Origin of the sequence: Pseudonocardia kujensis (assembly GCF_021283305.1) — a bacterium.
In the GTDB taxonomy this organism is placed as follows: Bacteria; Actinomycetota; Actinomycetes; order Mycobacteriales; family Pseudonocardiaceae; genus Pseudonocardia; species Pseudonocardia kujensis.
Genome location: NZ_JAJSOK010000005.1, coordinates 1 through 57,004, shown reverse-complemented (window position 1 = coordinate 57,004; position 57,004 = coordinate 1). Strand labels below are relative to the sequence as shown.

Annotated in this window: 56 protein-coding genes and 2 pseudogenes (1 of these 58 cut by a window edge); 25 read left to right on the top strand and 33 right to left on the bottom strand. The window is 70.7% G+C overall.

The window, feature by feature from the left end:
* Positions 1–731 carry the 5' portion of an alpha/beta hydrolase gene (locus tag LWC35_RS05560; RefSeq protein ID WP_232868801.1) on the bottom strand. Its footprint begins 181 nt before the window's first position, so only the first 731 of its 912 coding nucleotides appear in the window; the start codon lies at positions 729–731; the stop codon falls past the left edge of the window.
* Between LWC35_RS05560 and LWC35_RS05555 the strand changes: the two genes are divergently transcribed.
* Positions 717–1,247 carry a MarR family winged helix-turn-helix transcriptional regulator gene (locus LWC35_RS05555; RefSeq protein ID WP_232868800.1) on the top strand — a complete coding sequence of 177 codons (531 nt, stop codon included), beginning with the start codon at positions 717–719 and terminating at the stop codon, positions 1,245–1,247. The two genes, LWC35_RS05560 and LWC35_RS05555, sit on opposite strands and share 15 nt — an antisense overlap.
* Positions 1,248–1,353: 106 nt before the next feature.
* Here LWC35_RS05555 and LWC35_RS05550 read toward each other — a convergent pair.
* The 5 genes and pseudogenes from LWC35_RS05550 to LWC35_RS05530 form a co-directional block, all read right to left on the bottom strand.
* Positions 1,354–1,538 (bottom strand): annotated as a pseudogene (locus LWC35_RS05550) (transposase); the annotation flags it as partial.
* A gap of 175 nt (positions 1,539–1,713) precedes the next feature.
* A complete protein-coding gene (locus tag LWC35_RS05545) occupies positions 1,714–2,079 on the bottom strand; it encodes a Rieske (2Fe-2S) protein (protein WP_232868799.1) in 366 nt (121 codons plus the stop codon).
* Complete coding sequence (locus tag LWC35_RS05540) at positions 2,076–3,143, bottom strand: amidohydrolase family protein (RefSeq protein WP_232868798.1); 1,068 nt, start codon at positions 3,141–3,143, stop codon at positions 2,076–2,078. The genes LWC35_RS05545 and LWC35_RS05540 overlap by 4 nt, the downstream gene beginning before the upstream one ends.
* Positions 3,125–4,210 (bottom strand): amidohydrolase family protein, encoded by a 1,086-nt coding sequence (locus LWC35_RS05535; protein WP_232868797.1) that lies wholly within the window; start codon positions 4,208–4,210, stop codon positions 3,125–3,127. Before LWC35_RS05535 ends, LWC35_RS05540 begins: the two co-directional genes overlap by 19 nt.
* A gap of 91 nt (positions 4,211–4,301) precedes the next feature.
* A complete protein-coding gene (locus tag LWC35_RS05530; RefSeq protein ID WP_232868796.1) occupies positions 4,302–5,111 on the bottom strand; it encodes an N-acyl homoserine lactonase family protein in 810 nt (269 codons plus the stop codon).
* A gap of 235 nt (positions 5,112–5,346) precedes the next feature.
* On the opposite strand from LWC35_RS05530, the gene LWC35_RS40145 reads away from it, so the two are divergent.
* Together LWC35_RS40145 and LWC35_RS05520 are read left to right on the top strand one after the other, a co-directional pair.
* A complete protein-coding gene (locus LWC35_RS40145; RefSeq protein ID WP_232868795.1) occupies positions 5,347–7,095 on the top strand; it encodes a sigma-54-dependent Fis family transcriptional regulator in 1,749 nt (582 codons plus the stop codon).
* A 79-nt stretch (positions 7,096–7,174) separates the two neighbouring features.
* Positions 7,175–8,512: a bifunctional 3,4-dihydroxy-2-butanone-4-phosphate synthase/GTP cyclohydrolase II gene (locus tag LWC35_RS05520; protein ID WP_269803643.1), complete on the top strand. Its 1,338-nt coding sequence runs from the start codon at positions 7,175–7,177 to the stop codon at positions 8,510–8,512.
* Between the two features lie 74 nt (positions 8,513–8,586).
* On the opposite strand, the gene LWC35_RS05515 is transcribed toward LWC35_RS05520, so the two are convergent.
* The 16 genes from LWC35_RS05515 to LWC35_RS05440 all read right to left on the bottom strand — a co-directional run bounded on the left by LWC35_RS05515 (position 8,587) and on the right by LWC35_RS05440 (position 22,354).
* A complete protein-coding gene (locus LWC35_RS05515; protein WP_232868794.1) occupies positions 8,587–9,726 on the bottom strand; it encodes a mandelate racemase/muconate lactonizing enzyme family protein in 1,140 nt (379 codons plus the stop codon).
* 25 nt (positions 9,727–9,751) lie between these two features.
* On the bottom strand, positions 9,752–10,096 hold the full coding sequence (locus LWC35_RS05510) for an NIPSNAP family protein (RefSeq protein WP_232868793.1): 345 nt from the start codon (positions 10,094–10,096) through the stop codon (positions 9,752–9,754).
* Positions 10,093–10,809 carry an EthD domain-containing protein gene (locus tag LWC35_RS40140; RefSeq protein ID WP_232868792.1) on the bottom strand — a complete coding sequence of 239 codons (717 nt, stop codon included), beginning with the start codon at positions 10,807–10,809 and terminating at the stop codon, positions 10,093–10,095. Before LWC35_RS40140 ends, LWC35_RS05510 begins: the two co-directional genes overlap by 4 nt.
* Positions 10,791–11,393, bottom strand: a complete 603-nt coding sequence (locus tag LWC35_RS05500) for a thiamine pyrophosphate-dependent enzyme (RefSeq protein ID WP_232868791.1) — start codon at positions 11,391–11,393, stop codon at positions 10,791–10,793. Before LWC35_RS05500 ends, LWC35_RS40140 begins: the two co-directional genes overlap by 19 nt.
* Positions 11,380–11,904, bottom strand: coding sequence for a thiamine pyrophosphate-binding protein (locus LWC35_RS05495; RefSeq protein WP_232868790.1), 525 nt, complete (start codon positions 11,902–11,904; stop codon positions 11,380–11,382). Before LWC35_RS05495 ends, LWC35_RS05500 begins: the two co-directional genes overlap by 14 nt.
* A 28-nt stretch (positions 11,905–11,932) precedes the next feature.
* Positions 11,933–12,148, bottom strand: a complete 216-nt coding sequence (locus LWC35_RS05490; RefSeq protein ID WP_232868789.1) for a dodecin — start codon at positions 12,146–12,148, stop codon at positions 11,933–11,935.
* Between the two features lie 114 nt (positions 12,149–12,262).
* The gene (locus LWC35_RS05485; protein WP_232868788.1) at positions 12,263–13,507 is read right to left on the bottom strand and encodes an LLM class flavin-dependent oxidoreductase; all 1,245 of its coding nucleotides are present in this window, start codon (positions 13,505–13,507) and stop codon (positions 12,263–12,265) included.
* A 449-nt stretch (positions 13,508–13,956) separates the two neighbouring features.
* Positions 13,957–14,562, bottom strand: a complete 606-nt coding sequence (locus LWC35_RS40135) for a TetR/AcrR family transcriptional regulator (RefSeq protein WP_232868787.1) — start codon at positions 14,560–14,562, stop codon at positions 13,957–13,959.
* Between the two features lie 9 nt (positions 14,563–14,571).
* On the bottom strand, positions 14,572–15,387 hold the full coding sequence (locus LWC35_RS05475; protein WP_232868786.1) for a beta-keto acid cleavage family enzyme: 816 nt from the start codon (positions 15,385–15,387) through the stop codon (positions 14,572–14,574).
* Entirely contained in the window at positions 15,384–17,138 is a 1,755-nt protein-coding gene (locus LWC35_RS05470) for a CocE/NonD family hydrolase (RefSeq protein ID WP_232868785.1), read from the bottom strand. The genes LWC35_RS05475 and LWC35_RS05470 overlap by 4 nt, the downstream gene beginning before the upstream one ends.
* 32 nt (positions 17,139–17,170) lie before the next feature.
* Positions 17,171–17,944, bottom strand: a complete 774-nt coding sequence (locus LWC35_RS05465) for a cyclase family protein (protein ID WP_232868784.1) — start codon at positions 17,942–17,944, stop codon at positions 17,171–17,173.
* Positions 17,941–18,084, bottom strand: coding sequence for a hypothetical protein (locus LWC35_RS05460; protein WP_232868783.1), 144 nt, complete (start codon positions 18,082–18,084; stop codon positions 17,941–17,943). The genes LWC35_RS05465 and LWC35_RS05460 overlap by 4 nt, the downstream gene beginning before the upstream one ends.
* Positions 18,085–19,005: 921 nt before the next feature.
* The gene (locus LWC35_RS05455) at positions 19,006–19,893 is read right to left on the bottom strand and encodes a DUF6282 family protein (protein ID WP_232868782.1); all 888 of its coding nucleotides are present in this window, start codon (positions 19,891–19,893) and stop codon (positions 19,006–19,008) included.
* Between the two features lie 57 nt (positions 19,894–19,950).
* On the bottom strand, positions 19,951–20,694 hold the full coding sequence (locus tag LWC35_RS05450; RefSeq protein WP_232868781.1) for an NAD(P)H-dependent oxidoreductase: 744 nt from the start codon (positions 20,692–20,694) through the stop codon (positions 19,951–19,953).
* The gene (locus LWC35_RS05445; RefSeq protein WP_232868780.1) at positions 20,694–21,446 is read right to left on the bottom strand and encodes an HpcH/HpaI aldolase family protein; all 753 of its coding nucleotides are present in this window, start codon (positions 21,444–21,446) and stop codon (positions 20,694–20,696) included. The genes LWC35_RS05450 and LWC35_RS05445 overlap by 1 nt, the downstream gene beginning before the upstream one ends.
* Complete coding sequence (locus tag LWC35_RS05440; protein WP_232868779.1) at positions 21,443–22,354, bottom strand: cupin domain-containing protein; 912 nt, start codon at positions 22,352–22,354, stop codon at positions 21,443–21,445. The genes LWC35_RS05445 and LWC35_RS05440 overlap by 4 nt, the downstream gene beginning before the upstream one ends.
* Before the next feature lie 304 nt (positions 22,355–22,658).
* On the opposite strand from LWC35_RS05440, the gene LWC35_RS05435 reads away from it, so the two are divergent.
* Positions 22,659–23,402: an IclR family transcriptional regulator gene (locus tag LWC35_RS05435; RefSeq protein ID WP_232868778.1), complete on the top strand. Its 744-nt coding sequence runs from the start codon at positions 22,659–22,661 to the stop codon at positions 23,400–23,402.
* A 131-nt stretch (positions 23,403–23,533) separates the two neighbouring features.
* Complete coding sequence (locus LWC35_RS05430) at positions 23,534–24,901, top strand: MFS transporter (protein WP_232868777.1); 1,368 nt, start codon at positions 23,534–23,536, stop codon at positions 24,899–24,901.
* Between the two features lie 339 nt (positions 24,902–25,240).
* Here the strand turns inward: LWC35_RS05430 and LWC35_RS38990 are convergent, their stop codons facing one another.
* The 9 genes from LWC35_RS38990 to LWC35_RS05385 form a co-directional block, all read right to left on the bottom strand.
* Complete coding sequence (locus tag LWC35_RS38990) at positions 25,241–25,546, bottom strand: ATP-binding protein (protein WP_269803642.1); 306 nt, start codon at positions 25,544–25,546, stop codon at positions 25,241–25,243.
* Positions 25,547–25,770: 224 nt separating this feature from the next.
* Positions 25,771–26,847, bottom strand: a complete 1,077-nt coding sequence (locus tag LWC35_RS05420) for an S-methyl thiohydantoin desulfurase family protein (protein ID WP_232868776.1) — start codon at positions 26,845–26,847, stop codon at positions 25,771–25,773.
* A complete protein-coding gene (locus LWC35_RS05415; RefSeq protein WP_232868775.1) occupies positions 26,834–28,402 on the bottom strand; it encodes a hydantoinase/oxoprolinase N-terminal domain-containing protein in 1,569 nt (522 codons plus the stop codon). The genes LWC35_RS05420 and LWC35_RS05415 overlap by 14 nt, the downstream gene beginning before the upstream one ends.
* Entirely contained in the window at positions 28,402–29,433 is a 1,032-nt protein-coding gene (locus tag LWC35_RS05410) for an LLM class flavin-dependent oxidoreductase (protein WP_232868774.1), read from the bottom strand. Before LWC35_RS05410 ends, LWC35_RS05415 begins: the two co-directional genes overlap by 1 nt.
* Complete coding sequence (locus tag LWC35_RS05405) at positions 29,430–31,733, bottom strand: xanthine dehydrogenase family protein molybdopterin-binding subunit (RefSeq protein WP_232868773.1); 2,304 nt, start codon at positions 31,731–31,733, stop codon at positions 29,430–29,432. Before LWC35_RS05405 ends, LWC35_RS05410 begins: the two co-directional genes overlap by 4 nt.
* A complete protein-coding gene (locus LWC35_RS05400) occupies positions 31,730–32,203 on the bottom strand; it encodes a (2Fe-2S)-binding protein (RefSeq protein ID WP_232868772.1) in 474 nt (157 codons plus the stop codon). The genes LWC35_RS05405 and LWC35_RS05400 overlap by 4 nt, the downstream gene beginning before the upstream one ends.
* Before the next feature lie 7 nt (positions 32,204–32,210).
* Entirely contained in the window at positions 32,211–33,125 is a 915-nt protein-coding gene (locus LWC35_RS05395) for an FAD binding domain-containing protein (protein ID WP_232868771.1), read from the bottom strand.
* Positions 33,126–33,171: 46 nt separating this feature from the next.
* Positions 33,172–34,716, bottom strand: coding sequence for a hydantoinase/oxoprolinase N-terminal domain-containing protein (locus LWC35_RS05390; RefSeq protein ID WP_232868770.1), 1,545 nt, complete (start codon positions 34,714–34,716; stop codon positions 33,172–33,174).
* Positions 34,706–35,788, bottom strand: coding sequence for an S-methyl thiohydantoin desulfurase family protein (locus LWC35_RS05385; RefSeq protein WP_308194473.1), 1,083 nt, complete (start codon positions 35,786–35,788; stop codon positions 34,706–34,708). The genes LWC35_RS05390 and LWC35_RS05385 overlap by 11 nt, the downstream gene beginning before the upstream one ends.
* A 185-nt stretch (positions 35,789–35,973) precedes the next feature.
* Here LWC35_RS05385 and LWC35_RS05380 point away from each other — a divergent pair, with 185 nt between their 5' ends.
* Positions 35,974–37,494, top strand: coding sequence for a PucR family transcriptional regulator (locus LWC35_RS05380; protein WP_232868768.1), 1,521 nt, complete (start codon positions 35,974–35,976; stop codon positions 37,492–37,494).
* Positions 37,495–37,619: 125 nt separating this feature from the next.
* Positions 37,620–37,842, top strand: a pseudogene (locus tag LWC35_RS05375) (hypothetical protein); the annotation flags it as partial.
* Here LWC35_RS05375 and LWC35_RS05370 read toward each other — a convergent pair.
* The gene (locus tag LWC35_RS05370; RefSeq protein WP_269803640.1) at positions 37,740–38,825 is read right to left on the bottom strand and encodes a phosphotriesterase family protein; all 1,086 of its coding nucleotides are present in this window, start codon (positions 38,823–38,825) and stop codon (positions 37,740–37,742) included. The pseudogene LWC35_RS05375 and the gene LWC35_RS05370 overlap by 103 nt on opposite strands.
* Before the next feature lie 711 nt (positions 38,826–39,536).
* Between LWC35_RS05370 and LWC35_RS05365 the strand changes: the two genes are divergently transcribed.
* Positions 39,537–39,791 (top strand): hypothetical protein, encoded by a 255-nt coding sequence (locus LWC35_RS05365; protein WP_232868766.1) that lies wholly within the window; start codon positions 39,537–39,539, stop codon positions 39,789–39,791.
* A 58-nt stretch (positions 39,792–39,849) separates the two neighbouring features.
* Here the strand turns inward: LWC35_RS05365 and LWC35_RS05360 are convergent, their stop codons facing one another.
* On the bottom strand, positions 39,850–40,191 hold the full coding sequence (locus tag LWC35_RS05360) for a hypothetical protein (RefSeq protein WP_232868765.1): 342 nt from the start codon (positions 40,189–40,191) through the stop codon (positions 39,850–39,852).
* A gap of 111 nt (positions 40,192–40,302) precedes the next feature.
* Here LWC35_RS05360 and LWC35_RS05355 point away from each other — a divergent pair, with 111 nt between their 5' ends.
* From LWC35_RS05355 to LWC35_RS40130, 17 genes are all read left to right on the top strand, one after another.
* A complete protein-coding gene (locus tag LWC35_RS05355) occupies positions 40,303–41,742 on the top strand; it encodes a nicotinate phosphoribosyltransferase (protein WP_232868764.1) in 1,440 nt (479 codons plus the stop codon).
* A gap of 300 nt (positions 41,743–42,042) precedes the next feature.
* The gene (locus tag LWC35_RS05350; protein WP_232868763.1) at positions 42,043–42,861 is read left to right on the top strand and encodes an aldo/keto reductase; all 819 of its coding nucleotides are present in this window, start codon (positions 42,043–42,045) and stop codon (positions 42,859–42,861) included.
* 131 nt (positions 42,862–42,992) lie between these two features.
* Positions 42,993–43,673 (top strand): HAD family hydrolase, encoded by a 681-nt coding sequence (locus LWC35_RS05345; protein ID WP_232868762.1) that lies wholly within the window; start codon positions 42,993–42,995, stop codon positions 43,671–43,673.
* A 333-nt stretch (positions 43,674–44,006) separates the two neighbouring features.
* Positions 44,007–44,756, top strand: coding sequence for a substrate-binding domain-containing protein (locus LWC35_RS40815; RefSeq protein WP_372462995.1), 750 nt, complete (start codon positions 44,007–44,009; stop codon positions 44,754–44,756).
* A 777-nt stretch (positions 44,757–45,533) separates the two neighbouring features.
* The gene (locus LWC35_RS05340; protein WP_232868761.1) at positions 45,534–45,872 is read left to right on the top strand and encodes an NIPSNAP family protein; all 339 of its coding nucleotides are present in this window, start codon (positions 45,534–45,536) and stop codon (positions 45,870–45,872) included.
* The gene (locus tag LWC35_RS05335; protein ID WP_232868760.1) at positions 45,869–46,870 is read left to right on the top strand and encodes an acrylyl-CoA reductase family protein; all 1,002 of its coding nucleotides are present in this window, start codon (positions 45,869–45,871) and stop codon (positions 46,868–46,870) included. Before LWC35_RS05340 ends, LWC35_RS05335 begins: the two co-directional genes overlap by 4 nt.
* A gap of 210 nt (positions 46,871–47,080) precedes the next feature.
* On the top strand, positions 47,081–47,428 hold the full coding sequence (locus LWC35_RS05330) for a cupin domain-containing protein (RefSeq protein ID WP_232868759.1): 348 nt from the start codon (positions 47,081–47,083) through the stop codon (positions 47,426–47,428).
* A gap of 82 nt (positions 47,429–47,510) precedes the next feature.
* Positions 47,511–47,939: a nucleoside hydrolase gene (locus LWC35_RS05325; protein WP_232868758.1), complete on the top strand. Its 429-nt coding sequence runs from the start codon at positions 47,511–47,513 to the stop codon at positions 47,937–47,939.
* 136 nt (positions 47,940–48,075) lie between these two features.
* Positions 48,076–48,198 (top strand): hypothetical protein, encoded by a 123-nt coding sequence (locus LWC35_RS38985; RefSeq protein ID WP_269803639.1) that lies wholly within the window; start codon positions 48,076–48,078, stop codon positions 48,196–48,198.
* Positions 48,199–48,487: 289 nt separating this feature from the next.
* Positions 48,488–48,973: a hypothetical protein gene (locus LWC35_RS05320; protein ID WP_232868757.1), complete on the top strand. Its 486-nt coding sequence runs from the start codon at positions 48,488–48,490 to the stop codon at positions 48,971–48,973.
* A gap of 668 nt (positions 48,974–49,641) precedes the next feature.
* Positions 49,642–49,959 carry a hypothetical protein gene (locus LWC35_RS05315; protein ID WP_232868756.1) on the top strand — a complete coding sequence of 106 codons (318 nt, stop codon included), beginning with the start codon at positions 49,642–49,644 and terminating at the stop codon, positions 49,957–49,959.
* A gap of 697 nt (positions 49,960–50,656) precedes the next feature.
* A complete protein-coding gene (locus tag LWC35_RS05310) occupies positions 50,657–52,111 on the top strand; it encodes a nicotinate phosphoribosyltransferase (protein ID WP_232868755.1) in 1,455 nt (484 codons plus the stop codon).
* A gap of 82 nt (positions 52,112–52,193) precedes the next feature.
* Complete coding sequence (locus tag LWC35_RS05305) at positions 52,194–53,261, top strand: phosphotriesterase family protein (protein WP_232868754.1); 1,068 nt, start codon at positions 52,194–52,196, stop codon at positions 53,259–53,261.
* Positions 53,262–53,300: 39 nt separating this feature from the next.
* Complete coding sequence (locus tag LWC35_RS05300) at positions 53,301–53,642, top strand: cupin domain-containing protein (protein ID WP_232868753.1); 342 nt, start codon at positions 53,301–53,303, stop codon at positions 53,640–53,642.
* 60 nt (positions 53,643–53,702) lie between these two features.
* Complete coding sequence (locus tag LWC35_RS05295; RefSeq protein ID WP_232868752.1) at positions 53,703–55,190, top strand: aldehyde dehydrogenase; 1,488 nt, start codon at positions 53,703–53,705, stop codon at positions 55,188–55,190.
* Between the two features lie 134 nt (positions 55,191–55,324).
* Positions 55,325–56,782, top strand: coding sequence for an aldehyde dehydrogenase family protein (locus LWC35_RS05290; protein WP_232868751.1), 1,458 nt, complete (start codon positions 55,325–55,327; stop codon positions 56,780–56,782).
* Positions 56,779–57,004: glutamine amidotransferase (locus LWC35_RS40130; RefSeq protein ID WP_308194468.1), on the top strand; the 226-nt coding region annotated here is incomplete at its 3' end. The genes LWC35_RS05290 and LWC35_RS40130, both read left to right, overlap by 4 nt.

Sequence of the window (57,004 nt, the reverse complement as noted above, 5' to 3'; positions counted from 1 at the left end):
AGGACGACCTGCAGTGGCTGGGTCAGGAGCTCCTCGACCAGGTGGAAGGCGTCGTAACCGAGGATGAGGGAGTCGCTGCGCGAGAGCCGGCGGTTGGTCGAGTACTCGCTCTTCCCGCGTTCGGTGCGGTAGTAGCGAATCGCCTTCATGGTATCGACGTCGGTCACGCCGAGGTCGTCGGCCTCCGCGGGGGTGTCGGGGAGCCACCTCTCGCGGCCGAGCTCTCCGGTGCGGTTCTCCGCGAGGCGTGCGGCGGCCAGGGCGTCGAGGGCAGCGGCGGGCCCGTCGGGTTGGAAGCTGCGGAACGAGGTGCCGATGTTGCTGGGCACGACGACCCCGACGGCTTTGATGCGGTGGTCGGTGCGGGCGGTGTGCACCGCGTAGCCGCCGCCGGCGCAGATGCCGAGGACGCCGATGCGGTCGGGGTCGATGCCGGGGACCGTGGCGAGGGTATCGATGGCGTAGCTGATGTCCTCGCCGCGGCGGTAGGGGTCTTCGAGGTCTCGTGGTTCGCCGCCGCTGCGACCCTGGTGGGCGGGGTCGAACACGAGTGCGACGATCCCGTGGGCGGCGAGGCGGGAGGCGTAGTTGGCTCCGATCTGTTCCTTGACGCTGCTGCCGGGGGTGGAGAGCACCACGGCGGGTCCGGGGGTGGTGGGGTCGGCGGGCACGTGGAGGTCGGCCGCGAGTTCGATCGGCCCGCGCGGGATCGTGAGGTGCTGGAGCGACATGGCGTCCCCGTCCGGGATCTGTTCGACTTCGGGCGAGTCGAGATCAGTGCTAGTACGATCTCGAACATATACGAGATCGTACTGCTTTGGGGAGGGGTCGTGTCGGTCGACGCCGCGCAGCTGTGGACCCTGAACCATCGGCTTTTGACGGTTGTGCTGGACGGGTGTGTCGGGGACCTGGCAGAGCTGGGGCTGGAGGCGAAGGAGTTCTTCGTTCTGGCGGAGGTGGCCGCGTCGCCGTACCCGGCGGAGCTGGCGGCGAAGTTGATCATCCCGAAGGCGAGCGTGACGGGCTACGTGCGCAGCCTGGTCGCCAAGGGGTTCATGCGCCGGGAGATCGATGACGCCGACCTGCGGCGTCACCGCCTGGTCCTGACCGCCGAGGGTGAGGCGGCTCGGGACCGCGCGCTCGCCGCGCTCGCTCGGGAGTTCGACCGCCGGCTGAGCAGGATCCCGGCGCGGGACCGGATGGAGCTGCAGCGGATCCTGCTCGCGCTGCTCGAGCCGTCGGAGTGATGGCCGGGGTCCGAGCTGAGGATGACGCCCCGTGGCGTGGTGTAGCTCGCCTGCGGCGGTCAGCTTGTCGCCGATGGTGCCGGGACGAGTTCGCCGGGCGCTACTGCAGGTAGGCCTCCATCACCACCGCGAACAGGGCCTGGTCGAGCCTCCGGCGCCTCTCCAGCAGGCTCGGGAAGAACGAGCCGGTCCGCTGCTTGTCCGATCCGCAGCTCCAGATCTCCGACCGCGCTGGTCAGGACGCGCGCGGCGCCCGTTGCGCTGGGCGGTGCAGGCGTCGCTGCGCTCGTGCGCGATCGGGTTCGATTCCCGTCGTCCGCTCAGTATTGACCTGAGTAATGGCACGCCCAAGATCACCTGAGGATCAAACGTGGCGCTACGTCGCCCAGCCGCGCAACGACGCCGTGGGGGAAGCGCGAGCACTGCGCCGAACGGGGGAGGGCCTCTGGTCGGCGGTCCGTGGGCGTCACAGGTGGAGGACGACGTGGTCGTTCTCGCAGGTCACCGAGTAGCTGCGCACCCGGAGCCTCTCCGGGTCCACCCACGACCGACCGGTGCGCAGGTCGAACTCCCACTGGTGCCAGGGGCAGCGGAGAATTTCGCCGCGCCGCTCGTAGTGGTATTCGCCAGGTCTCGGTGAGGTCAGCGCCCCGGACAGGGCGCCCTCGCACAATGGCGCGCCTTCGTGCGGGCACGTGTTGCGGAGCGCGACGTAGCGGTCGCCCAGATTGAACACGCCGACGGAGCGTCCGTCGATGTGGACGATCTTGCGCCCGCCCGGCGGGATCTCGTCGGCGGCCGCCACGACGACGTGCCTGTTCGAGCCGGTCATGCGGCCAGCCGGTAGGTCGCGCAGGCGTTGTCGTGCATGATCTGCCTGTGCAGGGTGGCCGGCACGCGGGTGCGGAAGGCGCGATGCGGGTTGTCGAAGTCCCAGTGCGGATAGTCGGTCGAGAACATCAGCAGGTCGGCGCCGACCTCGCGGATCAGCGGCACCAGATCACCGGGCCGCTCGGGTTCCTCCATGGGCTGCGTGGTGATCCGGATGTGCGAGCGCAGGTAGTGCGACGGCGGGTACCGCAGATCGGGCACCTCCTCGCCGAGCCGGGCGTGCAGCGCGTCGAGCCGGTGCGCGAGGGCGGGCACCCAGGCGAAGCCCCCTTCCAGCAGCACGACGCGGAGCTCGGGGAACCGGTCGAACACGCCGTTGAAGATCAGGCTGATGACCTGGGCCTGGAAGGCGACGGCGAGCCCGGTGTGGTCCTCGATGTAGTACGACGGCCAGCCGGTCGCGGTGATGGGCCCCGGGGTGGTTGAGGCGGCGTGGATGCCGATCGGTAGCCCTGCGCGGCAGGCCGCCTCGTAGATCGGCCAGTACTCGCGTCTGCCCAGCGGCGCGGCGGTCCGCGGGTAGAGCAGTACCTGCACGAACCCGGGGCACGTCGTGGCGCGGTCGATCTCCGCGGCGGCCAGGTCGGGGAACTCGAACGGCACCGTGATGGAGGCGCGCAGCCGGTCGTCGCGCTCGAGCCATTGGTCGACCTGCCAGTTGTTCACCGCGGTGGCGAGTGCGGCCCCGTAGGCGTCGTGGCGCTGTTCCGGGGCGCGGTAGAGGCAGTTGAGCACTGCGTGTTTCACGGGATAGGCGTCGAGCAGCTGCTCCTTCATGAACTCCAGGTCCGAGCCGGGCAGGCCGCCGGTCGGGGGCCATGCGTCGCGCCTGCTGGCGAATCGTGCCGCCTTGGGGTAGGCGTAGCCCTTGGTGAAGGGCGAGAACGTCCGGGAGCCGATGAGCTCCATGTGCCGTCGCCAACGCGTCGAGAGGTAGGGCTGCAGCTCGGCGTCGGACGAGACCGCGTTGTGCACATCGCAGTCGATCAGTGCCCCCGTGCGCATCCGATCTCCTCGGGTAGTCGGTAGACCCGGGCGGCGTTGCCGTGCAGCACGAGCTCGCGCTCGGCGGGCGAGAGCTGCTCGAGCAGCGCGGTGGGCGCGTCACCGTGGTGCCAGTGCGGGTAGTCGCCGGCGTGCAGGAGCATCCGGACCGAGCCGAGCTGGGTGAGGAACCGGTCCACCCACGCCCGGTCGATGGCGGGCGGCGCGTCGAACGGGGTGGTACTGAGCAGCACGTGCTCGCGGATCACGTGGGAGGGAGGCCGTTCGACCCAGGGCACCTCGCGGCGCAGGGCCTTCCAGTTCTTGTCGAAGCGCCACATCAATGAGGGCAGCCAGGTGACCCCGCTCTCCAGGAGCACCACCTGCAGTCCCGGGTGTGCGGCGAACACGCCTTCGGCCACCATGCTGGTGATCTGGGACTGCAGCGTGAGCGCTGCGCAGGCGTAGTCCTCGATGTAGTGCGACGGCCATCCCACCGGGGACAGGGGGTTCGCGCCGCCCACCCCCGGATGTAGCGCCACTGGTACGTCTGCCGCCTCGGCTGCCGCGTAGATCGGCCAGTAGGACCGCTGTCCGAGCGGAGCCGGGGCCGACGCCGGGAGCAGGACCTGCACGAAGCCGCGTCCTGCCCGCCGCTCGATCTCCTGGGCGGCCGCGTGCGGATCGCGCGTCGAGACGACGATCGAGGCACGGAAGCGGGTGTCGGCGGCCAGCCAGGTCGCCGCCTGCCAGTCGTTGAGGGCGCGGGCCATGCTCGCCGCCCAGTCCGGGTTGTGCAGCGCCTGCACCGCGTAGAGGCAGTTCAGGATGGCGTACCGGGCACCGGCGCCGTCGAGGACGTGGGCCCGCACGACGTCCGGGTCCGACCCGGGCGGTCCTTCGCCGGCGCGGCTACCCGGCCGCGCCGACAGCGGTGCTCCCGGTGGGTAGAACGCCGGGTCGAAGCCCTCGACGCCCGTCTCCCGGCAGTAGTCGACCCAACTGTCCGGCAGGAACGGGAAGAGGGCCGAGAGCCGCGGAACGGCGTTGTGCACGTCGCAGTCGACGGCATCGGCCGTCGCGGACATCGTTCCCACCGTCCCGCACCTCCTCACCCGGGCCCGGGGGCACCACCTCCGGTCCGCGGTGCCGCCCTCTGCCGATCCGACCGACGACGGGCTACGCGTACGTGTGGCCCTCGTCGAACCGGATCGCCTTCAGCTCCTTGCGCCCGTCGAAGTGCTGGATGCCGGTCTCGTCGTGACCGGGGAACAGCCAGGAATCGTTCTCCCGGGCGACCTGCCCGAGCGACTCCAGCGAGGTGCGCCACTTGTCGATGTCCCAGTAGATCTGCGGCTCGCCGGTGGGCTCGACGTAGTTCTCGTGGTGGTAGAGGGCGTCCGACGTGAGCAGGACCGAGCCCGTGGTCTCGAGCTGCAGCTGCAGGGCCATCTGTCCCGGTGTGTGGCCGGGCAGGTGGAGCAGGCGCACGCCGTCGGCGATCTCCATCGAGCGGCCCGAGATGAGCGTGGGCTTCTTGTCGCCGAGGAAGGCCCAGTCCACGCGGGCGAAGAAGTCCTTGTCCTCGTCCAGGCCCATGACGTGGGCGTACTCGTCCTCGTGCACGACGATCTCGGCGCCGGCATCCTCGAACAGCCGTAGGCCGCCCGCGTGGTCGGTGTGCAGGTGTCCCTGGACGACGTAACGGAAGTCGTCCGGCCCGAGCCCCAGCTGCTCGAGCCGCATCTCGAGGCAGGCCTCCGGAGTGACGGCGCCGAGGTCGACGACCTGCTTCCACTCCGGGAGCCACTCGTCCGGGCACCGTGCGGACAGGCCCGTCTCCCAGAGGATCCGGCCCTGCGGAGTCTCGATGATGTAGGCGATCGCCGGGCAGTTGTAGGGCGTCCCGACGTGTTCGGACTTGTTGACCAGGAGCGACATGTCGAGGCCCATGTAGCCCAGGTTGACGCCGCGGAGCGTGACGCCCATCGCTTCCTCCCGAGGTGGTGGTGTGGTGCGCCGAGGGACGGGCACGTCCGACGATTCGACCGCTCCGAGGGGGGTCACCGGTGTCCGAACTTGGGGCACGACGAGCCGCGTCCCCGGCCGTGTCCCAGATTGCGACAGCTCCGGCCCCGGTCCTCGACCTATCGTTCGTCAGGCGGGCGACGCTCAACGCCCTGGTCCTGCAGAACAACGAGGTTCTGGTGGAAGGGATCGAGTAGTGGACGACATCCTGGCGCGTGACCGAGAGTCCTTCCTCTCGTCGGGCACGGCTCCGGTGCGCGTGCGCGCCGAGATCTCCTCGTCGTGGCAACGGTGCTCGAGCTGGTCGGTGGCCACCGACCGCCTGGCCCCGCCGTACCGCCCGGGCGTCGACCCGGAGTCGCGGCTGCTGCGTGCGGCCGGCCCGGTCCTGGACGCGATGAACGCGCGGCTCGGTGAGCTCGGCATCAGCTTCCTCGTGACCGACGCGACCGCGCGCATACTCGACCGTCGTGTGCAGAACCGGCGGCTCCTGCACATGCTCGACTCCCTCCACATCACCCCGGGTTTCGTCTTCGCCGAGGACGCGGTGGGGACCAACGGCGTGGGCACGGCCGTCGAGCTCGGCCGGACCACCCGTATCGACGGCCACGAGCACTACGTCGACGAGCTCGTCCAGTTCACCTGCGTCGGCGTGCCGATCATGGACCCGTTGACGCGCCGCGCGATGGGCATTCTGGACATCACCTGTGGTGCGGACCGCGACAACGGGCTGGTGACCGTGCTCGCCGAGCAGACGGCGAGGACGATCGAGCAGCGGCTCTTCGAGCAGCAGACCGTCCAGGAACGCGCGCTGCTGGCACACTTTCTGTCCGGCAGCAGGCGCTCCCATGCCGGGATCCTCGTCCTCAACGACCGCGTCCAGATGGCCAATCCCCAGGCGGCAAGGCTGCTCGACGGGGTGGACCAGCCGCTCCTGTGGGACCACGTCGCCCGGGTGCTCGCCGGTTCCTGCGCCGACGGAACGGTCGACGGCGAGCTCCCGCTGCCCTGTGGACGCAGTGCCCGGACCCGGACCATGCGCCTGCGGGACGGGGGAGAAGTGATCGGCGCGCTGGTCGAGATCCGGCCCGCAACCGAGCCCACGGCGTCGCCGGGGCCCGCCGCCCGCCTCACCGCGCCCGACGGGCTGGCCGGTACCGACCGGGCCTTCCTCTGGGCGTGCCGCGCGGCTCGGGCGGCGCTCGCCGCCCGGACCGTAGTGCTCTGTGGCGAACCAGGGGTCGGCAAGGCCGCGGTCGGGTCCGCACTCCTCCGCGAGCCCGGCGACGACCCACGGGTCTGCGACGCCGCGCAGGCCGAGGTCACCGGCCTCGACGCGTGGATCGACGATCTGCGCGTTCTGCTCGCCGGACCGCCCGGCGCGCTCCTGCTGCGCCACCTCGACCTGCTCGACGGGCTCGGCCGACGGCGCCTGTCCGCGATCCTCGGCGACGCGGGCTCCCGCGGATGGCGCTGCGCGGCGACCTTCACGTGCGCCTCGTCCTGGGACGATATGGTGCTGCCCGGGCTCGACGCCGATCAGCTCCGACTACCGCCGCTGCGCAACCGGTTGCGCGACATCCCGACGCTGGTCGCCGCCATCGCCGCCCCCCGCAGGTTCGCACCCGAGGCCGTGCAGCTGCTCATGCGCCTGTCCTGGCCGGGCAACATCCGCGAGTTGCGGAGGCTGGTGGAGCGGGTGCTCGAGGCGACGCCGGGCGGAGCGGTCCCCGGGCTCGCCGACCTGCCCCCGGAGGTGCGGTGCGCGGCTCCGCGCCTCACGCTCACCCGCTTCGAGCGGGCCGAGATCCACGCGATCCTCGATGCGATGGCCGAGACCGGTGGGAACAAGAAGGACGCCGCCGCGCTGCTCGGCATCTCGCGGTCCACTCTCTACCGCAAGCTGCAGGCCGCCGGCGTCGACCTGGACAACACCACCTTCTGACGCCGGGTGTGCGGGGCCGACGACCGCGTGTTCGAGGTTCGGACACCGCCGGGTGCCGCCTCCCTCCTACCCTCGGACCATGGATCGCAGCGATGGCACCGGCTCGAACGGAGCAGCAGACGCGCACCGATCGACCCACGTGGTCGACGCTGCCCTGGCGGAGCTTCGGCGCGGCCGGATGGTTCTCGTCCTCGACGACGAGGACCGCGAGAACGAGGGCGACCTGATCATGGCCGCGGAACTGGCGACGCCCGAGGCGATCGGGTTCATGATCCGCCACACGAGCGGCCTGATCTGCGTCGGCATTCTCGGTGAGCGCGCCGACGCGCTCGACCTGAGCCCGATGGTCGAGGACGCCGACGACCCCCGCGGTACCGCCTTCACCGTCTCGATCGACCTCAAGCAGGGCACGAGCACGGGGGTCTCCGGCGCCGACCGGGCTGCGACGATCCGTGCCCTGGCCGACCCGGCCACCCGCCCCGAGGCCCTCTCGCGGCCGGGCCACGTGGTCCCCCTGCGCGCCCGTCCCGGCGGCGTGCTCGACCGTCCCGGGCACACCGAGAGCGCGGTCGACCTGTGTCGGCTCGCCGGCCTGGTCCCGGCGGGCGTGTTGGCCGAGGTGACCAACGACGACGGCACGATGGCCCGCCGCCCCGAGCTCGAGCGCTTCGCCGCCGAGCACGGCCTGGTGGTGCTCACTGTGGCGGACATCGTGCGTCGTCGTCGCGGAACGACCACTCTCGTCCATCGCGAGGCCGCGGGGCGGGTGCCCACCACACACGGGGAGTTCACCGCGCTGACCTATCGCGCCGCCGACGGTGTCGAGCACGTCGCACTCGTGCACGGTGGGCTGGACGCCGCCGGTCGGCTGGCCCGGCTCGCCGACGGGACGGACGGGTCCGATGCCGCGGTCCTGGTGCGGGTCCACTCGGAATGCCTCACGGGGGACGTCTTCGGGTCGCGGCGCTGCGACTGCGGCGAGCAGCTCGACGGGGCCCTGGAGCGGATCGCGGCCGAGGGCCGCGGCGTCGTGGTCTATCTGCGTGGCCACGAGGGCCGGGGCATCGGGCTCTCGCACAAGCTGCGCGCGTACACGCTGCAGGACGGCGGCCTGGACACGGTCGACGCGAACCTCGTGCAGGGCCTGCCGATCGACAGCCGGGACTACGGCGTCGGCGCGGAGATCCTGCGCGACCTCGGCGTCGACCACGTCCGCCTCATGACCAACAACCCCGCCAAGGAGAGCGGGCTCGCGGACCACGGGGTGCAGATCGTCCGCCGCGAGCCACTGGTCACCCCACCGAACCCGGACAACATCAGCTACCTCACCACCAAGCGGGTACGGATGAACCACGACCTCGACGGGCTCTCGGCGGGCGCTCACGCTGATTCCAGCGGGGGTGCGCAGGTCTCATGAGCGATGTGGGCGGACGTGACCTTCACCTACTCGATGGGGCGCGTCATCCGCGACCATCTCGCCTCGCTCTCACCTCAGCGAACGAAGCCTGGGCCCTCGATCACGGGGTGCGCGGCGAGGAAGTCCTCGTCGACCTCCACCCCGAGCCCCGGTCCCTCCGGCGGGAGTACGGTGCCGTCCGGGCGGGTCGGGAGCGGGGTCGGCACCAGCTCGTCGCGGAACAGATTGTCGTGGCTGACGTCGGCCTCGTAGTAGCCCGCGTTCTCGGTCGCCGCGAGCAGGTGCACGGTCGCGGCCATGTTCAGCCCCGTCGAGGCGGTGTGGGGGTGGACGCGCAGTTTCCACGCCGAGGCCATCGAGGCGATCCGCTGCACCTCGGTGATCCCGCCGGACTTGGACAGGTCGGGCTGCAGGACGGTGACGGCGCCGTCCTCGACCAGCCGGTGGAACTCGAAGCGGGTGTAGTGGTTCTCGCCGGCCGCCAGCGGTACCCCGACGAACCGTGCGGCCTCGCTGTAGCTGCGGTGGTCGTGCGGCGGGAACGGCTCCTCCAGCCAGCCGACCCGGTGCTCGCGTAGGCCGGGGGCGACGCGTCGGACGTCGTCGAGGTCGTAGGCGGTGTTCGCGTCGACGAGGATGTCCAGGTCGGGGAACTCCGCGCGGACCGCGGCGATGCGGGCGAGGTCCGGTCCCGGACCCTCCCCGATGCGCAGCTTGACCGCCCGGTACCCACCTGCGACCAGTGGCCGTACCTGATCGAGCAGTGCCTCCGGCTCGTTCCAGCCCAGCGCCACACCGCCGGCGTACGCCCGGACCGGTCGGGCCGCGCCGCCGAGCAGCCGGTGCAGCGGCCAGCCGACCGCCTTGCCCCGCACGTCCCAGAGCGCTATGTCGATTCCGCTCAGCGCGATCGCGGCGGCGGCGCCGAGTCCGTGGCTGGCGAGCTGGGCGGTGTAGACGGTGCGCCAGACACCGACGACGTCGGCGGCGTCCAGCCCGAGGACCAGCTCGCGCAGCGTGCTGTTGATCAGGTGTCCGATCGTGCCCGGCGAGCGGGCGTGGTGTGCCTCGCCCCAGCCCACGAGGCCGTCGGCGGTGCGCACGCGCACGACCACCGCGTCACGCTTGACCGCGCGGCCGATCCCGAGCCGCTCACCGCCACGCGGGCTGACGGGGAACGAGGTGGGGAACGCGGTGACGTCGACGATCTTCATCGCGGGCTCCGCGCCCTGCTGCCGGTCACCCTGTGGGCCCGGACTCGACGCCCGGGAAGTCCGCGGTCGTGAGCAGGCGCCGTCGGACCCGCGCGACGAGCGGACCGGCCTCCTCGCTACGCGCGGCCACGGTCTTCCACTCCGGGTCGGCGAAGAAGGCGGCCCACTTGCTCTGCAGGTCGTCGTAGGAGTCGAAGCGCAGGACGTAGACGATCTCGTTCTTCGAGTCGTCCCCGACATCGGTGCGACTGAGGAACACCAGCTCCATCCCGTGCTTGCGGAAGATCCGGCAGGTGGCGGAGTTGAACCGCTCGACCAGCGCCGGCAGACGTCCGGGCACGGCGGTGTACTCGCGCAGCTCGTAGATCATCGTGACGCTCCCGGTGCCGACGGGGACGTCGGCGGGTCGACGGTGACGGTCTCGGTCGTGATGAGGAACGGCAGGTGCCCGGGCGCGAGGAAGTGCGGCTCGTCCTCGCGGGTCGCACGGTACTCGGGCAGGGTCGCGGACCGGCGCATCGCCGCGACGTCGGCGAACCAGGTCGTCGCCAGCCCGTCCCAGCGCGGCGCGTCGTCCTCGGTCGCGGAGGACGAGGGCAGGCAGTGGCTCTGCACGTATCTTCGGATGGGCGCGATCGTGGCGGCCAGGGGCCCGTGCACCTCCCGCCAGTAGCGGCGGAAATCGGGGCACGGCAGGTCCGCGCGACGGGTCACGAACTCGATGCTCTTGACCCCGGCAGCGGGCGGCCCGAGGTCCTTGACGACGTGCTCCTCGACGTGCAGGACGCTCAGCGAAGCCGGGTCGAGCGCGGGGTCGCCGGTCAGCGCGGTGAAGGCCCGGGAGGCGCTGGCCCACCGGGCCACCCCTTCATCGGGGAACCAGAGCTCGTGGACGACGTCATAGATCGGGGCGCCGCGGCGGTAGCCGCCGAGCAGGGTGAGCGACTGCGCCTGACGAGTCGCACCCTCCAGCCCGGCGAGCCCTCCGGCGAGCTCCTCGGCCGCCCACGTCCGGAACCGTTCGAGCGGCAGTCCCGACGCGCGGCGGCCGAGCACGACCACCTTCACCGGTCCGCTGTGCACGTGACGACCTCCTGTCCTGTGTCCTGCCGTTCGGCGGCTGTCGCGCGGAGTGCGGCGGTGAACCGCGTCCGGACCGTGCCGGGATCGACGAACGGCGAGGGGCCGGGCCGGCTGCCGGTCCGGACGACGGCCTCGACCAGCGCTGGGCGGGGCAGCTCCAGCAGCGCGTCGCGCAGGTTCCCGCCGTCCGACACGCGAGCGGCGGTGAGACCGGGAAGGGCGCCCGCCACGTCGGCGAAGCAGGGATCGACGGGCAGCGGCTGCCCGCCGGTGATCGAGTAGAGCCCGTCGGTCAGCACCACGGTGACGAGGTTCGCCGGCCGGTACGCGGCGACGGACCAGAGCCCGTTGGCGCTCATCAGCAGTTCGCCGTCCCCGAGCAGGGCGACGACGGTGCGCTCGGGCACCGCCTCCGCGACCCCGAGTGCGGTGGCGAGCGCCGACCCCATCGCGCCGCCGAGGTACAGGTGCGGGCCGTCGTCGGACGCGAGCCGCAGCGCCGACGTCGCCGTGCCGAGCGCGGCGACCACGAGAGCGTGCGGATGTGCGGCCAGCACCACCGCCGCCACGTCAGTGGGCTCCACGGCCACCGCCCAGTTCCGGTTCGAGCGCAACCGCGGCGGTACGCCCGGCTCGCTGGACCAGCGTGAGGACCCCGCCCACGGTCGAGGCCGCGTCCCCGCCGTGCGGGTCCCGGAGCGGGTAGACGGGGACGCCGAGTGCAGCGAGCAGCGCGGGAGTGGCCAGCCCGATCGGCACCTGTGCCGGGTTGGCCTCGCCGAGGGTCCCCCGCATCGAGAGGACCAGGGGCAGCCCGATGCCGTAGGCCACGACGAGCGAGCCCAGGGCGTTGAGGCTGTTGCCCAGACCGGAGCACTGCATGAGCACGACCGGGCGCCCACCCGCGAGCGCGCGGCCCGCCGCGTAGCCGACGCACTCCTCCTCCCGGGTGAGGCAGCGCATCGCCACCCCGCGTTCGGCCAGCCGCACGAGCACGCCCTGCAGCCGTGAGTCCGGCAGGTACGCCGCGACGTCCACGCCGCCGTCGGCGAGCGCGTCGCCCACCGCAGCCGCCCAGGCGAGGCTCCCGCTCACGTCGTCGTCCGCCTCCGCACGGCGCGGCCTACTGCGCCTCGTCCAGCCGGAACCCGACCTTCAGGCCGACCTGGACGTGATCGACGGCCCCCTCGGCGAGGTGCCCTCGGATCTGGGTGACCTCGAACCAGTCGAGACCGTGCACGGTCTGCGCAGCGCGGGCGATCCCGTTGTGGATGGCCTCGTCCACCGACCGGGGTGAGGACCCGACTATCTCGATGACGCGGTAGATGTGCTCGGACACAGGCGCTCCTTCGATCTGGGCGGACGTCCACGGTCACGCTGCCGGCGCTGTCCGGGGGACGTGGGGGCGTGGCGTCCCCGCCTGTCGCCGCGCCCCCCGCCCCGGTCCGGGCGTCTAGCGGAACTCGGGGATGATGTGCTCGGCGAAGAGCTCGAGCTGCCGCTTGGCCTCGTCGAGCGGCATCAGGCCCTGGTCGAAGAACCAGGAGAACCACTCGAGCTCGCCGCCGTTGCCGTGGATCGTCGCCAGGTCCTCGATGTCGCGCTTGATGTCGTCGACCGTGCCCACCAGTCCGTACTTGGTCTTGGTGAACCGTTCCATCGTCCATTCCTCCGGGGGCAGCAGTGCCGATCCCTTCGGGTACGTCTGCTCGTCGCCGGGCAGGCGCAGCGCCTCCCAGAACCCGAACCCGGAGAAGTAGATCTGGAATCCGTAGTAGTTCGTCCGCTCCATCAGGTTCCAGGCCTGTTGCCGGTCCTCACCGAAGGCGACCGCGCGGAACGCGCCGATGTTCTCACCGAGCTTGAGATCGCGACCCGCTTCCGCGGCCGAGGACTGGTACAGCTTGGCCAGGTGCGTGAACTGCCCGGGCTCCGCTACAAGGATGATCGGCATCACGCCGTGGTGCGCGGTGTGCACCATCGTCGACTCGGACACCGAGAACGGCTGGAACGCCGGGGGATAGGGCTGCTGGTAGGGCTTGGGGATCACCGAGATCCCACGGATGTGGCCGTTCTCGTCGATCTCGTCCGGGTGCCCGTACTGGCGGGTCCACTCGGCCGCCGGCCAGCGGGTGATGCCCTCCTTGGGCGGCACCTTGTAGAACTCGCCGTCGAAGGTCAGCAGGTCCTCCGTCCACGCCTTGTAGATCAGCTCGAGGTACTCCTCGTGCACCGCGCGGTTGTGCTTGTCGTCGGGGCTGCCGTCCATCGGAGTGCCCTTGACCGGGATGTGCTGACCGAAGACGTTCACCCAGCGGTCCTGGTAACCACGTGCGTACCCGCCGTACACCCGGCCCGCGGTCAGGTGGTCGAGGTAGGCGACCTGCTCGGCCACCCGGAGCGGGTCGTTGGCGGGCAGCACGAGCGACAGCGGCGCGAAGGCGATGTTCTCGGTCCGGGCGGCCAGGTCGGCGTACAGCATCATCGGCTGGACCGACGCCTCGAACCCCTCCGAGTGGAAGTGGTGCTCCGTGGTCGAGAAGACGTCGAAACCCGCCTGGTCGGCGAAGACCGCGAGTTCGCGGACCTCGGCGATCATCGCCTGGAAGGCGTCGACGTCCCGGCCGATGGGGCGCTTCGCAGCACGCTCCTCCAACGTCGCCGGGATCGTCGGCAGCATGAACAGCTGGAACTTCACCGTCGGGCTCCCTCGAGGTACAGGACCGGCGGGCACGCCGGGTCCGAGGACGATTGGCTTGCTGACGTGTCGATCGAACCTCGGGAAGGGCTCTCGTTCGTGTCCCAATTTGCCCCACGCGACCGGGCGCCATCGAACGAACGGCCCGCTGCGGCCCGCTGCTCAGCCCGGGAGCATCCACGCCGTGCCGACCACTGCCGGGCCGGTCGGCGTTCGTCCCGTCAGCGCCCACGTTCGGGGCTCCTCGCCCGGCCCGCAGCATCCTCGGTGATCTCGACCGTGATCGGCGTTCCCTCGGGAAATGCCCACCGTGTGGATCAGGGGAGTCGGTCGGTCGCCGCCCCGGTCGGCGAGCCAGCCACTCCGGGAGATCTGCATTTCGCCAAGCGCCGCCAAGTCGATCCGGCCGCGGCGGATCCAGCCGAAGCTGGATTTGGAATGGTGAAGGGTCAGCTGTGGCGCAGGGCAGCGGTGAGGAAACGGCGCAGGTGTTCACGCTTGCCCCCGGCAGCGTCGGGGCCTGCGATGTTGTCGATGCGCGCGTCGAAGGAACTTTGGGTGAGGGCTCCGACGGCGAACAGGTAGGCCCAGGCGTGGTAGCCGGGCGGGCGGTCCGGCAGGATCCGCTCGAGGGCGGCCACGAACTCGCGGGCCATCGGGTCGAACAGCCCGGAGATGATCGCGCGGTCCTGGCTGGAGGGGTCGGAGGCCTCGCGGAGCACGAGCCGGGCGAACCAGACGTCCGCCGGGTCGTCGTGCAGATCGAGGACGGGATCCACGAAGGCGGACACCAGCCGGTCCAGCGCGTCGGGTGCCTGCGGATCGGTCACCTCGCGCAGCCGGGCCAGCCGGTCGTCGTTGACGTACTGGCGGGCCTCGAAGATGGACTGGTAGAGCCCCTCCTTGGTGGTGAAGTGGTACACGACCAAGGAGAGGCCGACGCCCGCGGCCTCGGCCACCTCGCGCATCGTGGCGCCGTCGAAACCCTTGCGCGCGAACACGACCTCGGCCGCGGCGAGGACCTGCTCGCGTTTGGAGGTGGCGGTCGTGGTCACGACGCCACCCTACGGCGTGAGCCGCAGCAGGTCGCTGGTCTCCTCCACGCCGGCGATGGGCAGGTCGAGGGCGCGAGCGAGGGCGACGGTGCGTTCCACGAGGGGGAGGCTGCCGGGGCTGAGCTCGCCCTTGCGCAGGTAGAGGGTGTCCTCCAAGCCGGCGCGGGCGTTGCCGCCGAGGGCGAGCGCGATGGCGGTGAGCTCGAGGTTGCGGCGGCCGATCGCGATGACCTGCCAGACGGCGCCAGGTGGGAGCCTGCGCACCATGGTGAGCAGGTTCTCCGGGGTCGCGGCCATGCCCCCGGCGACGCCGAGGACGAGGGAGAACTGCAGGGGTTCGTCGGGCAGCAGCCCCTCGTAGCGCAGGCGCAGGCAGGCGTCGAGGTGGCCGGTGTCGTAGATCTCCAGCTCCGGCTTGACGCCCAGTTCGGCCATCCGAGCGGCGAGGTGCCGGACCTCGGCGGGCGGGTTGCGGAACTCGCCCGCCCCGAAGCTCATGCTGCACGGGTTGAGCGTGGCCATCCGCGGTCGGAGCTCGACGAGCGCGGCGCGCTCGTCGAAGGGGACGCTGAGCCCCACCCCGGTGGAGAGCTGGATGAGGATCGGGCACCGCTCGGCGATCAGGTCCATGGTGCGGCGGGCGATGTCCGGGTCGGCGGTGGGCCGGTGCTCGGTGTCGCGCAGGTGGATGTGGGCGACCGAGGCCCCCGCCTCGTACGCCCGAGCGACCGCGTCGGCGATCTCGTCGGGCTGGGTGGGCAGGTGCGGATTGTCCTGCTTGGAGGCGATCGGACCGGTGGGGGCGACGGTGACGACGACACTCACGAGGCGGCTCCGGGGATGATCGGGACGAGGAGGGTGGCGGGCAGCTCGGGCGTGCTCTGCAGGGTGGTGCGCCCGCCGAAGACCTGGACGGGGCGGTCGTCGGGGTCGGTGTGCCACCAGCATCCGGATCCGGTCATCGCCCGCTGGTAGATCATCGGGTGCGGCTCGGGCAGCCCGTTGTCGTAGTCGCGGCCGAGGATCGTCAACCCCAGACGGTACCCGGCGGGCGCGACGATGCAGGTGGGCCAGATCTCCACGTCCACCCGGTACGGCTCGCCCGGTTCCAGCGGCTGGAACTCGTCATGGGTGTGCCAGGGCTGGTAGGGCCGGCTCCGGTCCGGGTCGAGCTTGCGGTGCGAGGCCCGCAACCAGCCCTGCGACAGTGGCGCGCGCGGTTCGACGGCCGCGGTGAACAGCACCTCCTCGCCGTGCGGGTCGAACAGGCGGAGGACGACGAACAGATCGGCGTCGGTGGTGGACGAGCGCAGCGTGAGGCTCGTGGCCGACGGGCCGGTGATCTCGGTGTCCTCGGCGAACGGCTCGGCGAGCAGGGTGACCCCCTCGCCCAGGGCGTCGAACTCCGCGGCCGACGCTGTCCTGGGCGGCTCGGTGGACAGCGCCCGGCGGTCGAAATCGAGGTAGTAGGAGGTCCAGTTCGTCCGCGCCAGGGGCCATTCGTGCTCGGCGCGCCGGGTGAACCCACCGTCGACGTCGCGGACCTGCAGCTGCACCGGGGGTTGGCGGTCCCAGCCGTTGTCCACGTCGAGGAGGAAGTGGTCGAAGAACCGTTTCTGCAGGTCGCGGCCGTAGGCGGTGTAGAACTCGGTCCAGTGCTCGAGGCCGTGGACCTCCAGCCACTTCTGCGTGGAGCCCGCGTCGGTGAAGCCGGTGAAGTTCCCGCGGGAGTGCAGGCCCTGGCCGCCCCAGTTCGCGGCGGAGAGCACCGGGACCTCGATCGCGCCCAGGTCGGCGCGGCGCTGCGCGTAGAACTCGTCGTCGAGCGGATGGGCCAGGATCTCGGCGCGGATGTCGACCCGGTTCGCGGCGCGGACCTCCTCGTCGAGCGTCTCGGGGCCGGCGATGGACTGGCCGGTGTTCGGGTTGGTGCGGCCCTTCTCGCCGAGGCCGTACTGCACGTTCATGACCTGGAACGGGTACCACGTGGCCCAGAACTCGGAGACGATCCCGCCGTGGTGGGTGGCGTCCCGGTACAGGTCCGAGGCGCCCTCGAACGGGCAGATCGCGGCCAGGTGGGGCGGGCGCTGCGCCGCGACCAGCCACTGGTTCATCGCGTAGTACGACACCCCGTTGAGGCCGACCCGGCCGTTGCTCCAGGGCTGCGCGGCGGCCCATTCGATCGCCTCGTAGTAGTCGCGGGTCTCGCGTGGGGAGAAGGGGTCGATACGGCCCGGAGACCAGCCGGACCCGCGGGAGTCGACCCGGATGCACACGTAGCCGTGGGGCACCCAGCGCTCGGGGTCAACGACCTCCCAGGCCTGGTAGGCGTTCGTCGACCCGTCGACCACGTCGGGGTGCTCGGCGGCGAGTTTCTGCCACTGGGCGGGGAAGCCCTCGGCGAAGTGCAGGCCCTTCCCGTAGGGGCCGTAGGTTATCAGGACGGGGTGCGGATCGGCGTCGTCGGGGCGGAAGACGTCCGCGCGCAGGATCGTCCCGTCGTCGACCGGGATCGGGACGTTCCAGTCGATGCGCATGCCGGCTGCGAGCTCGGTGCGATGGTGCTCGTCGGTCACGGTGTTCCTCACTTCCTCGTGGGGAATCGGGGTCAGTGGTCGAGGATCGCGACGGCCCGGGTCCAGCCCGCGGACCCGGCGTGGACCTTGACGGGGAAACAGGAGATCTGGAACCCGGCGTCGGGTAGTGACTCGAGGTTGGCCAGCTTCTCGAGATGGCAGTAGCCGATCTCGCGGCCGACGCGGTGGCCCTCCCAGATCACGCTGGGGTCGTGCTCCGCGGCGTACCGGGCGGCGGTGTGCACGAAGGGTGCGTCCCAGCTCCAGGCGTCGGTCCCGGTCAACCGCACCCCCTGCTCGAGCAGGAACAACGTGGCGTCCCGCCCCATCCCGCAGCCCGACGACACGTAGTCCGGTTCGCCGTAGCGGGCACCGGCAGCGGTGTTGACCACCACGATCTCCAACGGGGCGAGCTCGTGCCCGATCCGCTTCAGCTCCGCCTGCACGTCGGCACGGGTGGCGACGTAGCCGGAGGGAAGGTGGCGGAAGTCGAGCTTGACCGCCGGTTGCAGGCACCACTCGAGCGGCACCTCGTCGATGGTGATCGCCCGCGCGCCGCCGTCCATCGTTGAGGCGTAGTGGTAGGGCGCGTCGAGATGGGTGCCGTTGTGGGTGGTGATCTGCACGCGCTCGATCGCCCATCCCTCCCCGTCCGGAAGGTCCTCCCGCGTCGCGCCCGGGAAGAACGACAGGACGTCGTCCGCGGTCTGCTCGTGGGAGTAGTAGGCGATCCGGGGCAGGTGACCCGGAGGGTCGGACGCGATGTCCGCCCGCAGGGACACCGAGATGTCCACCAGTCTCCTCATCGTCGCCCCTGCCGCCCGAGCACCGGCTGGGACAGTGGATCGCCGTCAGGTGCGCGGCCCCACATGCGCGCGATCACCAGGGGGCTCGCCACGAGGACCGTCGCCGAGGCGACCGCGACGAGGAGAGAGAGCAGTGTCATCGGGGGCTCCGCCTCTGAGGCATGAGCCGACTGTACGTACGTACAGTAGTGAGCGCAAGGGGGTACAGGTGCTGCACAGTGGGGTGGAACGGGACCTGCGCGAGCACACCGGCGAAGACGCACTCGGGGCCCGCGCCGAGCCCCGGCCGGATCGACGCGTCTGCTGCTTCTCGCGCGGCCCGGCGAGCCCTCGGGCGCCCGGAGATCGAGCGCGAAGAAATCGAGATGTCCGACGGCGAGGTCCGGGCCCTCGCGGCCGAGCGTGAGGCGGCGTGGGGACCGAGGTACGTCGCCGACGAGCTGGATCTCGTGCAGCCGACGACGCCCGGCGCCGCGAGAGGTCACCGAGGAGTACGAGCTCGACGCCGGCCAGACCGACGATCAGGAGGCGCCGCAGGGGCTGGAAGATCGTGCGCCGGTAGCCGATCCATGAGAAGGACCGACTCGACGTCGTCGATCCCGCTTCACGGCTGGAGCTGGACCCGACACTGCTTGGGCGGTTCCCGACCGGCTCCCGCCACCTTGGCCACCTCCAGACGCAGGCCGGATTCACTGTGGCGCCCGGGCTGCCCGGGCTGACCGGCGAGGCGGTCGAGCGCCTCTACAGCGAGGGCGCTCAGTGGCTCGCAGGCTCCGCCGAAGCGGGGGACCCACAGACGTGCGGCCGCGGACCTCCTCCCGGCGACGGTGCAATGCGTACGGGACAGGGAGTACGTAGTGACGCAGCCCTCGGCCCTTCACCCGGCTGCCGTTGCCGGAGCACCGACCTGGGCTCCAGGAGAGGAACGCTGGCCCCCACGCAGCCGTCGCTCGCGGGGCGGCTCGCGGCGAGCGACCGGGTGCCCGGCACAGGGGACAGAGACGCCTGCCCGGTGCCGGGCGACCGACACCCTTCCGGCATACCGCCGGTTCGCGCCCCGCTCAGTCGGTGAGCGAGAGCAGCTCGCGAGGGTTGTCGTGCACGATGCGGCGGAGGTCCTTCTCCGGCAGGCCGAGGTCGAGGAGGGCCTCGGCGACCCGGCGGAAGGCGTCCACCGGGCGGGGGAATCCGGCCTGGCCGAGGTCGGACCCGATCAGGGTGTTCTCGGGGCCGAGTGCGGAGATCCAGTTCATGAGCTGCTCGACGGGCCATCGCATCTTCGCGCCCGGGTCGTACATGTGGAGTTCGTGTTCGATCAGCGCGCCGTGCTCGATGTAGCTGGAGCACTGTCGGGGGTCGGCTCCGATGACGAAGTCGGGGTGGGAGACGACGAACTTGCGGACGCCGCGCTCGCGTGCGGCGGCGAAGCAGGCGCTGATGTCGTCGGGGTGGAGGTGGCCGCCGTTGAGGACGGCGTCGTGCTCGGCGATCAGGTCGAAGATCGGCTCGAGCTCGGGGACGACCGTGCCGTCGCGGACGACCTCGATGCGCTGGGCGGTGAGCTTCACGGTGGGAGTGGGGAAGCCGAGATTCTCGGCGTGGCAGTCGATGTGCCGGCCCGAGGACACGGTGGGCAGGTAGACGACCTTGCCCCCCAGGCCGAGGCAGAGCTGGACCTGGGCGAGATTCAGGCCGCCGACGGTGGAGTTGAGCGCGACCGCGCCGATGACCTCGGTCGGAATGTCGGCCAGCAGCGGGCGCTGGGCGAGCACGTCCATCTGGGTGTTGTGGTGATGGCACTTGGCGACCATCGCGCGCATCCGGAGTCGTTCCCAGCCGTCGCGGGCGCCGCCGGCGTGGTCGAACTCGCGGGGCATCGGGGAAGGTCCGGAGTGGCAGTGCATGTCGACGAGCCCGTCGAGGACCTGGTCGATCGCTTCTGTGGTCATCGTCTTCCTTGTCTGAGTCGTGCCGATTAGGCGGTGAGCGGTGTCGTGGAGGTCTGGTCAGCGACTGCGGTCTTCGGCAATGAGCGTGCGGGCGGCCTGTCCGGGTAGCGAGGCGTCGTTGCGATCGACCAGCATCCGCGGGATCCGGGCAGGCTCGGTGCGTCTGGCCGTCTCGACCAGGAGGTCGCCCCACTCACGGAGGTAGCTCGCTCGCTCGTGTTCCTCGATGCGCGGAGCGGCATAGGCGACGAAGGGTGGCAGCACCTCCATGCCGAGGTACTCGCCCATGCAGCGGGTGATCGGCCAGAGCACCTGCTCGATCGAGCCGTACGTGCCGTCGGGCGCAAAGCGGCGCGAGGTTCCGCCGGTGACGGCGCCGAACTGGCAGAACTTCCCGCGGAAGAATCCGGAGTCGAAGCGGTGTCCGTCGACGTAGGCGAAGCCGTAGGCGAGGACACGGTCGAACCAGCCCTTGAGGATGGCGGGCATGCCGCCCCACCAGACCGGGAAGACCGGGACCACCAGCTCGGCGCGGGCGAGACGCGCCTGCTCACGCGCGATCTCGGCAGCGAAGGCCCCGCAGCGGTGGGCGTGTTCCTGCTCCGACTGGTAGTGGAACCGGTCGGGGTCGGCGACCGTGGTGAAGTCGCGGCGGTCGCCGACGGCGTCGAAGCCTTCTCCGTAGAGGTCGGAGACCTCGACAGTGTGCCCGGCCCGAGTCAGGGCACCGACCGCGGTGTCCTTGAGGGCCGCGGTGAACGACGTCGGCTCGGGGTGGGCGTAGAGGACAAGGGCGTGCATCAGTCTCCCCGCGCCTCGGCGACCAGGTCGCGAGCCGCCCCGCCCAGCATCGAGGCGTCGTTGGAAAGCATCACGAAGTCGTGGTGGGCGGCGAGCTCGCGCGCTGCCGCCGCGGTGCCGACGGCGGTGCCGAGCGGGAGCTCCAGCTCCTTCGCGGCGCTGGCCACGTCCTCGAGCAGTCCGGCGAACTCCGGCGAGCCGGCGCCGACCCCGGTGGCAACGGCGAGGTCAGCGGGCCCGACGAAGAGCGCGGCGAGCCCCTCGACCGCGCCGATCTCGCGCACGGCGTCGATCGCCTCGCGGCTCTCCAGCTGCGGGATCACAGCGATCTCTGCGTCGGAGGCGCGGTATCCGGGCACGTCGGCGCCCCAGGCGCCGGCCCGGACGGTGGGGCCGTAGCCGCGGGTCCCGTGCGGCGGGAACCGCCCGGCGCAGACGACGGTCCGGGCGTCGGCCGCGGTGTCGACGTGGGGGACGAGCACTCCCGCGGCCCCCGAGTCGAGGACCCGCGAGATCGTCGACGGCGTCCGGTCCGGCACCCGGACCAGAGCCGGCACCCCACAGCCGCGGGCCGCGCCGAGCAGCTGGTGCACGGTGAGCACGTCGAGCGGGGAATGTTCCATGTCCACGACGAGGAAGTCGAACCCGGCGTGGACCAGCAACTCCACGCTGTCGACGGTGGGCAGTTTGACCCAGCTGCCGAACGCGGTCCGGTCCAGCGAGGCGAGCAGCTCGCGGAACGAGGTGGTCATGACTGCTCCGGCACGGGGTACTCGGCGGCGTTGATCACCCAGCCGGGCTTGGCGGAGAAGTCGTGCCGCGGCGGGCAGAAGATGTCGATGAGCTGGTTGCGGACCTGGCCGACGGACTGGCTGGTGTGCACCGACGGGGGCGGGATGATCGCAACCGACGGGCTGGCGACGTGCACGTGTTCGTCGTCGCGCCAGTCGGCCATGTCCGGGGTCCACGGGTTGCGGATGTGATGCACGTACTGGCCGTCGACGGCGAGTGAGCACTGCTCGAAGTCGTCGTGGTGATGGGGCGACAGCTTGGTGGGATCGCGCGGGCCGAAGTCCGGGTCGAACAAGTTCACCATGAAGGTGCTGCACCGGAACAGCCGGCCGAAGCGGCCCTGCTCGTAGGGGTGCGCGGCGACCGGGTACACGCGCAGCGCGGGCCCGCCGACGGGCTCCGGCCAGGGCGCGAACGGGGCGACGTTGGGGTGCGGCTCGGCGTAGTCGGCGTCGTTGCGACAGCGGGCCAACAACTCGGGGGAGGCCGCGGAGAACAGCCGGACAACCGCGGTATCCGCGGTGACCTCGACGCGGCTGTCCCCGGCCGGGACCACGACCATCGCCGCCCCCTGCACAGCGGCCTCGTCGCTGCCGGCGGTGAGCTTGGCGACGGCACTGTCGTGGGGGAAGACCACCACGTACTCGTCCGGCTGGCCGCTGCGCTGCAGGCTCTCCCCGGCCCGGGCCTGGGTGTAGGCCAGCGCGAAGTTCTGCCCGCGCACCCACCAGGTGCGACTGCCCTGCTCGCTGATCTCGTCCGGCGCCAGCGCGGTGAAGTCGAGGTACTGCGCGGGCGCATTCGCCTCCGCGGCGCGCACCGTCGTCGCGGGGAGCTGGCTGCGGGGGTCGTCTGGGCCGTAGGCCATGGCGGGCTCCTCGGTACTCGAGGCCGATCACGATGGTCGAGACGTCGGCAACCCGGAGGGCATCACCGCCGTCGTCGTTCACATCGTGCGACGCTAGTTCGCTTTGTGAACACAGGTAGCGTGACACACGTCCAGGAACCACAGCAAGGCCGCGAGGGAACACAGGCTTGTTCGGCGGAGAGCTTGCCATGGGGCGGCTCGCATACTTACCGTATGGCGAACTCACGGTTCATATGACGAACGGATGACGATGACGGAGCCGGCACCCAGGCGCGCGGATGCCTCGCAGGGAGACATCCAGGCCGTGACGCGCGCGAGCCAGATCCTCGGGCTGTTCCGCCCGGACCGTCCGACGCTGACGGTGGCGGACGCCGCCGCCGCGCTCGGCCTGAACCGCACCACGACCCACCGCTACTTCGCCTCGCTCGTCTCAGCGGGGCTGCTGGAGCGTAGCCGCGACGGTTCGGCGTTCGTGCCCGGCGGGCTGCTCGTCCAGCTCGGGGCCTTCTCGCTGGGCCGGCGCGCCGTCGTCGAGCTGGCCCCCCCGCACCTGGTGAGCCTGGCCCGCACGACCGGGCTGTCCTCGGCCCTCAGCCTGTGGGGAGCGAGCGGACCGGTCGTCGCCCGGGTCGAGGAGGACAACACCAACCCCGTCGTGGTGTCGGTGCGGGTCGGCCACCAACTCCCGGTCGACTCGGCCCAGTGCCAGGTCTTCCTGGCGTTCATGGCCGACCAGCTGCGGGCCGACCGGCTGGTCGCCTCCGTGGCCGGCGCTGGGCGGCGCGCCCTGGTCGAGGGCGTCGAGCGCGCCCGCGAAACGGGGCTGGCGTCCACCCACATCGTCGACTCGGACATCACCGCCGTCGGGGCGCCCGTCTTCGACGAGTCCGGGATCTGCGCGACCATCGCCGTGATCGGCACCGCGCGCACCCTGCCCGTCGAGACACCCGGCGCCGCGTGGCGCGACCTCGCCGGCACCGCCTACGAGCTCAGCAAGGAGCTCGGCGGCGAACACCACTTCCCGCAGGACTTCACCGACCTGCTCTGAACGCACCCTCATGGCCCTGGTCCCGGCTTCATGAAGCCGGGCGCGGCCACGCCCGACGGCCGCCGGCCGCTCGGTTCCCGCGCGCAGCGTTGCCGCTACTCGGAAACGCTCGGTCCACTCCGGAGACACCCATGACCGAGATCGCCCACAACCCGAACCTGAATCCACCGGCTGCCGGCACGGACGACTCCGCGAACCGGCGTCGTGCCCTCGTCGGCGGCATCGTCGGCTACTTCGTCGACCAGTTCGACATCTACCTGCCCGTGATCGTGCTCGCGCCCGCCATGAGCTTCTTCGTGCCGAAGAACCTCGACGCCGGCACAGCCGCGATCATCGCCGCCTTCGTCTTCACGGCCACGCTCATCGGCCGACCGATCGGTGCCGCGATCTTCGGGGTGATCGCGGACCGCACCGGCCGCCGCAAGGCGACCATCATCGCCATCGCCGGGATCGCCGTCACCACGCTGCTCATCGGGCTGCTGCCGGGATATGCCAGCGTCGGGCTCTGGGGCATCGGCCTGCTGATCCTGCTGCGCCTGGTGGACGGGGTGTTCCTGGGAGGTGAGTACACCGCGGCGATCCCCCTCGCCATGGAGTGGACCCCGAAGCGCAGGCGCGGCCTGGCCAGCGGGCTGATCACGATGACCTCCCCCGGGGCGCTGTGCCTGATCTCCGCGCTCACCCTCCTGCTGCTGCAGATCTTCCCGGCCGGCGCGACGGACTCGCCGTACTCCGTGTGGGGCTGGCGGATCCCGTTCTTCATCGGGGCCGGGCTCGCGGTCGCCTTCCTGGTCTACTTCGTCCGCCAGGTTCCGGAGTCCCAGGCATGGGAGAACGCAGAACCCGCAGCCAAGCACGTGTCCCCGCTGCGCCAGCTGTTCACCGGCACCAACCGGCGCAGCCTGCTCCAGGTCTTCGTCCTCATGACCGGAATCTGGATCGCCCTGAACATCTCCGCCTCGGTCCTTCCCGGCCTCACCTCCAAGGTCGCCGGCCTCACGCCGACCCAGCTGACCGTCGCCCTGATCATCGCCTCCGCAGCCAGCGCTGTGACCTACCCGCTGGCCGGGCTGCTGAGCCAGCGCGTCGGCCGGCGACCCTTCTACATCGGCGTCGGGCTACTCGTCGCCGTCGTCGGTGCCGGTGCCACGGCAGCGCTCGCGGCGGCCGCCGCGCCCGGCTTCGGTCTGGCCGTCCTGCTGCTGACCGTGGCCTTCGTGGTGGGGATCCTCGCCTTCGGCCCCATCGCCGCATACATGACGGAACGATTTCCCGCCGCGCTGCGATCCACCGGGTACGGCATCGGCTACAGCCTCGCCCTGGTGATCCCGGCGTTCTACGCCTACTACCTCGTGGGCCTCGGCGACCTGTTCGGCCCCACCTACGCCTCGGCAATCCTGATGGCGATCGGCGGACTCCTCATCGCAGTCGGCGCGCTCCTCGGCCCGGAGACCCGAGACGTCGACATGGGCGCCACCGCGTCTGCGAGTCAGCACTGAGATTCGGCCAGGGCCCCGGCGCCCACCTCCTCCTTCCCGCGCCGCCACTCGTGGCGATGCTCCGACCTCCGAGATCGCGCGGCGGGGGCGGAGCAGCGCGGGAAGGTGCCTGCGACCCTGAACGGCGCCGAACGCGCATGAGGGCGCAGAGCCCATGAGGAAGGGGCCGCGGCGCTGACCCGGGCCCCTTCTTCGTTCCGCGTGGGTCGCCGAACACCTCGCCCCAGCGGCTTGTCGGAGGTGGCGATCAGGCTGGCGCGTTCGTAGCGGGAGGAGACGAGCTGGAAGAACAGGCCGCCGCTTCGACCTCGAACGGGATGTGGCCGACCTCGTCGATGATCAGCAGCGGGACCCGGCCCAGTTCGACCAACTCCTGCTGCAGCCGTCCGGCGTGGTGGGCCTCGGCCTGATGAAGTCGAGGGTGCCGAGGTGAGAGATGACGTCGCGTTCGAGGGAGCGTCGGTGGTCGAAGCCGAACTCCTCCAGCGACTTCCGCGCCGGGAACCTGGCCGCCCGGATGCGCCCCTCGCCGCCGTGGGCCTCGCGGGCGGCGACCTCGCGCTTCAGACAGGCGGCCAGGAACTCCTCATGTGTCCAGTCCGCTGTGCGGGCCCGCTCGGTCGACCTCTCGACCGCCGCCCCCAACGACGGCGCTTGCAGCGCGCGGGGGAGGAACGCGATCTCCGAGGTGACGTTGCGCCCGCCGGTGCTCGCCGTCGTGCCGGTCTTGCCCGCCGTCAGGCCGGCACCTCCTCGTCCGGGCCGTCTGATGATTCGTCGAGGCCGCGCCTGCGGCTCGGACCGGTCCCGTCCACCGGCGTGAACGGCCCTCCCGATCCCGGGAGGGTCCGTTCGACCACGGAGTCGCCTCAGACGCGTTCCTCGATGGGCACGAAGTCGAAGTCGTACCCGAAGTAGCGCGGTCCGACGATCTCGAGGCCCTCCGGCGTGCGCCAGCGCGGGTCGCACGGCGCCGCCACCACCGTGACGCGGAAGCCGTAGCGCAGGTCCTCGGTGGTGATCGGCTGCCCGGTCTCCGAGTCCAGCACGATGATCAGGTCGGGGACCGAGGCGAGCACCTCCCCGTCGCGCTCGGCGACGAGGTGCTCGTTCTGCGTCTGCAGCCGCAGGGTCGTGCCGGCGTCGTCGTGCAGTCCCTCGATGCGGACCTCGGCGCGGGCGAAGCCGCCTTCGGTCCGCCGGTGCACGTCGACGACCTTGCCCCGGAACAGCTGGCGCCCGCCCAGGTACTTCGGGACGACCGCGGCGGGGTTGCCGTGCGCCTCCCGCGTCTCCCGCACGAGCCGGCCGAGTTCCTCGGCCGTGCGCAGGGTGTTCGGGATCGTGCACTCCCGCAGCCGCGCCGCGGCCAGCGGGTACAGCCCGATCAGCGCGGCGCACCCCATGTCGATCGTCTGGGAGCGCGCGAGCCGTTCGGTCCACCGGTTGTCGATCGCGTCGATGACCGAGGCGTTGCCCTTGTCGTCGGCGATCGCCATGGGAGCCGCCTTGCCCCCGAACATCGTCGGCATGCACATCTGCAGCTCGGGGAACGCGCGGCCCATCAGGTCCGCGTCGATCACGGGGAGCCGCTCCCGCGCGGCCAGGCAGAACGGGATGACCGAGTTCAGCCCGCCGATCTCGATGGGCATCGTGTGCGTCGCCCGCCGGCCCAGGTGGTGCTCGAGCTTGCGGAACGCGGTCACGACCTCGTCGCCGCTGGGGAGCTTCTCCACCATGACCGTGGGGGCGCCCATCATCGCCGAGGGGATCACGAACGCGTCGTCGGGCACCTCGTCGAGGTCCACGACCTCCACCGGCCCGTGCTCGCGGATCGCGTTGCGGGCCAGCAGCGTGCCGATGTAGGGGTCGCCACCGCCGCCGGTGCCGAGGATGCCGGCGCCGAGGGCGATGTCCTCGAGCTGCCGCTCGTCAACGAGTCGCACTGGTCTTCCTTCCGAGCTGCAGGTCTCCGACGGCCTTCACCTTGATCCGGACGGCGTTGCCGGGGACGTAGGCCAGGGCCAGCTCCTCCTGGTCGACGATCCGGACGGACTCGGGCACGGCACCGGCCGCCACGGCCCGCTCGGCCGCCAGCTCCCGGGCCTGCTCGAGGGCTGCGTCGCGGGAGAGCTGCGGGCCGACGGCGTACATCTGGTCGACCTCGCCGCCGACCTGCGCGATGGCGGCGCCGATCGCGTTCGCGACGGCGTGGTGGTCGGGGCGGACCAGCTCGGCGGTGCCGGGGAGATCCTTGCCGAGCAGGATGCTGCCGCCTCCCACGACCACCACGGGGATGGGCGTCGACGCGGTCTTCATCCGGTCGACCGCCTCGGCGATCCGGGTCCGGATGTCGTCGAGCGCGCTCGCCACCAGCGCCGGGTCCAGGTCGGCGACGCGGCTGGGGTCGCCGACCTCGGCCAGGCCGCCGGCCACGGCGATGTCGGTGGCGGTGAGGGTGTCCCCGCCGAAGACGCGCCCGAGGCTGGTCAGCAGGTAGCCGACGCTCTGCGGGCCGACGGTCGCCGAGCCGTTCCGGTGGACGTGGCTGCCGCCGCCGATGCCGAGCGGGAGGACGTCGGGCATGCGGAAGTTCGTCCGCACCTCGCCGACCTCGATCGTGGACTTGGCCTCGCGCGGGAACCCGTTGACGAGCATGCCGACGTCCGAGGTCGTGCCGCCGATGTCCACGACGGCGCAGTCCTGCAGGCCCGAGAGCAACGCCGCGCCGCGCATCGAGTTCGTCGGGCCGGAGGCGAACGTCGAGACGGGGTAGCGCTCGGCCTGCTCGACGGTCATCAGCGTGCCGTCGTTCTGGCTGATGTACATCGGTGCGTCGATCCCGGACTCGCGCAGGGCGGCCCGGAACGCCTCGGTGATGTGCACGGCCAGCTCGGCGAGGCACGCGTTCATGATCGTCGCGTTCTCGCGCTCGAGCAGGCCGAGCCGGCCGAGCTCCGAGGACAGGCTGATCGCCACGTCGGGCGCGGTCTCCCGGATGATCTCCGCGGCCCGCCGCTCGAGCTCGTCGTTGATCGGGGAGAACACCGAGGAGATCGCGACGGCTCGCAGACCCCTCGCGGCGATGTCGTCGGCCGTCCGCTTGAGCTCGTCGACGTCGAGCGGGGCGATCTCGCGCCCGTCGAACTCGTGCCCGCCGTGGCAGAGGTAGATGTTGCGGCCGACGGCGCCAGCGAGCCGCTCGGGCCAGTCGACCATCGGCGGCAGTGACCGCGTGGCCGGCAGCCCGAGCCGGACGCTCGCCACCTGGAGGAGCCGGCGGGCCTCCACCACGGCGTTGGTGAAGTGCGTCGTGCCGATCATGACGGTCTCGACGGCCTCCGGCGCGACGCCGCTGCGGGCCAGCAGGCTGCGCAGACCCTCGACGATGCCGGTGGTCACGTCGGCCGAGGTCGGGTTCTTGACCTCGGCCAGGACTCGGTCACCGTCCATCAGCACCGCGTCGGTGTTGGTCCCGCCGACGTCGATCCCGACGCGCATCAGCCCACCGTCCGATGCCGTACCTGGGGAAGCACGTCGCGGGCGGTGAGCTCGACGACCTCCTTGGCCCGGTCGGCGGCCACGGGGGCCAGGTCCACCGCGTCGGCGCCGGCGTCGATGAGTGCCTGGATCTTCGCCGCGCACTCGTCCGGGTCGCCGGCGATGACGAGGTCCTCGACCCACTGGTCGGGCATCTCGCGCATGATCAGCTCGGCCGGGTTGTCACCGCCGCGCTGGTACATGTCCCACAGCTCGTCGCCGATGCCGTAGACGTCGGTGAGCCCCGACTTGGGCACCGCGGCGAGGTAGAACGCGGCCACGGTGCGGGCCTCCTGCTTGGCCTTCGCCCCGTCCCGGTCGACGGAGTAGAGCGCGTAGGCCGCCACGCGGTGGTGCTCGCCCTCGCGGCCGGCCTTGGTCTGGCCCTCGGCGACGCGCTCGCGCAGCCAGCGCAGGTACTTCGTGCCCGCCAGCACCGACACGAGGGTGGCGTCGGCGACCTCGCCGGCGAGGTTGAGCATCCGGGGCCCGATGACGCCCATGTAGATCGGCAGCGTCGTCGCGGCCGGGTGCACCAGCTTGACCTTGTCGAAGGAGTGGACCTTGCCCTCGAAGGTCACCTCCTCGCCGTCGAGCAGCCGCCGGACGTTGGTGACGGTCTCGCGCATCGCCGTGTAGGGCGACTTGGGCATGACGCCCATCTGCTGCACCCAGTGCGGGACGCCGAGGCCGATGCCCGGCCACACACGCCCCGGGTACATGCGGTCGATCGTCGCGAGCTCCATGGCCAGGCCCGCGGGGTGACGCGCCATCGCGGACACGACACCGATGCCGACCTTGATGGAGCTGGTGGCGTTCAGTGCCGCCATGGCGCCGGAGACGCCGGCGTAGAAGAAGTAGTCCTCGGGGATCCACAGCTCGCCGAAGCCCTCCCGCTCGGCCAGGGCCGAGATCTCCGGGATCTGCTCGGGCGGCAGCTGGCTGGAGACGAGCAGGCCGACGGGGGACCGGTCGGTCGCGTTGCTGGTCATCGGGTCGATCCTTCCGTCGTGCCGTCCTCGCGCAGCGCGGCCAGGACGTCGAAGGGGGTGATGGGGAGGTTGCGGATGGGCTTGCCGATCGCGTCGGAGACCGCGCTGGCGATCACCGCGGCGACCGGGATGAGCGACGGCTCGCCCGCGCCCTTGGCGCCGTACGGGCCGTCCGGCCAGGGGTTGTCCAGCAGCGCGATGTCGATCGGGGGCGCCTCGAACGCCGTCGGCAGCCGGTAGCTCTCCAGGCTGGCGTCCAGGGTCACGCCGTCGGCCACGCGCAGGTCCTCGTAGAGGGCATAGCCGACGCCCTGCAGCACGCCGCCGTGGATCTGACCCTCGACCTGCTGCGGGTTGATCGCGCGGCCGACGTCCTGGGCGACGACGTAGCGCAGGATCGTGACCTTGCCGGTGTCGGGGTCGACCTCCACCTCGGCGGAGTGCACGTGGTAGGTGGGGGTGGCGAACCCGGTGAACAGCGCCCCGGTGAGGCAGCCCGAGTCGAACTGGACGGGCGGGGTGATGTGCCGTCCGGTGGCCGAGATCGGGCCCGCCGTGTGCAGGGCGGTGAGCGCCACCGCCGCCAGCGGCACCTGCGCGCCCGGCGAGCCCTTCACCCGCACGTGCCCGTCGGCGAGCTCCAGGTCCGCCGCCGAGGCCTCCAGCAGGTTCGCGGCCACCGCGAGCAGCTGCTCACGGACCTGGGTGCTCGCCTGCACGGCCGCGTTGCCCAGCGAGAACAGCGTCCGGCTGCCCTGGGCGCCGCCGTCGTAGGTGCCTGCGTCGGTGTCCGCGGGCAGGATGACGACCTGGTCCGGAGTGAGACCGAGCTCCTCGGCCACGATCTGGCGCAGCCCGACGGCCACGGCTCCGGTGCCGATCTCGGCGCCTGCGCAGATGACGCCCGCCGTACCGTCCTCGTTGATCTTGACGGTGGCGCCCCCCGGCCCGGGGTTGGTGAGCCAGGTGACCGCGCCGATGCCCTTGCCGCGCAGCGCCCTCGGGTTGCCGGAGGGAGCCTGCTCGGCCCAGGGGGCGATCTCCTCGACCCGCGCGAAGCCCTTGTCGAAGACCGCGTCGTCGAGGACCTGGCCGTTCGCGATCGACTCGCCGGCCTTGACCACGTTGCGCAGCCGCAGCTCGCGGCGGTCGATGCCGAGCTTCGCCGCGATGTGGTCGAGGTGCTGCTCGAGCGCGAACATCGCGTAGGGACCGTTGACGCCGCGGAACGCCGCGGTCGGTGCGGTGTTGGTGTAGACGACCCGGGTGCGGTAGCGGGCGACGGGCACCCGGTAGGTGCCGCCGAACACCAGGCCCGGCACCGCGGCGCACGCGACGATCTCGCCGCTGTACGCGCCGTTGTCGGCGATCGTGTCGGCCTCCTGGCCGAGGATCTCGCCCTCGGCGCTGACGGCCGTGCGGATCCGGATCCGCGCGTTCTCCCGGGGGCCGGCGGTCTGCAGCTCCTCGGCCCGGGTGTTGACCAACCGCACCGGGCGTCCGGTCTTGCGCGCGAGCACGCACACGAACGGCTCGAGCATCGCGTCGATCTTGCCGCCGAAGCCGCCGCCGATCGTCGTGACGACGACGCGCACCTTCGAGGCCGGGACGCCCAGCCACTCGGCCAGCCGGTCCCGGACGAGGAACGGGAACTGTGCGGGGCTGTGCACGACGTAGCGCCCACCCTCGAAGCGCCCCACCGCGGCGTGCGGCTCGATCGGGGACTGGTGCTGGCGCTGGGTGGTGAACTCGTCCTCGACGACCAGGTGCGCGGCCGCGAACGCCGCGTCCACGTCACCCCGGTCGAGCGTCGACTCCCAGGCGACGTTGCCGGAGCGCGGCCCCGGCGCGAGCATCGGGTAGGACTCCCAGTTCGGGTGGATCAGCCGCGCCCCGTCGGCCAGGGCGGCGTCCATGTCCGCCAGCGGCTCGAGCGGGTCGATCTCCAGCTCGATCGCGGCCACGGCATCCTCGGCCTGCTCCGTGGTCTCGGCGGCCACCGCGGCGATCGGCTCGCCGATGTAGCGGACCTCCTCGCGGGCGAACATCGGCTGGTCCTTGAGGATCCAGCCCGAGGTGGTGTCCGGGACGTCGGCGGCCGTGATGATCGCGTGCACGCCGGGCAGGGCGGCGGCCCGCGCGGTGTCGAGGCGCCGGATCCGACCGGCGGGCACCGGCGAACGCAGCAGCCTGGCCTGCAGTGTGCCGGTCACGCCGTGGTCCATCCCGTACACGGCGGTGCCGCGGACCTTGTCCTCGCCGTCGGCCCGGCGGGCGTTCGTTCCGACCACGCGCGTCACGACCGGCCTCCGTTCGCGCCCGCGACGGCCAGGGCCGCCTCGACGATCTTGTGGTAGCCGGTGCAGCGGCAGATGTTGCCGGCGAGCGACTCCTTGACCGCGGCCTCGTCCGGGGTGGCGTCGCGTTCGAACAGGGCGGTGAGCGCCATGAGGATGCCGGGCGTGCAGGCGCCGCACTGCACGCCGCCGTGCTCGAGCAGGGCGTCCTGCAGCGGGTTCAGCGGCCCGTCCGGCTCGGCCAGGCCCTCCACGGTGCGCACCTCGCGGCCCTCGGCCAGCGCGAGCGGCGTCAGGCAGGACGCCGCGGGCCGGCCGTCGACGAGCACGGTGCAGGCACCGCAGCGGCCCTCGCCGCAGCCCGGCTTCGCGCCGGTCAGGCCGAGCGGGCCGCGCAGCACCGACAACAGCGGGGTCATGTCCGGCGCTTCGACCTCGACGCGCCGGTCGTTCACGGTGAACGAGTGGGGCATCAGTTGCTCACTTCTGCTCGTCGTCGGGGGTGGTGAGGGCGGCTGCAGCGCGGCGGGCCAGTGCGGGGAGCACGGCGAGGCGGTACCAGGCCGGGGCGTCGAGGCCCTCGCGTGCCGTGCACTCGTCTGCGGCGGCCTGCCCCGCCCGCTCGGCGGTCCCGTCGTCCAACGGGTTGCCGACGAGGGCCGCGGCGGCCGCGGGAGACAGCCGGGCGACCTCCTCGACGCCGCCGACGGCGACCCGGGCGGCGGACACGGTGCCGTTCCGGGGGTCCCCGTCGAGGTCCAGCGAGAGCGCGACGGACGCGATCGCGTACTCGCCGCCGCCGCGCACCGTCAGCCGCTCGAACGCCGACCGCCGGCCCGCCGGGGCGGGGACGACGACGCGGACGATGAGCTCACCGGCGGGCCGCTCCCGCCGGGAGGCGAGGTAGGTGGCGAGCTCCTCGGTCCGCTCCCCGTCCACGCCGACCAGGACGACCTGGGCGTCGGCGGCCAGGAGCGCCGGCACGAGGTCGGCCTCCGGGAAACCGTCGGCGGCGATGTTGCCGCCGACGGTCGCGACACTGCGCACCGCCGGGAACGCCGAGCGGCGGGCCGCCTCGATCAGCCCGGCGAGGGCCGGGGGACCGTCGAGGGCGGCGAGCTCGTCGTGGGTGGCGGTGGCGCCGATCTCGACCGCGTCGTCCGTGACACGGACGCCCCGCAGCTCGGCGAGGCCGTCGAGGGCGACGTAGACCGGGGCGACCGGCGCGCCGTGCAGGGGCGCCCGCATGACCCAGGTGCCGCCGGCCAGCGGGGCGCCGTCGGCACCCAGCTCGGCCAGCTCGCGCACCGCGTCCGCGAGCGACGCCGGGCGGCGCACCTCGGACCGGGTGATGGCTCCCGGATCGGTCCGCCGGGGTGGACTTGCTGTCGTCATGGGGTTGTCGCCCTTCTGTCGCACGTCGTGGTGGGAGGTCGCGGTCTCAGGTGAGTCGCAGGGGCCCGGCGGCTTTGGCGCGGATCCGCATCGCGGGGTCGGTGAGGTAGGCGAGCGGGACCTCCTCGATGTCGACGATCTCGGTGCGCTCGGGGTCGGCCCCCGCGCGGACCGCCTGCAGGCGGGCGCTCTCGCAGGCCTCCTCGATGGCCGCCGCCCGGCCCCCGGCCCGGAACCGGACGATCCGCTCGACCTGGCCGCTGACCTGGCCGATCGCCGCGCCGAGCGCGTTGGCGACCTCGTGGTCGGGTGGCCGGAGGATCTCGCTGACGCCGGGGACGTCGTCCGGCACCAGGAACCCTCCGCCGCCGACCACGATCAGCGGCTGCTCGCCGCGGACCACCTTCGCCTGGTCGATCGCCTCGGCGAGCATCGCGTCCGAGCGGGCGAGGGCCTCGGCCAGCGCGCCGCGGTGCCGCGCCGCCGGCCGGGTCCGGCCGACATCGACGCGTCCGCCGGACACGGCCGCGTCGGTGAGGGTCGGCGTCGAGCCGCCGAAGGCGAGCGCCGACTCGGTCAGCCGGTAGCCGACGCTGTGCGGGCCCAGCGCGCCGTCGCCCACCACGGTGCCGCCGCCGAGGGGCAGGGTGACCAGGCCCGGCATCCGGAAGTTCGTGCGGACCCCGCCGATGCCGACCGGGTCGCCGGTCTCGACCGGGAATCCGTTGATCAGCACGCCCACTTCGGTGGAGGTGCCGCCGACGTCCGCGACGAGCGCGTCGCGCACCCCGCTGACGTGGGCGGCGCCCCGCATGCTGTTGGCCGGGCCGCAGCCGATCGTCAGCACCGGGTAGCGCAGCGCGTACTCCCTTTCCATCAGCGTGCCGTCGTTCTGCGTGAAGTAGCGGGCCGGATGCAGGTCGTGCCGCTCGAGCGCCTCGCCGAAGGACTGCGCAACGGTCTCGGCCACCCCCGCCAGCGCTGCGTTGAGCACGGTCGCGTTCTCACGCTCGACGAGGCCGATGCTGCCCACCTCGTGACTGAGCGAGACGTGCACGTCCCCGAGGACGGACCGGGCGATGGCCTCCGCGGCGAGCTCGTGCCGGTCGGACACCGCGGAGAACACGCTGGTGATCGCCACGGCGTCGGCCCGGCCCGCGACGTCGGAGAAGAACCGGGCCGCGGTCTCGGCGTCGAACGGGGCCACCTCGGTGCCGTCGAACTCGATGCCGCCGCCGACGACGGTCTCGCCCGCGGACACCGCCGCGCGCAGGTCGGGCGGGAACGTGGCGAGGGGCGGCACCGCGTGGGTCGCCGGGCCGCCGATCCGCAGCACCGCGACCCGGCGCAGCCCGCTGCGGGCCACCACCGCGTTGGCGGCGTGGGTGGTGCCGAGCATCGCGTGCGTGATGCGGCCCGGGGCGGGGCCGAGCGCGGCGAGGACGGCCTCGATGCTCGCGGCGATCCCGGTGGTGACGTCCGGGGTCGTCGGCGCCTTGGCCTTCGCCAGCAGCACGTCGTCGCGGTCCACGACGACGGCGTCCGTGTTCGTCCCGCCGACGTCGATGCCCAGCCGCAGGTCAGCTCGCACGGACGGCTCCGGTGTCGACGGGGGCCGGGGCGATGGGCGTGTAGGGGAAGCGCAGTCCGAACGCGCCCGGGCCGGCGACCGCCAGCCCCTCCGGGGTCCGCCACACCTCCGGCCCGGGGAACGCGATCACCCCGACCCGCTGGCCGTAACGCAGCCGCTCGGTCACGATCGGCTCACCGGTACGGGCGTCGATCACCGTGATGACGTCCGGGACGCAGGCGCGGACCTCGCCGTCCTCGAGCGCGGCGAGGTTCTCGTTCTGGATCTCCAGCCTGAGCAGCCGGCCCTCGCCCGTGTTGTCCTCGACGATCGCCGAGCCGCGGACGGACCCGCCGGCGGTCTCCCGTTCGACGTCGATGACCTTGCCGCGGATCAGCTCGACCGCAGCGAGCTCGTCGACCACCGTGTCGATCGGGTCGTCGCCGTTGCGGCTCAGCGCTGTGCCCAGGTCGAGGGCCCGCGACACCGACCCCGGCACGGTCGCGCGGCGTGCGGTCGCGACGTCCATCAGGTACAACGCCGCGACTGCGGCGCCGCCGAACGCCGCGGTCGACGTGCGCAGGAGCCGCTCCGTCCACTCCACGCACCCGGTCCTGATGACCAGGGTGTTCAGCCGCTCGTCCGTCATCACGCACGGGCTCGAGGGGACCCCGGCAAGGTTCATGGTCATCTGCGGCAGGGTCGGAAAGGCCCGGCCCATGCCGTCGGCGTCGACGTAGGGCAGGCCGAGCCGGGCTGCCCAGTTCAGCGGGATGAGCCCGTTCGACCCGCCGATCTCGAAGGGCATGATCGCCACGACGGGCCGGCCGGTCAGGGTCTCCGTCTCCGCCACGAGACGGGCGCCCTCGCCGCCGTTCTGGAGCTTCTCGATCGCGATGGTCGGTGCGCCGACCAGACCGCAGGGCATCACCAGTCCGTCCGCCGGGAGGTCGTCGAGACCGACCAGCGGCACCGGGCCGTGCTGCTGCAGCGCCTCTCGCGCCATGAGCACGCCGACCTGGGGATCGCCGCCCCCGCCCGCGCCCATGACAGCACAGCCGCGCGCGAGTGCCGGGAGGTCGTCGACGGCTATCGATCGCCTCTCGGCTCGCGGGTCGGGGGCTGCGCTGTGGCGGCCCCGTGCCTGGCGCTCGGTCATGGGTCGCTCCGCTCTTCGGCCGCCAGTATGTGTCGGTCGCCGCACACAGTCTTTGGCGATCCGCCGCCAGAAGTTCGTCTTCTTGTGCAGCATGCACAACCCGGTCGATACTCACCCGCGTGGGTTCCCTTCGGGCGGTGCTGGAAGCGCCGGATCTGCGCTCGCTCCTGCAGCCGATCGCAGGTCCGGACGCCGATCCGCCGGTGCGGCGGATCGCGCTCGTCGAGGACCTCGGCCGTCTCGGCGACCTCGACGAGGCCACGCTCGCGGTCCTGACTCACGCGGCGTCGCAGGACGCCGTCAGTTACCGGCTCGACGTCGCGCTGCGCACGGCGGGCTCCCGCAAACTCAGCGCGGTCGTGCTGACCGACGGACGCGAGGACATCGCCCCGACGGCCGCGGCGCTCGCCCGGCGGGTCACCGTGGCCGTCCTGCGGGCCCGGAGCGACTGCGACCTCGCGGCGCTGCTGTTGGCCCTGCACCGCGAGCTCGCCGGCGGCCCCGACGTGGCGCTCGGCCGCATCCGGGCGGCGCTACGCGCACTCGAGAGCAGCTCGGCAGGCAGTGCCTCGGCCGCGACCACCCCCGAGGAGACCACCCCCGAGGAACTGCTGGGCGCCGCGACCGGAGCGCTCGGCGCGCCCGTCGAGCTGCGCCCGCCCCGGCCGGGCGACCTCTCCGCGCCCGTGACCGTCGCCGACGAGATCGAGGCGACCGTGAGCACCCCACGCGGCGAGGGCCACGCCGCGGTCGCGGCCGACGTCGTCGTGCACCTGGCGGCGGCCGCGATCGGCCGGGCCCGGGCGGCCACCCGGCAGGCCGAGGACGCTCCCATCCGCTCCCGCGGCGAGCTGATCTCGGAGTTCCTCCTCGCCCGGCCCGACCAGGGCGACCGGCTGCTGGAGCGCATGCGGGGCGCCGGCCTCGCCATCGACGGCTGGCACACCGCGATCCTCGTCGACGTCGACAACCTCGGCGTCCTCGCCGCGGACGACGAGCTGGTGTCGCTGCGCATCACCGACCGCGTCGCGACGCTCGGGCTGGAGGCCGCCAGGGCTGCGGGCGGGGTGTGGCACCGGGCCCGGATCGGATCGGGGCTCCTGCTGACCCGCATGGAACGACACGACCGGAGCGTCCGCGGTCGCGACGTCGCGCACGCCGCAGACCAGATCCTGCGGCGCATCGTCTCCCGGATCCCGCAGATCAGCCTGGTGTGCGGCGTGGGCAGCCCGCACGTCGGTGCGACCGGCCTGCGGACGACGGTGGCCGAGGCGCGGGCCGCGCTGGCCGCCGGGCACGCAGGCCGTCGGGTCAACGTCGCCACGAGCTTCGACGAGGTGGGCTTGCACCGCACGCTGATCGAGTGGTTCGCCTCCGACACCGCGCGCGAGGCCGTCGACGAGCTGTTGCGCCCGATCGACGAGCTCGGCCCGCAGAAGAGCCGCGACTCCCTGCAGACCCTGCGGGCGTATCTGGACAACCAGGGCTCGACCACGCGGGCGGCGGCGGAGCTGCACCTGCACCGCAACGCGATCGCCTACCGGGTGCGACGGATCTTCGAGCTGCTCGGCGTCGACCCCCAGGACCCGGACACCATGCTCATGCTCCAGCTCGCGTGCCGGGCGCGCGCCCTCGGCTGATTCCGGCCGAGGGGCCATCCCGGGCCGGGCCCGCGGGCCTGGGTGGGTCTGCGCGATGGCGGCCGCGCCGCAACGCGACGGCCTGGCCGGCTGGACCGCACCGGTGAGGTTCCCCGCTCGCTCGGAGATCGACGACCATGGGCGGGATGCGGCAATGGATCGAGTCGGTGTTCGACACCGAAGGGCCAGCTCGGCCTCGAAGGCCACGGTCACCGCACCTGCCGAGGCATGGGCTCCCGCGCCGCTCAGCGGCTCTTCGCACTGGCCGCAGCGGTGCACGAAGCCGAGAAGAGACGTCGGGGGTTCGCGGTCATCAGCTCTGCCGCCACGTCGGCCGTCACGCCATGACGCTCCAGGCGAGGCAGGAAGAGCTTCGGGACGTAGCCGAATCCGTTCCCGCCATTGCAGGTCCACATGCTCTTGGTGGCCACATCATGGCTCAACAGTATTCGCGCGGAGTACCCGTCCCGAATCAGGCCGGCGACTGCAGCTGCGGTCTGGTCAGGGGCGGGAGACTGACCTTCCCCAGGGTAGTAGAACGGCATGCCGATCATGTCGAACTCGAGCCAGACGCCATGATCGGCGACGGCGCGCTGGTATTCCCCGTCATGGCCAGAAGGATCCATGTGGCACATGACGACCGCCGTCGGGGCGACCCCCTCCTTGCCCAGAACGATGTCGAGTACCTCGAAGGCTCGACGTTGCCAGCCGGGCAGATGGATCATGAGCGGAACTCCGAGCTGGCGTTGGGCACGAGATGCCGCGCGCAGCCGGAGCTTCTCCGCGTCAGTGAAGTCAGGCGAGACCCCGATCTCCCCGATGACACCGGGCACAAGTCCCGTGTCGCCGACTCCGTCGGTGAACTCGGCCAGGAGCTCCTCGGTGAGCTGGTCGATGCCGGCGGAGGCAGTTCTGCTGTCGTGAAATCCGTGGACATACCAGCCGGAGCCCATCACGACGTTGATTCCTGACCTGTCGGAGATCTCTCTGAGCGCTAGAGGGTCCCGCCCGAAGTCTCCGTTTGTGCAATCGACGACTGTCCGTCCGCCTGCCTCACTGAAGTTCCCGAGTTCCGCGGCCGTGACGACCGGGTCGTCCTGGCACCCGTTGTCGAAGCAGCAAAAGGGACGGTCGGCGAGGAGCCAGTTCATCGACGGACCCACGGGGGTGCCGTACAGCTTGCGTTCGGCGGCGCCCTCGGGCGGCGTGAACCGCTTCGTGAAGTCACTGATGAGGTGCTCGTGGGTCAAGGTCATACCGAGCTCGTCAACCGGTACGGGGCCTCGAACCGTGTTCACCTGCACAACCCGGTCGGCTGCCGCTGAAGCCATCTGGTTTCTCCTCTGTGTCGGAATCGGGCCGGCGCCGGCCCGGACTGGATGCCGCGCCACCGTCGATCCGGAGGGCTTGTGTCGTGGGTGTCGCCAACTGACGCCTGGGTCGTGCGGTCGTTGTCCACTGTCGTCCCGGGGCGGCCTTCGTCCGCCTGACCGTGCCGTCAACCTCGAGGTCTGCGCCATGTGAACTATGGAGACGGGGCTACGCCCGGTACGGCCGCAGCGCAGCGCCGAGGGTCGCGAGCCCACAGCCGCGGGTGGTGACGCCGCGCTGTGTGCTCGTCGGACGCCCACCGCCGGCGCTCGCTCGGTTCAAGCTGAGCTGTCGATCACGGCGTCTCCGATGGATGGGGAGCGATATGTGCGGCCATCTAACACGATAGAAACGTTCTAAGCCTTGCTGTGATGCAGCCGACGTCGCTATGGTCACCCGCGGCGCCAGTCGCTACGGGAGTAGATCTGGTGTCCGACGAGTAGAAACGATTCACGCCGCACGCTCGTCCGGGCGGCTTCGGCACGGAAACCACAGGAAGTGACATTGCCTCGACCACTCGCTCTAGACCGCGGTCGGCGAGCACTCGGCTGCTCGAGCCCCGGGGCGCAGCGGAGATCGGCGCGCGGACGGCGTCCGTCGTCCGGGTCATACGGCGCCATGTCGTTCGGTGGGGGCCAGCACTCGCTGCCCAGGACTGGGAGGACGACCACATGGCTACCTCCTCCGGGAGCTTGCTCCCCTCGAAAGGCGTCAAGCGCTGGGCCTTCGTGGAAAGGGCTCTGCGGCTCGGCCTCGCGTCTGCCCTTCCAGGCGGGGCGATCAACGTCTCGCCGCCGTGGTTCGTCGTCGTAGACGAGGCCGTCTCTGTGCCTCTCGAGCCGACCCTTGGTGATCCGGGACAGAGCACGACCTCTGCCGCCCGCCACGTGAAGGTCATCGACGCGGGTGCCCGGTGTCCGCGGTGATCGACGAGGAGGACGAGACCTCCAACGAGCGTGCGGTTCCGCGTGAAGGGACGGCCGATCAGGTCGACATCCGGAGCTCGTCGAGCAGCTCCTGGATCTGGTGGTCGAGATGTACCTCCACGTCGGTCACCCGCACCTCGGGTACGACTTCGGTGCGGGCGCGGAAGCGGCGCGACGTCGGTACCGGATCATGCCTGAGCGCGTCGATGGTCGGGATATGCGTGACCTGCGTCAGTCTCCGACCCGGGAACGCCTTCGCCTTCCTGACCACGCGGTGAACGGAAGCTGATTTCTTCATCGAGGCCTGCCCGCTCGGATCGAGAGGCCGCGTCCACGGCCCCGACGACGGCAGGGTGGGCCGCTGACCACCAGTTGAGCGGCTTACCGCCATCCGCTTCATGATCACCGGGTGCGGCGTGGGCGAGGCGGGTCGAAGCACAGTCCTCGGCTTGGTCCGGGTTCGCCCCTGACCAGGCCCCCTACCTGCAGGTATACTATCAGGAGAGTAGACATGGGCGAATCGTCCCTGTGGCGCAACATCATCGTGAACGTCGACAGTTACAAGAACGCGCACTACGCGATGTACCCGGACGGAACCGAGTACGTCTCCAGCTACGTCGAATCACGTGGCGGCCGCTTCCCCGCAACACTGTTCGTGGGGCTCCAGGCCTTCCTGCGCGAGTACCTCACCCGGCGGATCACCATCGACGACATCAACGAGGCCGAGGCCGTGCACCGGCCGATGGGCATCCCGTTCAACCGACAGAACTGGGTCGACCTGGTCGGCGACCACGACGGCTACCTCCCCATCGAGATCGAGGCAGTCCCGGAAGGCACCGTGCTCCCGACCGGCAACGTCCTGGTGCAGCTCGTCAACACCGACCCGCGTTATCCGTGGATCACCAGCTTCGTCGAGACCGCCCTGCTCCGGGCCATCTGGTACCCGACCACCGTCGGCACCCTGAGCTGGACGGCCAAGCAGCTGATCAAGGGGTTCCTGGAGCGCACCTCCGATCACCCCGAGGCAATCCGGATGTACCTGCACGACTACGGCAACCGCGGGGTCAGCTCGCTGGAGTCGGCAGGGCTCGGCGGAATGGCGCACCTGGTCAACTTCGACCAGACCGACACGGTTCCCGGGTACGTCGCAGCCCGGCAGTGGTACAACGCGGCGGCCCCGAACGGTAGCGCCGTGTTTCAGGAGCACTCCATCGTGGCCGCCGCGGGCAGGGATGCCGAGGCCGACAGTTTCCGCAGCCTTCTGAAGTTCCCCGGGGTCGTCGTGGCGGGTCTTCTGGTCGACACGTTCGATCACGACCGGGCCGTCAAGGAGATCATCGGCAAGGAGCTGCACGACGAGGTCAGCCAGTTCCAGGGCCTCGTCGCAGTGCGGTGCGACTCGGGCGATCCGATCAAGGTGCCGGTCGACACCGTCGAGTCGCTGATGGACAGCTTCGGGTACGAGACCAACGGAAAGGGGTTCAAGGTCCTGCCTCCGAACATCCGGGTGATCCAGGGCGACGGTCTGACCCTCGACACCTACATCGCGATCTACACCGAGCTGGAGGCGCGGGGCCTGGCCGCGGACAACGTGCTCTGCGGGATGGGTGGCGGCCTGCTGCAGCAGGTCAACCGGGACACCCTCAACTTCGGGTTCAAGACCAACGCAGTCAGCGTCAACGGCGAGTGGCGCGAGACCGTGAAAGCCCCGACGGGCAGCGCGATGAAGCGGTCGAAGGGGGGCCGGCTCGCCCTTCGGTACGCCGACGGCATGTACTCCACCGTCCCCCGCGACTCCATCCCGGCGGAGGAGAACCAGCTCGTGCCGGTCTTCCGTGACGGCAAGCTGCTGCGCCAGTGGGACTTCCCGCAGCTGATCGAGCGGAGCGAGCGTCCGACTCCGGAGAGCTACTACTCGGGCGTCGTGCAGGGAGTCGCCGGCCTGCGCTGAGGCCGGCCGCCGGCGGGACCGACCCGTGCTTCCCGGGGTCGGTCCCGCCCCCCTGCAGCCCAGGCTGCCCCGGATCTGCGACGCCGACCGCTCGATCACGGTCCCGGGCGCCAGGGCGTGCTCGGGGATGGCCGGGCCGGTGCACCTGCGAGCGACCTCGGACGCCCATGCGGAGAGACGCTCGACCTACGATCCCGTCGGTCGGGAGCGTGTGGGCGGAGGACGGAAAACCCGCGGATGACGTTCTGTGGTTGTGTTGTTCTCGGATAAGGAAGAAGCCACGATATTGGACCTTCTGATATGACTGTGAATACGGTTCAGCTGGCCGGATCAAACGTTCCACCGATCGGCCAGGGCACCTGGCGTATGGGTGCGGACGCCCCGGCCGAGATCACCGCACTGCGGGCCGGTATCGATCTCGGAATGACCGTGATCGACACGGCCGAGCTCTACGCCGACGGGGCTGCAGAAGAGGTCGTCGGTCAGGCGGTGCGTGGCCGTCGCGACGAGGTCTTTCTGGTCAGCAAGGTGCTCCCGCAGAATGCGACCACCGACGGCACGGTCGCCGCATGCCATGCGAGTCTCAGGCGCCTGGGGACCGACCGGCTGGATCTCTACCTCCTGCATTGGCGCCGTGAGGTTCCTCTCGTGGAAACGGTGGCCGGGTTCGAGAAGCTGTGCGAGGAGGGTTCGATCCGGGCCTGGGGGGTCAGCAACTTCGACCTGCACGATCTGGAGGACTTGCCGGACGGCGCCGTCCCCGCCTGCAATCAGATTCTCTATAATCTGACCCGTCGCGGTCCGGAGGCGAATCTGTTCCCCTGGTGTGAGCGTGTGGGCGCCGCGATCATGGCCTACTCGCCCGTCGAGAAGGGCGCGTTGCTCGATCATCCCGACCTCCGCCGCGTGGCGACAGAGCGTGGAGCCACCCCGGCGCAGGTCGCGCTGGCCTGGTCGGTCCGTAGCGGGGGCGTCATCGCCGTTCCGAAGGCTGTCCGGCTTGCCCATGTCAAGGAGAACGCCGCAGCGCTGGACCTCGAGCTCACCGACGAGGAACTCGAGGTCCTGGATCGCGCCTTCCCGGCGCCAGGTGTCGTCCCGCTCGAGACGTTGTCCTGATCCGGAAGGGGTTTGTTTCCTCGGTCCGACGGTTCGGTGATTCCTCTCTGTCGAGCGACGCCCGGGCCGACAACCCTTGTATGCATCCCGCGAGCATCCTCCCGTGTGACCTTCCCGTGAAAAGAGAGCTCATGCCGCAGAGCCCAGGTGCCGACATGTCGGACGCCGGCCGACGTCTGCATGTCTTCGACATGGACGGCACCCTCCTTCGAGGTGCCGCAACGATCGCACTGGCCCGACACTTCGGGAAGCCGACCGTCGGTAATGACATCGAGTCTCGGTGGCTCGCTGGCTCCATCTCGGACCGGGAATTCTGGGAGACGTTACTCGATATTTGCGCCGAGGCGACCGAAGCCGATCTCGACGCTGCGTTCGAGAGCGCCTGCTGGATGACCGGCACCGTCGACGTGTTCACCGATATCCGCGCCCGAGGTGAGATCGCGATCGTCATCACGCAGTCCCCGGCCTTCTTCGTCCGGAGGCTGCAGCGTTGGGGCGCGCATGAGACCTACGGCTCGGATGTCGAGATCGGCCGGCCGCTACCGGACGCGGCCACCCTGTCACCGGAGGCGAAGGTCAAGATCACTCAGGATGCTCTGACCCGACATAACCTGACGGCGCAGGCGTGTGTCGCCTACGGCGACTCGTCCTCGGATCTCGACCTGTTCACCTGGCTGCCGCATGCCGTCGGGGTGAACCCGAGCCCGGCCATCGCCCAGCTGGCGTCGGCAAGCTACGTCGGCACCGACCTGAGAGAGGCATACTCGATCGGCCGTCGCCTGCTGTCGTCCACCGGCGTCGGGACGATCTGACGGGGGATATCTCTCGTTCACCGGTCTCGATGGCGAGGCGCGCAATGGCGTGACCCGCTCGCGGACTTCCTGCCGGTCGCGATGCTTCCGCATGACGACCGCATCAAGATGTCCGGGCGTCGCCTTATCGGCGGGCGCACTCAGGCCCCGTCGCGCTGGTCGATGACCAGCTTTCCGATGTGGACCTGCCTGCGGTGGTCTGCGACTCCCGGAAGGGGAGTCGCGAGGTTGCCGCGCACGACCTGGAGCAGGAGCACCGGCGGGTGGCCGTGATCAGCGGTCCACCGTCGCTCTGGACGTCCAGCAGCGACTCGCGGGCTACCCGAGAGGCGTTTGCGGGGGCAGGACTCGACCCAGACTCGGTACCGGTCTTCCCCGGGCGACTACCGACTGGCCGCGGGCGAGAAGTGCGGCGACAGCGCTGAGTCCGACCCACGGCCGACGGTGCGGCTCTGCGCGAACGGCCTCATGGCGATCGGCGGCCGTGGAGTACTGCAGACGAGTCGGTCTGCGGTCCTCCAGGACGTGAGCATCCTGTGGTTCGACGATCTCCCCGTCTCCGCGCTGCTCACGCCCAGGCTGACCACCGTTCGGCAACCCGCGCACGAGATGGGGTTCCGCGCCGCGTCGGCCCTGTTCGATCTGCTCGAGAACGACGAGTCCAGCCGTGGCGGCGGGCAGCTGGCTCGGCGGGGTGCGTGCTCGGCGGTGCTGGGAACACCCCGGATGCGTCGTCGCCGCTGTCGGGAGTGCTGCTTCCCGTCGGATCCCCTGTGTGTTGAATCCGGCGCCGGTCACGTCCGCGCTCGTGGAGCTCTTCGGGCTCGGCCCCGTGCTCCCTCAACTCCTCCGAGCTCGGCGAACTGCACACGCTGCCGGGAGAAGTACGGGACTGTGCGGTTCCGGACGTGGCGGCTGCAGACCGCTGCTGGTTCCCCGAGCAGGGGCACCGTCCTGCTCGGCCGGACGGCCAACCCGGGTGGCCGAGCACCAGAGTCGGCCGTGCGGCCACCAGATCCAGCTGATGACTCCATCGCCCAGGCTGCTCGCGTCGCCCTCTGGGGCTGCTCGTCGGCTTCCTGACCGGGCCGTGACATCCGCCAGTCGTGGTGTGCCGAGAAGCGGACGGAGGCGCGCCGGCCCGGTGGAGCACGCGGATATAAACGTTCCAAGTCTTGCTGTCGGCAGACGCCCACCGTTACGCTTTGCCGGTCAATCGCGGCGGAGCACGAGACCAGTGCCTCCTGGGCCGAAACGATTCGAACCCCCGGCCACCGTATGAGGACGTGTCGTCGAACGCCCTCACGGGGGAAGGGGAAGGGGACGGTGGTCGCCCGATGTCCAGCGAGGCCGAACGTGAGGCCGGCGCAGCGATCGGAAGATCGGTACCCGCACAGCAGGTCCGGTTTCCTCGGCTGTCCGGTCCGACGAAATCGAGTCGATGCGGCGGATCACCTTCAGGGACGTGTCGCAGCCGGCACCCTCATCTCTCGCGAGCATGACGGTGCTCGGCACTGCAGCCAGCGAATCAGCTTTCACGCCCCGCCGCGAGAGACGTGGTCTGGCAGGCGACCAGCTGGGACGAGGCGCGCTATTGCAGTGACGGCCGCTACACCTCGTGGTAGCTGATGACGTCAACGTCGAGCTTCCCTCGAGGCCGGGGTAATTCTGGGCGCCGGCTGGCTACGAGCATACGGTGAAATCGACCGGCGTCGAGGCGAAAGTGCTTCTGGCCAGGTCGCCGCAGATGCCGTCAGGGTGGCGCTGTACCGGTGATGACGAATCGTACGGCGACGTCTTCATCTCTGGCGAGTCCGGTGGGAGTTCAGTCATGGCGCAAGCGATGGAGAGGGAAAGAGTGTGCTGTACGAGGTCCGAGAGTACGTCGCCACGCCCGGCCGCCTCGAGTCGCTCATCACGAGATTCGAAGAGCACGCATTTCGCTTGTTCGACAGACATCAGATGGACCTCGTTCAGATCGGCGTGACCTCGGTGGGTGATCACTCGTTCAACGAGGTCGTCTACACGCTCCGATTCGCAGATGCCGCGGACATGGAGCGCAAATGGGGCGCGTTCATCCGTGACCCGGAGTGGGTCGCCGCGTTTCGTGCGAGCGAGGCGGAGGGCCCGTTGGTGCAGTCGATGAGGCGGCGATTGGTCGACGCGAGCTCGTTCGGTGAGTGGTGTAAGAAGAAGTGAGCAGCAGTAAGGGGCGCGAGTTCCGTGCGGTACGGATCCATGGAGTCGACGGATCGAGCCGGATTTCGGTCGACACGCTGACCGACGACGACCTGCCCTGGGGTGATGTCGAGGTCGACGTCTTCTACTCGGATCTCAATTTCAAGGACGGAAAGGTGATGGAGGCCGGCTCGTCCATCCCCCAGCACCTTCCCATCGTTCCCGGTATCGACTTCGTAGGAACGGTGACCCGTTCTTCGAGTCCACTGTTCGCGGTCGGCGATGAGGTGGTGGCGAACGGCTTCGGTCTCGGGACCGATCGTGACGGGGGGCTGACGCAGCGGACACGCGTTCCGGGGGCCTTCTTGCTGGCACTGCCTTCGCGGCTCGATCAACGGCGCACCGCTGCGATCGGGACCGCGGGGTACACCGCGGGGCTGGCCGTTGAGGCAATCCTCGAGGCTGGTGTCAGGCCCTCGAACGGTCCGGTTCTGGTCACCGGCGCGGGTGGCGGCGTCGGAACGATCGCCATCGCCGTGCTGGCCCAGGCCGGCTTCGACGTCGTGGCGTCAACCGGACGAGCGGACCAGCTGCGGGACTCGCTGCTCCGGCTGGGCGCGCGCGAGATCATCGACCGGCTGCCGGCCGAAGCCGGCGACGGGTTGGCGACTCCCGCTTGGAGCGCGGTGGTCGACTCCGTCGGCAGTACGACCCTCGCCTCGGCTCTGGCCGCCACCCGCTACGGAGGCGTGGTCGCCGCGGTCGGTCTCGCACAAGGAACCGATCTTCCTTCGACGGTGCTGCCGTTCATCCTACGAGGGGTCTCGTTGGTCGGTATCGACTCCGTCTATGCCTCCGAGTGCCGACGGCGGCGAGCATGGGACCGGCTGGCGAACGTGGACCATGAGCTGCTCGACTCGATCACGTCGGTCGTGGGACTCGAGGACGCGGCGAGCGTGTCGCAGGAGGTCGTGGCAGGCCGGGTACACGGGCGTGTCGTCGTCGACGTCCACAAGTGAGCGACGAGGCAATGGCGGGCCATCCGGTCGTGCTCATCGAGGGCGAGGTGCCGGGCGGCGCGGTCGCCGGTCTGCTCGGTCGGCCCCGCAGCAGAACTGGGCGAACTCACCCGCGATGTGTCATGAGTATCCGTCGGGTGAGCCCGGCCCCCGAGGGGCATTCGGGACCGCACCAAAGAAGTGAGAATACGGCGAAAGGGAGTACACAGAATGACGCAGCATCTCGGAAACGTGTTCCGCTACCAGCTCCAGCCTGAAGGGTACGAATCACTAGAGGACGCAGGCGCAACGGTACCGACCGGCACTTACCATATCGGCACTGTCGACGGGGCGGAGATCGGCGTCTGGGAGGCGGAGCCAGGACTCATCGGGGGCCTGACCGACGAGGAGGTCTTCGTCGTCCTGGAAGGACGTGCCGAGGTCACGTTCCATGACACGAGGGAAACGATCCAGATCGGACCCGGCGATGTCGTCCGCCTCAATAAGGGCCAGCGTAATACTTGGCGGACCATCGAGCGGCTTCGGAAGGTCTCCATCTGGTCGGCCTCGGGCTCATGACGTGGTTGTCTCGCTGCGAGCGCCTGCCGCCCCAGGCCTGGTCGACCACGATGCCAGAGGCTGACATCCGAGGCCCCGTCCAGTGATCCTGGACGTGGGTACCGGCAACGACGACGCAGTCGCGCTCATGATGGCCGCCATGCACTCGGATGTCGACATGGTCGAAGAGGTCATCGTCATGGGCGGCGCAGGGAAGTCCGGAAATCGGACGCCAGCGGCGGAGTTCGACATGGACGTCGACGCCGTGGCGGCCGATGTCGCCTTCAGAACCGGCATCGAGCGCCTCACCGTCGCTCCTCTCGACGTTACGCACGAGATGCTCGTGAGTCGAGACGACCTCCGTCGCTCTCGAGAGCCTGAGACCAACGCCGGTCGAGTCGTCCCGGCTGTCACGGAGTACTACATCGACAGCGACAACGCATCCGATCCTCATGAGGGAATCCTCCTTCTGTCCCTCTCCAGGGCGCACTCTCCGTTGCCTACGCTGTTGACGAAGCCGTTCTCGCACTGACGGAGGTCACCGTCGACGTCGAAACGGTGAGCCCGCAGAACGACGGTCGGCAACCAATGATCCCCAGCCCGGGCGCAGCGGGACGGTGGGTCCGTTCGGCGGTGGTGATCACCGCGTGGTTGGTCATGCCGGGTGGGTGGCTGCGTCGGACGCGGTGGTGGAGCTGATCGCGGGCCGTTTCCGCCGGGTGGCGCCGCGTCGGCGGGTGGGCGCGCATCTGCGCGGGTCGCTGGCCGGGCTGGAGCGCAAGAACGGCTGAACCCTCGCGGAGCATGCGGGGGCGGGGTCTCGGGATGGGATGCGGCGGCTGCTGCGCTCCGCGGACCGACGTGGATGGGCTCCGCGACGATCTGCGCGGCTACGTCCTCAGAGAATCTGGGCGACCCTGCGTCCAGGGGCGATCGTCGACGAGGTCGAGTTCATGAAGAAGGGCGTGTGCTGTCAGCTCGGGGTGCTCCTCGCCTGCGCGAGCGTCCACGGTCGCGCGTTGCTCGACCGGGATCTCCACCTGCCCACCTCGTGGACCGCGGACCGCGAACGCTGCGCCCGTGGCGATGTCCCCGACGAGGTCGGTTCTGCCCGAAGCCCAGGTCGGGCCGGCGATGCTCGCCGGCGCTCACGCCGCCGGCAGCCCACGAAGGACTCGTGGGTGGATCGCCATTGCGCGTGACCCGACACTGCGGCACGACGGGTGGGAGCGGCGTCCGATCGGGCCGGGCGCGCTCGGGTTGCGGGTCTCTGACTGGACCGCTGTCGCGCTCACCACCAACGGCCTCCCGACCGGCTGGGGGCACTGGCTGCTGGTCCGTCGCCTGACCGAGGCGGCCGAGGGCAAGTCGGAACGTGAGCCGGCGTTCTACCGTTGCGCCGCGTCCACAGCCACCCCGCTGCGAGAGTTGGTCCCGGTCGCGGGCGCCCGGTGGGCGATCGAGGAGTGCTTCCAGACCGCGAAGAACGAAGCCGGACTCGGCCACTACCAAGTCCGCTCCGACCGGGCCTGGCACGCCCACGTCACTCTGGCCGTGCAGCTGTAGCTGCCTCGCGGTCACCCGCGCCACCGTTCACGGACGTGAGGCCGGAAAAGGGGACGCGCAACCGGCTATCGTCGGCTGCCCGCCTGTCGGACACCGAGATCCGCCGCCTCGTCCCCGCCCCGCAAGCCAGCATCGACCACGTCATGCGCTGGTCGACGTGGCATGCGAACGCCGGCAGCAGGATCGCGACTGCCCTTACCGGCGCCGCGGCGAACGATCACCGGACTGATCACACCGCTGTTGCAGCGGTCAGGCGCTGGTCGAGCGGCTCAACCTCCTCGAGGGCGACCCCACGGACACAGCCCTCGGTCCGCAGGTCGTCGTGTGCGGAACAACAGCACCACCTCACGCCCCAACGGGGTCGGGCCCGACATTGCGCTCGCTTGTGCGCGTCGGCAATGGTGGCCGGGCTGTGGCACACCAGACGATTGGGGCCGCGTCGAGGCACGGCTTGATCGGGGCGGCCGCCTCGTCCGGGACGCCGTCATGGAGGTTCCTCTCTCCCGCGCGGACGCAACTCCCGGTCGGAGGGGTGCCGTGCTTGACCCGTCGTGACGAGGTGACCTATGATGCCAGAATCGTTTCTATTCCGGCCTGGTCGACGGAGACCGTACTCCCCGCTCCATGGTCGACTGAGTGCAGGTTTTCAGCGGGGAGGAGAGGTGAAGGTGGGGTCGGATCGTTTCTTCGCCGGTGGCGTGGATTGCGCGGCTGAGCTCGGCCTCCCGGACGTGCTCGACCCGTCGACCGCGACGCCGATCGGGACGCCGATCGGGACGCCGATCGGGACGCCGATCGGGACGATGGGACTCGGCGACACCGTGGACGTCGATCGCGCGGCCTCCTTCACCGCCGACCTCGCTCCGCACCGGGCGCTGCCGGAGTTCGTCGGGTGGTCGCACTGCGCCGTCCTGTGGACCTCGATACCGTCCTGGGCGGCACGCGTGCAGGGCCCGGTGATACGGGTGGGAGGCGGCGCGACGTGACGCAGCCCGACCGCAGGCGCCTGCGCCCGACCATGAAGGACGTGGCCGAGCATGCCCGGATTCTCGGTGAGCACGGTGTCGTCCGTGCTCGACGACTCCGGGCCGGTTCCGCCGGAGCGGTGCAACCGGGTGCAGGAGGCCGTCCAGGTGCTCGAGCACTCGCCCGACGAGTCCCAGCGCAACCTCAAGCGGCGCAGTGCTTCCACTCTTGGGAGGGTCGTGTCGGAGCTGAGCCCGGGCGGCCGAGCCCCAGGAGTGGGAGATCGACCTTGTCGAGGCGGAGCCGTGAACAGGGCCGGGGCGGGGCGAGCTGCGCTCATCGGAGAATCGATTCCACCGCGTTTCTCGTTCGTCCGGTGACTGGTGGGTGGCTCGGCGGCCCGGGCCAGCAGGCCGTGCTGGTCGCGGGCGGCTCCGACAGCACCGCGCGGCGGCCGGTCGCCGCTCACCCGGAAGGTCGTCCGATGTCGTGGCGTGGCCGAGTCGCCGCAGGTCAGCCAGGTCTGTACGGGGTAGAAACGTTACGATCGTGTTCATTCCGGGTGCGACCCCTAGCTTCGACGGGCTCGCTGAGCCAGGCTCTCTGGGGTGTGAACGGGGCGTCCATCTGAGCGACGCTCACGGCCGGACGGCGCGAAACCGGCCCGCAACGCGCACGAAGTCCACCAGTAGAAACGACTCTCACGAAGGCGGATCGATGGGGTATCTCGACAACCTGATCATCGACACGGACAACTACAAGCACTGCCACTACCCGCTGTACCCCAAGGGCACGGAGTACGTGTCCAGCTACATCGAGTCCCGCGGCGGGCTGTTCCCGGTGACGATGTTCGTCGGTCTTCAGGTCTACCTGCGTGAGAAGCTGATGAAGCCGATCACCCTCGAGGACATCGACGAGGCCGAGTTCGTGGTCCGCGAGCAGGGGATGCACTTCAACCGCGAGAACTGGCTGGGCATCCTCAACGACCACGGCGGCTACCTGCCCGTCGAGATCGAGGCGGTCCCCGAGGGCACCGTGCTCCCGGCACGGAACGTGCTCGTGCAGGTGATCAACACCGACCCGAAGTACTTCTGGGTCACCAGCTTCTTCGAGACCGCGCTGCTGCGCGCGGTCTGGTACCCGAGCACCATCGGCACGGTCAGTTGGCTGTCCAAGATGGTCATCAAGGAGGCGCTGGACCGCACCGCCGACTCGTCGGCCGGGCTGCGGAACATGCTGCACGACTACGGCGCCCGTGGCGTCAGTTCGCAGCAGTCCGCCGCGTTGGGCGGGCTCGCGCACCTCGTGAACTTCGACCAGTCGGACACGGTGCCCGGGATCCTGGCCGCGAAGCGCTTCTACAACGCGGGTAAGGTCTCGAACTCCGGCCCGAACTCCGAGCACGCCGGGTTCTGCGCGTGGGGCCGCGAGCACGAGGTCGACGCCCTGCGCAACATGCTCGACGTCTTTGCCCCCGAGGGCTGCGCGCTGCTGCTCACCGACACCTATGACCACGAGCACTGCGTCAAGAACATCATCGGCGGCGAGCTCAAGGAGCAGATCCAGAACTTCCCGGGCCTCGTCGGGATCCGTCCCGACTCGGGCGACATCGTCCAGGTCACCGCCGACACCACCGGCTGGCTGATGGACAGCTTCGGCTACACCGTGAACTCCAAGGGCTTCAAGGTGCTGCCCCCGTTCGTCCGGGTGGTGCAGGGCGACGGGGTCAACTTCCACTCGCTGCCGCAGGTCTACATGGAGCTCGAGCGCCGCGGGTTCTCCGCCGAGAACGCCGTGTTCGGCATGGGCGGTGGCCTGCTGCAGCACTGGAACCGCGACACGATGAACTTCGGCCAGAAGGCGTCCGCGGCCTGCGTCGACGGCGAGTGGCGGGGCATCGCCAAGTCGCCGACCGGCGCCTCGTTCAAGGCGTCGAAGAAGGGCCGGCTCGCCCTCAAGCACGAGAACGGCGTGTACACCACTGTGCCCAAGGGTTCGATCCCCGAGTCGGAGAACGTGCTGCAGCCGGTCTTCCGTGACGGCAAGCTGCTCAAGAAGTGGGACTTCACCGAGCTGATCGCGAACAGCGAGAAGGAGGTCCCCGAGTCCTACTACATCGACCACGTCGGTCAGATGCGCACCGTCTCCTCGGAGATGGCCGTCTCGGCCTGACGTCGTCCACCCCGGCGCCCCTGCCCGCACCCTTCCCGGGCGGGGGCGCCGGGAGCCCACGCGAACGAAAGAGGTTGACCCGATGGATGACCCGACCGTGCTGGTCAGTACTGTGCGCGGCCCGGTTCCGGCGGACGCCCTCGGGATGACGCTCACCCACGAGCACCTGCTCAGTGACTGGTCCGGCAGGCCCCGTGCCGAGCCCGAGGACCCGGCCGAGCGCGCGCTGTTCCACGCCGAGGTGAGCCCGTCGATGCAGTGGGTGCTCCGCGAGGACCCCCGCTGCTGTCGGGACAACGCCACCCAGGACGACCCGGACGCCACGGTCGGGGAGCTGGCGAACTTCGTCGAGGCGGGCGGGCGGACCGTCGTCGACTGCACCAACGGCGACATCGGCCGGGACCCCCTGGCGCTGCGGGACATCGCGGAGCGGACCGGGCTCAACGTGATCATGGGCTCCGGCTGGTACGTGCACATCTTCCACTCCGCCCGCCGCGCCGAAGCCACGGTGGACGACCTGGTGGCGGAGATCCTCACCGAGTTCGCGGACGGTGTCGGGGACACGGGCATCCGGCCCGGGATCATCGGCGAGATCGGGGTCTCCCCGCAGTTCACCCACGCCGAGCGGACGCACCTGCGTGCGTCCGCCCGCGCCCAGCGGGAGCTCGGCGTCCCGCTGTTCGTCCACCTGCCGGGCTGGCAGCGGCGCGCCCACGAGGTCCTCGACATCGTCCTCGACGAGGAGGGGGTCCGGCCCGAGGCCGTCGTGCTGTGCCACATGGACCCCTCCGGCGAGGACCCGGACTACCAGCGGGCCGTCGCCGAGCGCGGCGTCTGGCTGGAGTTCGACATGATCGGCATGCCCTTCTTCTACGCGGGCGAGGGGCAGTGCCCGGCGCCGCACCAGACCGCGGCCGCCGTCGCCGCGCTCGTCGCCGCGGGCTACGCCGAGCGCCTGCTACTGAGCCACGACATGGCCACGAAGGCGATGTGGACCCGCAACGGTGGCAACGGCTACGGCTACGTGCCCCGCTTCTTCCTGCCCCGGCTGGAACGCCACGGCGTCCCGGGCGAGGTGACCGCGAGCCTGCTCACCGCCAATCCGCGGCGCCTGTTCACGGCGGCCCGCGGTGCGCACGCCGACCACTGACCTCTCGCAACGAGAGCCTGTACACCTATGAGGAGAACTGTGAGCCAGCTTCTGGGAAACGCCTTCTCGGCCGAGCTCGACTGGAAGCCGAAGACGTCGACATTCCGCACCGGCGCCCGCTACCTGGACGGCCTCACCGCGGGAACTGCCGTGGACGTCTGGGGAGCCGAGGTCGGGGAGTACCAGGGCGTCACGGCCGACGAGATCTTCGTGGTGCTCGAGGGTAAGGCGGAGGTCACCTTCCACCGCACCGGGGAGACGATCGTGATCGGGCCGGGGGACGTCGTCCGCCTGTTCGCCGGGGACACGAACACTTGGCGAACGATCGAGACCATCCGCAAGGTGTCGTTCTACGTCCCCCCGGTCGAGTCCGGGTCCTGACGTATCCCGCACCTGAGGGCGTCCACGACGGGCACCCACAGCGAAGGAAAGAGAGAGCGAGTGGACATCACGACCGCCGGCGCCGTCCCCCTCGACCGGCTGGACGAGTTCTACATCGGCGGCCGATGGGTCGCCCCGACCTCCTCGGACACGATCGACGTCGTCGACTCCGTCACCGAGCAGGTGTACTTCAGCGTCGCGGAGGCGCGGAACGCCGACATCGCCGCCGCGGTCGGTGCGGCACGGGCGGCGTTCGACGACGGCCCCTGGCCGCGCATGACGCACAGCCGGCGCGCCGAGTATCTCCGGGCGATCGGCTCCGCGGTCGAGGACCGCGTCGAGGACGTCGCGCAGATCTGGCCACGAGAGTCGGGAATCCTCGCCAGCGCGGCGCGCGCGGCGATGGGGGAGGTCACGGGCGCGTACTCCTACTACGCCGAACTCGCGGCGTCGTTCCCCTTCGAGGAGCCCGCCTCCCCGTCCGGCGGTGACGGATACGGGACGATCGTGCGGGAGCCGGTCGGCGTCGTGGGCGCGATCATCCCGTGGAACGTGCCGATGACGCTGATCGCCTACAAGCTCGCCCCCGCTCTGCTGGCCGGCTGCACCGTGGTCCTCAAGGCCTCGCCCGAAGCGCCGGGCGCAGCGCTGATCATGGCCGAGATCGCCGAGCAGGTCGGGCTGCCCGCGGGCGTGCTGAACGTGGTCACCGCCGATCGTGAGGTCTCCGAGACCCTCGTTCGAGACCCTCGGGTCGACAAGATCACGTTCACCGGATCGACCGCTGCGGGGAAGGCCATCGCCGGCATCATGACCGAGCGGGTCGGCCGTTTCACGCTCGAGCTCGGCGGCAAGTCCGCGGCAGTGGTCCTGGACGACGCGGACATCGCCGAGGCCGCCCGCGTCCTGGCCGGGGCGGAGTGCTTCCTGACCGGCCAGATCTGCGGCTCCCTGACCCGGATCATCGTGCCCCGCCATCGGCATGACGAGATGGTGGAGGGCCTCGCCGAAGCGTTCTCGCAGGTGACGGTCGGGGACCCCTTCGATCCGGGCGTGCAGATGGGCCCGCTGGCCACGGAACGGCAGCGGGAACGAGTCGAGGGTTACGTCGACATCGGGCTCAGCGAAGGCGCGACGCTCGCTGCCGGAGGTGGACGACCGGCCGGCCTCGACCGCGGATGGTTCGTCCAACCGACCGTCTTCGGGAACGTCGACAACTCGTGGCGGATCGCGCAGGAGGAGATCTTCGGTCCCGTGCTGACGGTGATTCCCGCGAAGGACGAGCAGGATGCCATCCGCCTCGCCAACGACTCCATCTACGGCCTCAACGCCTCCGTGTTCACCCGAGACGTGGACAAGGCTCGAGCGGTCGGCCGGCAGCTCCGGGCGGGCACCGTCGGGCACAACGACAACCGCGCAGACTTCGGCATCGGCTTCGGCGGGTTCAAACAGTCCGGCATCGGCCGTGAAGGCGGCGTCGCAGGGCTGCTGCCCTACCTGGAGAACAAGACGATGGTCCTCGAGGAGAAGCCCGGTGGCAGCGCGTAGCGCACCCGCAGGGTCCTCGTCCCGCCCCTCCCACGCTCGATCGGAAGCCCCGTGAACGACGTCTTCGTCCGCTTCGACCGACCACAGGAAGCCACCGCCCTCGCCAGCACCCGTGTCGCCGGGTGGGCGGCACCATGACCGGCACCACGACCGTCCGGCGGGCGGGGGTCTGGATCGCCGGGCAGCCGATGTCCGGTTCCGGAACGTTGCCGGTCCGGGACCCCTGGACGGACGAGCTCGTGGCCGAGGTCGCCCTCGCCGACCCTGAGCACGTGGAGCAGGCGCTGCAGCTGGCGCACGAGGCGGCCGGCAGCCTGCTCGCAGTTCCCGCCCACCGCCGCGCGGACGCTCTCCGACAGGCCGCGACGGGCCTGGTCGAGCGCACGGACGAGGTCGCCGCCACGATCACCAGGGAGAGCGGCAAGCCGATCCGATGGTCGCGAGTCGAGGTGCAGCGCGCCGCCCTGACCTTCCGGTGGGCGGCGGAGGAGGCGGTGCGGTGGTCGGGTGAGCTCCAGCGACTGGACAGCGAGCCGGCCGGAGACGGGCGCCTGGCCCTGCAGCGCCGGTTCCCCCGGGGGCCGGTCCTGGGTATCACACCCTTCAACTTCCCGGTCAACCTGGCCGCCCACAAGATCGGGCCCGCCCTGGCGGTGGGCGCGCCCATCGTGCTCAAGCCCGCGCCGAAGACGCCGCTCAGCGCCCTGTTGCTGGGCGAGATCCTGGCCGACTGCGGGCTACCGGCGGGCGCGTTCTCGGTGCTAACGGTGGACGACGAGGTCGCTGCCGGTCTCGTCGCCGACCCGCGGATGCGCGTGGTGTCGTTCACCGGGTCCGGACCGGTCGGCTGGGCCATCCGGGACGCGGTGCCCCGCAAGCACGTCACTCTGGAGCTCGGCGGGAACGCCGGGGTGCTGATCTGTCCGGACTGGAGTTCGGATGCCGACCTGCGGCAGGCGGCCCGGCGGATCGCGACCGGCGCCAACGCCCAGGGCGGCCAGTCCTGCATCTCGGTGCAGCGCGTCCTCGTCGACAGGACGGTGTACGAACGGTTCCTGCCCGTGCTGGTGGACGAGGTCGAGCAGCTCGTCGTGGGTGACCCCTGGTCGCCGGCGACCACCGTCGGGCCGTTGATCAACCGAGCAGCTGCACAGCGGATCGGGGAGTGGGTCACCGCAGCCGTCGCGGGCGGGGCCCGGGTTCTGACCGGCGGGAAGGTCACCGACGCGCTGGTCTCTCCAACCGTGCTCGTCGACGCCCCGGCCGACGCGCAGGTCTGCCAGGACGAGGCCTTCGGCCCGGTGCTGACCGTCGCGGCGGTGGACGGCGTCGACGAGGGCCTGCGGGCACTGGACGACTCGCGCTTCGGCCTGCAGGCCGGGATCTTCACCCACGACATCCAGACGGCGTTCCGCGCACATCGGGAGCTGGAGGTCGGAGGCGTCATCGTCGGCGACATCCCGACCTTCCGGGCCGAGCAGATGCCGTACGGAGGGGTCAAGGAGTCCGGCATCGGACGCGAAGGACTGCGGGCCGCGATGGAGGACTACACCGAACCGCGGCTGCTCGTGCTCTCGGAAGTGAGCTTGTGAGCGGCGGCCCCGGCCGACGCGTGACCCGCTCGGGCGGACGTCATCAGCCCGCAGCAAGAATCGTTTATAGTAGGTCCGAGCCGAGAGGAGGGCACGTGCCCGACAGTCTGAGTTCTGCCCCGCTCCGCGTCCTGGTCGCGGGTGAGTCCTGGATCAAGCACACGATCCACATGAAGGGTTTCGACCAGTTCCACTCCACGGAGTACGAGGAGGGTGCTGGTG

What these genes read in the sequence shown, in the direction of transcription:
- LWC35_RS05545 (WP_232868799.1), bottom strand. Translation starts at nt 2,079, where the DNA reads ATGACCGGCTCGAACAGGCACGTCGTCGTGGCGGCCGCCGACGAGATC.
- LWC35_RS05540 (WP_232868798.1), bottom strand. Translation starts at nt 3,143, where the DNA reads ATGCGCACGGGGGCACTGATCGACTGCGATGTGCACAACGCGGTCTCG.
- LWC35_RS05535 (WP_232868797.1), bottom strand. Translation starts at nt 4,210, where the DNA reads ATGTCCGCGACGGCCGATGCCGTCGACTGCGACGTGCACAACGCCGTT.
- LWC35_RS05530 (WP_232868796.1), bottom strand. Translation starts at nt 5,111, where the DNA reads ATGGGCGTCACGCTCCGCGGCGTCAACCTGGGCTACATGGGCCTCGAC.
- LWC35_RS05520 (WP_269803643.1), top strand. Translation starts at nt 7,175, where the DNA reads ATGGATCGCAGCGATGGCACCGGCTCGAACGGAGCAGCAGACGCGCAC.
- LWC35_RS05515 (WP_232868794.1), bottom strand. Translation starts at nt 9,726, where the DNA reads ATGAAGATCGTCGACGTCACCGCGTTCCCCACCTCGTTCCCCGTCAGC.
- LWC35_RS05510 (WP_232868793.1), bottom strand. Translation starts at nt 10,096, where the DNA reads ATGATCTACGAGCTGCGCGAGTACACCGCCGTGCCCGGACGTCTGCCG.
- LWC35_RS05465 (WP_232868784.1), bottom strand. Translation starts at nt 17,944, where the DNA reads ATGAGGAGACTGGTGGACATCTCGGTGTCCCTGCGGGCGGACATCGCG.
- LWC35_RS05460 (WP_232868783.1), bottom strand. Translation starts at nt 18,084, where the DNA reads ATGACACTGCTCTCTCTCCTCGTCGCGGTCGCCTCGGCGACGGTCCTC.
- LWC35_RS05455 (WP_232868782.1), bottom strand. Translation starts at nt 19,893, where the DNA reads ATGACCACAGAAGCGATCGACCAGGTCCTCGACGGGCTCGTCGACATG.
- LWC35_RS05450 (WP_232868781.1), bottom strand. Translation starts at nt 20,694, where the DNA reads ATGCACGCCCTTGTCCTCTACGCCCACCCCGAGCCGACGTCGTTCACC.
- LWC35_RS05445 (WP_232868780.1), bottom strand. Translation starts at nt 21,446, where the DNA reads ATGACCACCTCGTTCCGCGAGCTGCTCGCCTCGCTGGACCGGACCGCG.
- LWC35_RS05440 (WP_232868779.1), bottom strand. Translation starts at nt 22,354, where the DNA reads ATGGCCTACGGCCCAGACGACCCCCGCAGCCAGCTCCCCGCGACGACG.
- LWC35_RS05430 (WP_232868777.1), top strand. Translation starts at nt 23,534, where the DNA reads ATGACCGAGATCGCCCACAACCCGAACCTGAATCCACCGGCTGCCGGC.
- LWC35_RS05415 (WP_232868775.1), bottom strand. Translation starts at nt 28,402, where the DNA reads ATGCGCGTCGGGATCGACGTCGGCGGGACCAACACCGACGCGGTGCTG.
- LWC35_RS05410 (WP_232868774.1), bottom strand. Translation starts at nt 29,433, where the DNA reads ATGACCAGCAACGCGACCGACCGGTCCCCCGTCGGCCTGCTCGTCTCC.
- LWC35_RS05400 (WP_232868772.1), bottom strand. Translation starts at nt 32,203, where the DNA reads ATGCCCCACTCGTTCACCGTGAACGACCGGCGCGTCGAGGTCGAAGCG.
- LWC35_RS05395 (WP_232868771.1), bottom strand. Translation starts at nt 33,125, where the DNA reads ATGACGACAGCAAGTCCACCCCGGCGGACCGATCCGGGAGCCATCACC.
- LWC35_RS05370 (WP_269803640.1), bottom strand. Translation starts at nt 38,825, where the DNA reads ATGGCTTCAGCGGCAGCCGACCGGGTTGTGCAGGTGAACACGGTTCGA.
- LWC35_RS05365 (WP_232868766.1), top strand. Translation starts at nt 39,537, where the DNA reads ATGGCTACCTCCTCCGGGAGCTTGCTCCCCTCGAAAGGCGTCAAGCGC.
- LWC35_RS05360 (WP_232868765.1), bottom strand. Translation starts at nt 40,191, where the DNA reads ATGAAGCGGATGGCGGTAAGCCGCTCAACTGGTGGTCAGCGGCCCACC.
- LWC35_RS05355 (WP_232868764.1), top strand. Translation starts at nt 40,303, where the DNA reads ATGGGCGAATCGTCCCTGTGGCGCAACATCATCGTGAACGTCGACAGT.
- LWC35_RS05350 (WP_232868763.1), top strand. Translation starts at nt 42,043, where the DNA reads ATGACTGTGAATACGGTTCAGCTGGCCGGATCAAACGTTCCACCGATC.
- LWC35_RS05345 (WP_232868762.1), top strand. Translation starts at nt 42,993, where the DNA reads ATGCCGCAGAGCCCAGGTGCCGACATGTCGGACGCCGGCCGACGTCTG.
- LWC35_RS05330 (WP_232868759.1), top strand. Translation starts at nt 47,081, where the DNA reads ATGACGCAGCATCTCGGAAACGTGTTCCGCTACCAGCTCCAGCCTGAA.
- LWC35_RS05310 (WP_232868755.1), top strand. Translation starts at nt 50,657, where the DNA reads ATGGGGTATCTCGACAACCTGATCATCGACACGGACAACTACAAGCAC.
- LWC35_RS05305 (WP_232868754.1), top strand. Translation starts at nt 52,194, where the DNA reads ATGGATGACCCGACCGTGCTGGTCAGTACTGTGCGCGGCCCGGTTCCG.
- LWC35_RS05290 (WP_232868751.1), top strand. Translation starts at nt 55,325, where the DNA reads ATGACCGGCACCACGACCGTCCGGCGGGCGGGGGTCTGGATCGCCGGG.